At 55.1% G+C, this 57,671-nt stretch carries 52 protein-coding genes and 1 pseudogene (2 of these 53 running past the window's edge); 19 read left to right on the top strand and 34 right to left on the bottom strand.

Annotated elements, in window-relative coordinates; translation table 11 throughout:
- The 8 genes in view from GOW04_RS10080 to GOW04_RS10045 are tightly spaced (at most 60 nt apart) and all read left to right on the top strand, a layout consistent with a single transcriptional unit that may run on beyond the window.
- Positions 1–96 carry the 3' end of an ABC transporter permease gene (locus GOW04_RS10080; RefSeq protein ID WP_170474779.1) on the top strand. It extends 759 nt beyond the left edge of the window, so 96 of the gene's 855 nt are visible here — the last part of the coding sequence; the start codon falls outside the window, past its left edge; its stop codon occupies positions 94–96.
- Positions 93–881: an ABC transporter permease gene (locus GOW04_RS10075; RefSeq protein WP_171232434.1), complete on the top strand. Its 789-nt coding sequence runs from the start codon at positions 93–95 to the stop codon at positions 879–881. The genes GOW04_RS10080 and GOW04_RS10075 overlap by 4 nt, the downstream gene beginning before the upstream one ends.
- Complete coding sequence (locus GOW04_RS10070; RefSeq protein ID WP_171232433.1) at positions 878–1,975, top strand: ABC transporter ATP-binding protein; 1,098 nt, start codon at positions 878–880, stop codon at positions 1,973–1,975. Before GOW04_RS10075 ends, GOW04_RS10070 begins: the two co-directional genes overlap by 4 nt.
- Positions 1,976–1,992: 17 nt before the next feature.
- On the top strand, positions 1,993–3,054 hold the full coding sequence (locus GOW04_RS10065) for an extracellular solute-binding protein (protein WP_170572148.1): 1,062 nt from the start codon (positions 1,993–1,995) through the stop codon (positions 3,052–3,054).
- Positions 3,055–3,114: 60 nt separating this feature from the next.
- Complete coding sequence (locus GOW04_RS10060) at positions 3,115–5,178, top strand: FAD-dependent oxidoreductase (RefSeq protein ID WP_171232432.1); 2,064 nt, start codon at positions 3,115–3,117, stop codon at positions 5,176–5,178.
- A complete protein-coding gene (locus GOW04_RS10055) occupies positions 5,175–6,407 on the top strand; it encodes an aromatic ring-hydroxylating dioxygenase subunit alpha (protein WP_171232431.1) in 1,233 nt (410 codons plus the stop codon). The genes GOW04_RS10060 and GOW04_RS10055 overlap by 4 nt, the downstream gene beginning before the upstream one ends.
- Positions 6,400–7,962 (top strand): trimethylamine methyltransferase family protein, encoded by a 1,563-nt coding sequence (locus GOW04_RS10050; protein ID WP_171232430.1) that lies wholly within the window; start codon positions 6,400–6,402, stop codon positions 7,960–7,962. Before GOW04_RS10055 ends, GOW04_RS10050 begins: the two co-directional genes overlap by 8 nt.
- Before the next feature lie 52 nt (positions 7,963–8,014).
- On the top strand, positions 8,015–9,319 hold the full coding sequence (locus tag GOW04_RS10045) for an aminotransferase (RefSeq protein ID WP_254430108.1): 1,305 nt from the start codon (positions 8,015–8,017) through the stop codon (positions 9,317–9,319).
- A 221-nt stretch (positions 9,320–9,540) separates the two neighbouring features.
- Here GOW04_RS10045 and GOW04_RS10040 read toward each other — a convergent pair whose 3' ends face one another.
- The gene (locus tag GOW04_RS10040) at positions 9,541–10,989 is read right to left on the bottom strand and encodes a tetratricopeptide repeat protein (protein WP_171232428.1); all 1,449 of its coding nucleotides are present in this window, start codon (positions 10,987–10,989) and stop codon (positions 9,541–9,543) included.
- 64 nt (positions 10,990–11,053) lie between these two features.
- Between GOW04_RS10040 and GOW04_RS10035 the strand changes: the two genes are divergently transcribed.
- Positions 11,054–11,233: a hypothetical protein gene (locus GOW04_RS10035; RefSeq protein WP_171168733.1), complete on the top strand. Its 180-nt coding sequence runs from the start codon at positions 11,054–11,056 to the stop codon at positions 11,231–11,233.
- 15 nt (positions 11,234–11,248) lie between these two features.
- Positions 11,249–12,883 (top strand): sulfatase-like hydrolase/transferase, encoded by a 1,635-nt coding sequence (locus tag GOW04_RS10030; protein WP_371814386.1) that lies wholly within the window; start codon positions 11,249–11,251, stop codon positions 12,881–12,883.
- Positions 12,884–13,080: 197 nt separating this feature from the next.
- Here GOW04_RS10030 and GOW04_RS10025 read toward each other — a convergent pair.
- Positions 13,081–13,713, bottom strand: a pseudogene (locus GOW04_RS10025) (tyrosine-type recombinase/integrase).
- Positions 13,714–14,083: 370 nt separating this feature from the next.
- Between GOW04_RS10025 and GOW04_RS10020 the strand changes: the two are divergent.
- The 5 genes from GOW04_RS10020 to GOW04_RS22240 all read left to right on the top strand — a co-directional run bounded on the left by GOW04_RS10020 (position 14,084) and on the right by GOW04_RS22240 (position 18,003).
- A complete protein-coding gene (locus GOW04_RS10020) occupies positions 14,084–15,598 on the top strand; it encodes an ABC-F family ATP-binding cassette domain-containing protein (protein ID WP_171232426.1) in 1,515 nt (504 codons plus the stop codon).
- Between the two features lie 157 nt (positions 15,599–15,755).
- Positions 15,756–16,331, top strand: coding sequence for a carboxymuconolactone decarboxylase family protein (locus GOW04_RS10015; RefSeq protein ID WP_256368244.1), 576 nt, complete (start codon positions 15,756–15,758; stop codon positions 16,329–16,331).
- A gap of 378 nt (positions 16,332–16,709) precedes the next feature.
- Complete coding sequence (locus GOW04_RS10010) at positions 16,710–16,916, top strand: cold-shock protein (RefSeq protein WP_171115248.1); 207 nt, start codon at positions 16,710–16,712, stop codon at positions 16,914–16,916.
- 72 nt (positions 16,917–16,988) lie between these two features.
- Entirely contained in the window at positions 16,989–17,678 is a 690-nt protein-coding gene (locus GOW04_RS10005; protein ID WP_371814385.1) for a fatty acid desaturase, read from the top strand.
- Entirely contained in the window at positions 17,623–18,003 is a 381-nt protein-coding gene (locus GOW04_RS22240) for a fatty acid desaturase (protein ID WP_371814384.1), read from the top strand. Before GOW04_RS10005 ends, GOW04_RS22240 begins: the two co-directional genes overlap by 56 nt.
- On the opposite strand, the gene GOW04_RS10000 is transcribed toward GOW04_RS22240, so the two are convergent.
- From GOW04_RS10000 to GOW04_RS09940, 13 genes are all read right to left on the bottom strand, one after another.
- Positions 17,995–18,243, bottom strand: coding sequence for a ParB N-terminal domain-containing protein (locus GOW04_RS10000; RefSeq protein ID WP_039524390.1), 249 nt, complete (start codon positions 18,241–18,243; stop codon positions 17,995–17,997). The two genes, GOW04_RS22240 and GOW04_RS10000, sit on opposite strands and share 9 nt — an antisense overlap.
- Positions 18,244–18,317: 74 nt before the next feature.
- Complete coding sequence (locus GOW04_RS09995) at positions 18,318–19,007, bottom strand: hypothetical protein (protein WP_171232424.1); 690 nt, start codon at positions 19,005–19,007, stop codon at positions 18,318–18,320.
- Positions 19,007–19,144 (bottom strand): hypothetical protein, encoded by a 138-nt coding sequence (locus GOW04_RS09990; protein WP_170337404.1) that lies wholly within the window; start codon positions 19,142–19,144, stop codon positions 19,007–19,009. The genes GOW04_RS09995 and GOW04_RS09990 overlap by 1 nt, the downstream gene beginning before the upstream one ends.
- A 1,412-nt stretch (positions 19,145–20,556) precedes the next feature.
- A complete protein-coding gene (locus GOW04_RS09985) occupies positions 20,557–20,766 on the bottom strand; it encodes a cold-shock protein (RefSeq protein ID WP_170329064.1) in 210 nt (69 codons plus the stop codon).
- A gap of 59 nt (positions 20,767–20,825) precedes the next feature.
- Positions 20,826–22,175: a DEAD/DEAH box helicase gene (locus GOW04_RS09980; protein ID WP_217356916.1), complete on the bottom strand. Its 1,350-nt coding sequence runs from the start codon at positions 22,173–22,175 to the stop codon at positions 20,826–20,828.
- Positions 22,176–23,137: 962 nt separating this feature from the next.
- Complete coding sequence (locus tag GOW04_RS09975; protein WP_171232423.1) at positions 23,138–23,923, bottom strand: linear amide C-N hydrolase; 786 nt, start codon at positions 23,921–23,923, stop codon at positions 23,138–23,140.
- A 429-nt stretch (positions 23,924–24,352) separates the two neighbouring features.
- On the bottom strand, positions 24,353–24,763 hold the full coding sequence (locus tag GOW04_RS09970; RefSeq protein ID WP_171232422.1) for a universal stress protein: 411 nt from the start codon (positions 24,761–24,763) through the stop codon (positions 24,353–24,355).
- 141 nt (positions 24,764–24,904) lie between these two features.
- Positions 24,905–26,197 carry a TRAP transporter large permease gene (locus GOW04_RS09965; protein ID WP_171232421.1) on the bottom strand — a complete coding sequence of 431 codons (1,293 nt, stop codon included), beginning with the start codon at positions 26,195–26,197 and terminating at the stop codon, positions 24,905–24,907.
- The gene (locus tag GOW04_RS09960) at positions 26,194–26,781 is read right to left on the bottom strand and encodes a TRAP transporter small permease (RefSeq protein ID WP_254430107.1); all 588 of its coding nucleotides are present in this window, start codon (positions 26,779–26,781) and stop codon (positions 26,194–26,196) included. The genes GOW04_RS09965 and GOW04_RS09960 overlap by 4 nt, the downstream gene beginning before the upstream one ends.
- A gap of 99 nt (positions 26,782–26,880) precedes the next feature.
- Positions 26,881–27,870, bottom strand: a complete 990-nt coding sequence (gene dctP / locus GOW04_RS09955; RefSeq protein WP_171232488.1) for a TRAP transporter substrate-binding protein DctP — start codon at positions 27,868–27,870, stop codon at positions 26,881–26,883.
- A 104-nt stretch (positions 27,871–27,974) separates the two neighbouring features.
- Positions 27,975–29,084: an alanine dehydrogenase gene (ald, locus tag GOW04_RS09950; protein ID WP_171232419.1), complete on the bottom strand. Its 1,110-nt coding sequence runs from the start codon at positions 29,082–29,084 to the stop codon at positions 27,975–27,977.
- A 25-nt stretch (positions 29,085–29,109) separates the two neighbouring features.
- A complete protein-coding gene (locus GOW04_RS09945; RefSeq protein WP_174830320.1) occupies positions 29,110–30,621 on the bottom strand; it encodes a CoA-acylating methylmalonate-semialdehyde dehydrogenase in 1,512 nt (503 codons plus the stop codon).
- Between the two features lie 34 nt (positions 30,622–30,655).
- Complete coding sequence (locus GOW04_RS09940) at positions 30,656–31,978, bottom strand: aspartate aminotransferase family protein (RefSeq protein ID WP_171232418.1); 1,323 nt, start codon at positions 31,976–31,978, stop codon at positions 30,656–30,658.
- A gap of 156 nt (positions 31,979–32,134) precedes the next feature.
- Between GOW04_RS09940 and GOW04_RS09935 the strand changes: the two genes are divergently transcribed.
- Complete coding sequence (locus GOW04_RS09935; protein WP_171232417.1) at positions 32,135–32,689, top strand: cupin domain-containing protein; 555 nt, start codon at positions 32,135–32,137, stop codon at positions 32,687–32,689.
- Positions 32,690–32,974: 285 nt separating this feature from the next.
- Here the strand turns inward: GOW04_RS09935 and GOW04_RS09930 are convergent, their stop codons facing one another.
- Positions 32,975–33,886, bottom strand: a complete 912-nt coding sequence (locus tag GOW04_RS09930) for a homocysteine S-methyltransferase family protein (protein WP_174830319.1) — start codon at positions 33,884–33,886, stop codon at positions 32,975–32,977.
- Positions 33,887–34,098: 212 nt separating this feature from the next.
- Positions 34,099–35,013 (bottom strand): NAD(P)-dependent oxidoreductase, encoded by a 915-nt coding sequence (locus tag GOW04_RS09925; RefSeq protein WP_171232416.1) that lies wholly within the window; start codon positions 35,011–35,013, stop codon positions 34,099–34,101.
- A 51-nt stretch (positions 35,014–35,064) separates the two neighbouring features.
- Here GOW04_RS09925 and GOW04_RS09920 point away from each other — a divergent pair, with 51 nt between their 5' ends.
- The gene (locus tag GOW04_RS09920) at positions 35,065–35,982 is read left to right on the top strand and encodes a LysR family transcriptional regulator (protein ID WP_171232415.1); all 918 of its coding nucleotides are present in this window, start codon (positions 35,065–35,067) and stop codon (positions 35,980–35,982) included.
- 88 nt (positions 35,983–36,070) lie between these two features.
- Here GOW04_RS09920 and GOW04_RS09915 read toward each other — a convergent pair whose 3' ends face one another.
- From GOW04_RS09915 to GOW04_RS09905, 3 genes are all read right to left on the bottom strand, one after another.
- A complete protein-coding gene (locus tag GOW04_RS09915) occupies positions 36,071–36,466 on the bottom strand; it encodes a nuclear transport factor 2 family protein (protein WP_171232414.1) in 396 nt (131 codons plus the stop codon).
- A gap of 222 nt (positions 36,467–36,688) precedes the next feature.
- On the bottom strand, positions 36,689–37,192 hold the full coding sequence (locus GOW04_RS09910) for a hypothetical protein (protein ID WP_171232413.1): 504 nt from the start codon (positions 37,190–37,192) through the stop codon (positions 36,689–36,691).
- A 182-nt stretch (positions 37,193–37,374) separates the two neighbouring features.
- Complete coding sequence (locus tag GOW04_RS09905; protein ID WP_171232412.1) at positions 37,375–39,699, bottom strand: ankyrin repeat domain-containing protein; 2,325 nt, start codon at positions 39,697–39,699, stop codon at positions 37,375–37,377.
- 231 nt (positions 39,700–39,930) lie between these two features.
- On the opposite strand from GOW04_RS09905, the gene GOW04_RS09900 reads away from it, so the two are divergent.
- Positions 39,931–40,167, top strand: coding sequence for a hypothetical protein (locus GOW04_RS09900; RefSeq protein WP_171232411.1), 237 nt, complete (start codon positions 39,931–39,933; stop codon positions 40,165–40,167).
- A 317-nt stretch (positions 40,168–40,484) separates the two neighbouring features.
- On the opposite strand, the gene mgrA is transcribed toward GOW04_RS09900, so the two are convergent.
- The 14 genes from mgrA to GOW04_RS09830 form a co-directional block, all read right to left on the bottom strand.
- On the bottom strand, positions 40,485–41,516 hold the full coding sequence (mgrA, locus tag GOW04_RS09895) for an L-glyceraldehyde 3-phosphate reductase (protein ID WP_371814390.1): 1,032 nt from the start codon (positions 41,514–41,516) through the stop codon (positions 40,485–40,487).
- Between the two features lie 308 nt (positions 41,517–41,824).
- Positions 41,825–42,070: a hypothetical protein gene (locus GOW04_RS09890; RefSeq protein ID WP_171232409.1), complete on the bottom strand. Its 246-nt coding sequence runs from the start codon at positions 42,068–42,070 to the stop codon at positions 41,825–41,827.
- 70 nt (positions 42,071–42,140) lie between these two features.
- The gene (locus GOW04_RS09885; RefSeq protein ID WP_171232485.1) at positions 42,141–42,821 is read right to left on the bottom strand and encodes an IS6 family transposase; all 681 of its coding nucleotides are present in this window, start codon (positions 42,819–42,821) and stop codon (positions 42,141–42,143) included.
- A 143-nt stretch (positions 42,822–42,964) separates the two neighbouring features.
- Positions 42,965–44,428 (bottom strand): M81 family metallopeptidase, encoded by a 1,464-nt coding sequence (locus GOW04_RS09880; protein ID WP_254430106.1) that lies wholly within the window; start codon positions 44,426–44,428, stop codon positions 42,965–42,967.
- Positions 44,429–44,444: 16 nt separating this feature from the next.
- On the bottom strand, positions 44,445–45,299 hold the full coding sequence (locus GOW04_RS09875) for an alpha/beta fold hydrolase (protein WP_171232408.1): 855 nt from the start codon (positions 45,297–45,299) through the stop codon (positions 44,445–44,447).
- Positions 45,300–45,328: 29 nt separating this feature from the next.
- Positions 45,329–47,347, bottom strand: a complete 2,019-nt coding sequence (locus GOW04_RS09870) for a CocE/NonD family hydrolase (protein ID WP_171232407.1) — start codon at positions 47,345–47,347, stop codon at positions 45,329–45,331.
- Positions 47,344–48,345: an ABC transporter ATP-binding protein gene (locus GOW04_RS09865; RefSeq protein WP_171170114.1), complete on the bottom strand. Its 1,002-nt coding sequence runs from the start codon at positions 48,343–48,345 to the stop codon at positions 47,344–47,346. The genes GOW04_RS09870 and GOW04_RS09865 overlap by 4 nt, the downstream gene beginning before the upstream one ends.
- Positions 48,342–49,328 carry an ABC transporter ATP-binding protein gene (locus tag GOW04_RS09860; protein WP_171232406.1) on the bottom strand — a complete coding sequence of 329 codons (987 nt, stop codon included), beginning with the start codon at positions 49,326–49,328 and terminating at the stop codon, positions 48,342–48,344. Before GOW04_RS09860 ends, GOW04_RS09865 begins: the two co-directional genes overlap by 4 nt.
- Positions 49,328–50,170, bottom strand: coding sequence for an ABC transporter permease (locus GOW04_RS09855; RefSeq protein WP_171170116.1), 843 nt, complete (start codon positions 50,168–50,170; stop codon positions 49,328–49,330). The genes GOW04_RS09860 and GOW04_RS09855 overlap by 1 nt, the downstream gene beginning before the upstream one ends.
- Positions 50,171–50,186: 16 nt before the next feature.
- Positions 50,187–51,131, bottom strand: coding sequence for an ABC transporter permease (locus GOW04_RS09850; protein ID WP_171118247.1), 945 nt, complete (start codon positions 51,129–51,131; stop codon positions 50,187–50,189).
- A gap of 56 nt (positions 51,132–51,187) precedes the next feature.
- Positions 51,188–52,747, bottom strand: a complete 1,560-nt coding sequence (locus GOW04_RS09845; RefSeq protein WP_171232405.1) for an ABC transporter substrate-binding protein — start codon at positions 52,745–52,747, stop codon at positions 51,188–51,190.
- 93 nt (positions 52,748–52,840) lie between these two features.
- A complete protein-coding gene (locus GOW04_RS22235; protein WP_171170118.1) occupies positions 52,841–53,533 on the bottom strand; it encodes an XRE family transcriptional regulator in 693 nt (230 codons plus the stop codon).
- A 108-nt stretch (positions 53,534–53,641) separates the two neighbouring features.
- Entirely contained in the window at positions 53,642–55,681 is a 2,040-nt protein-coding gene (locus tag GOW04_RS09835) for an NADH:flavin oxidoreductase (protein WP_171232404.1), read from the bottom strand.
- The gene (locus GOW04_RS09830; protein ID WP_171232403.1) at positions 55,678–56,340 is read right to left on the bottom strand and encodes a helix-turn-helix domain-containing protein; all 663 of its coding nucleotides are present in this window, start codon (positions 56,338–56,340) and stop codon (positions 55,678–55,680) included. Before GOW04_RS09830 ends, GOW04_RS09835 begins: the two co-directional genes overlap by 4 nt.
- Before the next feature lie 166 nt (positions 56,341–56,506).
- Between GOW04_RS09830 and GOW04_RS09825 the strand changes: the two genes are divergently transcribed.
- A protein-coding gene (locus GOW04_RS09825; RefSeq protein WP_171232402.1) for a CocE/NonD family hydrolase crosses the window boundary here: on the top strand, positions 56,507–57,671 show its 5' portion. It continues 800 nt past the right edge of the window; 1,165 of the gene's 1,965 nt are visible here — the first part of the coding sequence; the start codon lies at positions 56,507–56,509; its stop codon lies off the right edge, out of view.

The following is a 57,671-nucleotide window of genomic DNA, read 5'->3' as shown; positions in this document are numbered from 1 at the left end:
GGCGCCACCCTTTCACTGATCGCGATGCTATCGGTTGGCTTTGTCGCTATAGTGTTTGTAATTACCGCCACCCGGCTAGGGAGGCGTATAAGATGAGACGCCCTTCGACCCTGACAGCCTACGCTTTTCTGTATTTGGTTTTTCTTTACCTGCCCGTCCTTTTTCTGCCCTTGTTTTCATTCAATAGCGGCACAATAGTTGCCTTTCCGATCAAGGGCTGGACGCTGGACTGGTATCGGAAGCTGGGCGAACAGGATACCTTGATCCAGGCCCTTTGGAATTCGCTTGGTGTCGGCACGGTCGTCGCACTTCTGTCTACCGCAATGGGGTTGTTCGCCGCTCGCGCCTTTGTTCGGTACCGTTTTCGGGGTCAGCGTGCTGCCGAAGGTCTGGTGATGCTGCCTTTGGTTATTCCCGGCATTATAGTTGCTTCTTCAATGCTGGTTCTGTTTCTGTTTGTCGGACTCAAGCCGTCTTTGCTGACCGTCGTTCTGGGCCATACATTTCTTGCGCTGCCGTTTTCCGTCTCGATCCTGAAGTCTGCGTTCGATGACTTCGATGCGTCGCTGGAGGAAGCATCTTACGATCTGGGCGTCGGCGTGTTCGACACCTTCCGCCGCGTGACGCTTCCGGTCGTTTCCCCGGGTATCGTAGCCAGTTTGTTGGTCACTTTCACAGTCAGCTTCGACGAATTCGTCCTCGCCTTTTTCCTGTCCGGCAACCAACCAACCTTGCCAGTATACATCTGGAGCCAGATTCGTTTCCCCGCCAAGCTTCCAAACGTTTTGGCCCTAGGCTCTATCCTGCTGCTTACATCGGTCCTGCTTTTGGCGCTGGCTGAGTATTTCCGGCGCCGCGCATCCGCATCAGAGGTCAGATGACAGACAAAAACATCATAGAACTCAGGGGCGTCGAAAAGCGCTATGGTACATTCCTGGCGGCTAGCGGGATCAATCTCGATCTTAAAGAAGGCGAGTTTTTCTCACTCCTTGGCCCATCGGGATGTGGCAAAACCACGGTATTGAGGATGATCGCGGGATTCCAAGAGCCGACCAAAGGCACTGTGCTGATCGACGGTCAGGATATGGATGGTGTGCCTGCCAATAACCGGCCGACCAACATGGTATTTCAGAGCTATGCTATCTTCCCGCACCTGAATGTCGGGAACAACGTGGCCTATGGATTACGCGGCAAGGCCCCCAAAGCCGAAATCGACCAGCGCGTAGCCGAAGCCTTGGAAATGGTCGAGTTGGGGGGGCTTGAGGATCGCGGCGCAAGTGAGTTGTCAGGCGGGCAACGGCAAAGGGTGGCGCTCGCCCGCGCGCTGATCATGCGACCCAAAGTATTGTTGCTGGATGAGCCCTTGTCGGCCTTGGACAAGAAGCTGCGCGAGCAGATGCAATTTGAAATGCGCAATCTGCAGCAATCGCTGGGTATTACCTTTGTGATGGTCACACACGACCAATACGAGGCGATGACAATGTCTGACCGCATTGGCGTGATGTTCAATGGGCGCCTCAAGCAGGTGGATACGCCAACAACGCTTTACGCCCGGCCCTGCGATCAGCAGGTTGCCAGTTTCATCGGTGAGATGAACATTCTGCCTGCCCAGTTGCTAAAGGAAAATGGCGATACGCTTTCAATCCACGCGAAGGCCTTTGGCCAAATGGAAATTGGAAGAAACCCCAACGTTGCAACCAGCGCCCGAGATATGAACATCGGTATTCGACCCGAACAATTAGAAATCACCGCTGAAAAACCCGAAGACTATCCATCAACCGTTCAGGGCAAAGTCAGCAATGTGGCCTTCTATGGCGAGAACATTCACTACCACATTCAGGTTGCGGAAGCCGACGCGCCGATCGCGGTCTCGGTTCCGAACTACTTTCACACGGTTGATTTCAATCGCGGCGACACAGTTTGGCTGGGAGTCCAAAGCGCCAGCGTGATCGATCTTGGCACAGACACAGAATAAGACAATGGGAGGAAAAAATGAAACTTCAGGGAATTGCGGCTTTCGCATGTGCGACAGCGATAAGTGCAGGAAGCGCCAGCGCCGGTGGAGCTGATCTGACGGTTTTTGACTGGTCGGGATATGAAGACCCGGGCTTCTTTGCCAGCTACATGGAAAAATACGGGAATGAGGCACCAAGCTATTCCTATTTCGGAAGCCAGGAAGAAGCCTTTACCAAGCTGAGTTCCGGTTTTACTGCTGATCTGGCACATCCTTGTTCCGACGCGGTCAGAAAATGGGTCGCAGCAGATCTGATTCAGCCGCTGGATGAAAGCAAACTGACCAATTGGGCCGATGTACTGCCCGAGATCAAGGAGGTCGACGCCATCGTTCTGGACGGCCAGCTTTACATGTTGCCGTTCGAATGGGGGAACACGGGCCTTATCTATCGCACCGACAAGATCTCGGGCGACGATATCTCACTGCAATTGCTGGCCGACCCGGCCTATGCCGGTAAGATCGCTATCCCGGATGCCGCATCATCTGCGTATGCGTTAGCGGCGCTGGCTACTGGAAATGCTGACGACTACACCAACTTGAGCGATGAGCAGTTCAAGGAAGCGTCTGACTTCCTGCGCTCGATCCACCCGAACATGCGCTTTTACTGGTCCGACGCAGGTCAGTTTGACCAGGCAATGACCAGCGGCGAGATCGAATTGGGTTGGGCCTGGAACCAGTCAGAACTAAACCTGATCTGGAATGAGGTGCCTGCCGCGATGATGCGAGACGTCGACAAGGGTATCGCGACCTGGGCGTGCGGCTATGTGCATCTGAAATCATCCACGACACCGGTCGATCAGGTCTATGATCTGTTGAACGCGCTTACCGACCCGGCCAGCGGTCAGTACATAATCGACAACTGGGGCTACCCGCATTCCAACGCAAAAGCGTTCGAAGTTGCCGATCAGGCCAACATCGAAGCCTATGGTTTCTCCGATCCAAAAAGCTTCTTCGAGGGCAGTTTGTTCTTTGATGCGGTGAACCCCGAGCTTGAGGCAAAAATGCTGGCGGAGTTTGAACGGATCAAAGCCGGCTTCTGATTCAACAATATCTCCGGGGCCAACCAGCCTCGGAACACAAACACAGGAAACCGCGTGAACATGTCAGACGCGAACCCATATGCTATGCTCTTGGAACCGGTTCAAATCGGGCCAGTCACTGCCAGGAACCGCTTCTATCAGGTGCCTCATTGCACCGGGCTGGGGCACCTCCGACCAAGGGCGGATGCTGCCGTTCGTGGAATGAAGGCCGAAGGCGGGTGGGCGGTGGTTTCCAATCAGGAGACGGAGATTCACCCGACTTCTGACCTTTCTCCTTACGCCGAAGGGCGGCTATGGGACGCGCGCGATGTGCCCGCGTTGCGGCTGATGACAGACGCAGTACATGCACATGGTGCACTGGCGGCTATCCAGCTGGTTCATAACGGCAATCATGCGCAAAACCTGCTAACCCGCGCCCCGGTTCTTGCACCTTCCGAAATGTCCGTCGACACGACACACCCCAAGCAGGCGCACGCTATGGATAAGGCCGACATCCGGGAATTCCGCCGTTGGCACCGCGAGGCCGCCTTGCGCGCGAAAGATGCCGGGTTTGACATCATTTATGTGTATGCCGGGCACAACATGACATTGGCGCAGCATTTCATGCTGCCGCATATGAACCAGCGTAGCGATGAATATGGTGGGTCGCTCGAAAATCGCGTGCGTCTGACACGTGAACTGCTGGAAGACACTCACGAAGCCGTGGGCGACAGCTGTGCTGTGGCGTTCCGTTTTGCTATTGATGAGATGATGGGTGCCGGGGGCATGCAGGCAGCAGAAGAAGGCCGCGCCATTGTCGAGCTCTTGGCTGATCTTCCTGACCTATGGGATGTGAATGTGGCTGACTGGTCCAATGACAGTGCCACGACTCGTTTTCAGCCACAGGACGGATATCAGAACGCGTTTCTGTCCCACGTTAAGCAGATCACCCGCAAACCTGTGGTTGGTGTCGGTCGCCTGACGTCGCCTGACATGATGTTGTCGATGGTCAATAAGGGAATTGTCGACCTTATCGGAGCCGCGCGACCTTCCATAGCGGACCCGTTCATTCCGAAAAAGATTGAGAAGGGTCGCATTGACGAAATCCGCGAATGTATCGGCTGCAATATCTGCGTCTCCTCTGACAATCTGGGCATCCCGATCCGCTGCACTCAAAACCCCACCATGGGTGAGGAATGGCGACGCGGTTGGCACCCCGAGATCATCGCGCCGAAAAAGAGCAACGCGGACACTTTGGTTGTTGGCGGTGGCCCTGCCGGTCTTGAATGCGCCATGCAGTTGGCAAGGCGAGGATATCAGGTGACCTTGGCCGAGGCGTCTGCCGAATTGGGCGGGCGGGTTACGAAGGAAAGCAAACTTCCCGGCCTCGCAGCTTGGTCCCGCGTCGTCGACTATCGTCTGCATGACTTAAAGCAACGCGGCAACGTTCAGCTGTTCACTGACAGCAGGCTAGATGGCGATCAAGTGGCAGAGCTGGGCGTCGAACACGTCTTTGTGGCCACCGGCAGCCTTTGGCGAACCGACGGCATGGGCCGTAACACCCAGCGCCATGTGCCACAGATCGAGCAAAGCGCCAATGTGCTGACGCCTGATGACATCATGAATGGTGTTCTACCGCGGGATGGCCCGGTCATGATCTATGATGACGATCATATCTATCTGGCAGGAGTGATCGCCGAGAAACTGGCGGCTGCAGGATACCAGGTGGTCTTTGTCACGCCGGAGAGTTTGGTTTCAGCTTACTCCATCAATACTTTGGAGCAGCCTCGCATTCAGGCCCGTCTGATGGAGCTTGGTATCGACATTCGTTGCAATCAGGTGCTGACGGCGGTTCAAGGTGACATGGCCCGCATCGGTTGTGCCTTTACTGGTCGCGAAATGGATATTCCATGTGCCTCGACAATTCTGGTCACTGAACGTCAGCGTGAGACGACGCTATATGACAGCTTGCGCGGGCTCAGGTTGAAAACCGTCGAACTTATTGGCGATGCCGCTTCTCCAGGGCTGATCGTCGACGCAGTCTTCGCGGGCCACCGCGCGGCCCGTGATTTTGAACGCCCCAAGGCAGAAGCAGATCAAGATTGGTTTCGCCGCGAGATAATCGATTTGGAGGAAACGAGATGAACAGCCGACCGTTTGAGTTGGATGCGCTGATAGCCTCGCACCAGTACGGCCACGCCCTGCCGCGCGAATTCTATACCTCCCAAGACATCTATAACTATGACATTGCCCGGGTCTGGAACCGCAACTGGCTTTGGGCAGGGCATGTCAGTCAAATCCCAAGCCCCGGTGACTACTTCCTGTTCGACTATGGCCCGGAGAGCATTATCATTGTTCGCGACTGCGATGGCGATATTCGTGCTCATTTGAATGTCTGCCGCCATCGCGGATCTCGCGTCTGCACTGAACAGTCCGGCAACGCCCGCGTTCTTGTTTGCCCCTACCACGCATGGACATATGAGCTATCAGGAAAACTTCGTGCAAGTCACAATATGGGGGAACAATTCGACCCGTCAAAGTTTGGGCTTCTTCCCGTTCAGGTGAGTGTCTTCAAGGGCCTGATCTTTGTCTGTGCCGATGCAAACACCCCATCACTTGATCCTGTCCTCAGCAAACTTGAGCCACTCGTCGAACCCTATGGCCTGAACGATTTGAAAGTAGCGCATACCGCGTCATTTCCTGTTCCCGCGAATTGGAAACTAGCGGTTGAGAACTACCTTGAATGCTACCACTGCGGGCCAGCGCACAAAGAGTATTCTCGCTCCCATAGCTTGAAATCACCGCAAGACATGGCTGGTTTGGTCGAGCCGCTAAAGGCTAGGGCTGTAGAAGCCGGGCTGTCACCCAATGAATTGACTCTTGTCGGCGACGCTGCGCTGACCCCATTTACCAGCGGGTACTATCGTCGCTATCCGCTTTACCAAGGCTACAAAACCGGCAGCCAATCGGGCGAGGCACTTGCACCATTGCTTGGAACGCTCAAAGGCTTCGACGGTGGCGCAACTGACTTTGATATTGGTCCATTGAATTGGTTCCTGATTTATTCGGATCACATGGTCGGCTACCGCTTCATTCCACGAGGCTTACAGGAAACCGACATTCAGGTGGTCTGGCTGGTGCGCGCTGACGCCGAAGAAGGCGAAGACTACGACAAAGAAGACCTGACCTGGCTTTGGCATGTCACATCTTTGGATGACGAACGCATCATTCGCCACAACCAGTCCGGCGTGAATTCTCAATACTTCCAACCGGGCCCCTTGGGCGAAATGGAAACCGCGATCCAGGATTTTTACGATTTCTATTTCGCAATGATCAGTCCGGAACCAGAACAAAGGATGGCCGGTAATGGCTGAGGTAAAATCACGCCGTCGCGGTGGTGGTGGGCGCGCCGCGCGCATAAAGGTGCAACAGGCGACTACGGGCAACGAGGCCGTGCGTGGAGGTTTAAGCGGCGGACGCTATAAGCCGTTGACCCAATCAGATATGGAGAACATCCACCAAGCGGCCCTGACCGTTCTGGAAAACACCGGCGTCACCGACCATTTCCCGGAACTGCTTGATCTGGTGCTGCCCAAGGGCGCGGTGATGAATGACCTTAATCGGCTGTGCTTTCCCCGTGCGCTGATGGAAGACATCCTGGCTGGTGCTGCTAAGGAGTTTTATGTCTATGCCCGCGGAGAGCGTGAAGGCAAAGACGACATGCATTGCTCGGCAGAGAGTGTCTATTTCGCCAACTCTGGCACCGCTGTCACAACCTTCGATTCCGAGACCAAAACTTATCGCCCTTCGGTCCTGCGCGACGTTTATGATTTCACCCGTCTGGTGGACTGTTTGGACAACATCCATATGCTGGGCGATACGGTTTTGGCCACCGACGTGGCCGATGATTTCGCTCACGACATGAACACCATATATGCGATGCTCGCAGGTAGCCAAAAACCTGCCTGTCTGACCTTTCGCGACCGTAGCCACATCCCACATGCCATTCGCATGTTCGATATGGCGCAAGGTGGCGATGGGGCTTTCATGAAAAAGCCAAGCGTCATATTTGGCGGCTGCCCTATGGTTTCCCCCTTGCGGATCGGCAAGGAAAACATGGAAATCCTGATTGATACAGCCAAGTTGGGCCTGACGGTCGATCTGGCAGTGCCTCCTCAGGCCGGGGCCACAGCCCCCGCGACGCTTGCGGGAACACTGGTTCAAACCGTAGCCGAAACACTGGCCTGTGTTGCCATTGTTAACCTCATCACACCGGGCTGTCCGGTCTGCTTTGCTGCCTGGCCCTTCATCACTGACCTGCGCAGCGGATCGTTCACCGGCGGCAGTGGCGAACAAGCCCTGATCGGGGCGGCAGCCATTCAGATGGGCAACTTCTATGGCCTTCCCACATCCGTTGGCGCAGGCATGACAGATGCCAAAACACCCGACGCGCAATACGGGTTGGAAAAGGCGCTAACCTTCACGCTTGCCGCCCATGCTGGTGCCAATCGGCTGTGCGAGTTCGGCGGGATGATCGGCAGCCTGATGGGATGCAGTTTTGAAAGCATGGTCATCGATGACGAAGCAGGTGGTATGATCCTGCGATCGTTGCGCGGGATAGAGGTCACAGATGAAACCATGGCGGTGGATGTAATCCACCAATGCGCCATCGACCCAGGTCATTTCCTCGGCAACCCACACACGCTGAACTATATGAACACCGAATTTGTCTACCCGCGACTCATGGATCGTGAGCGTACAGATACATGGGAAAACGAAGGCAAAACTGATCTGTTGGACCGCGCCCGTGACAAGGCCAATTCCATACTCGACAGCCATTTCCCCAACTACTTCGGCGCTTCAGACGCTCAGGTGCGCGAAGAGTTCCCAATTGTGATGAGCGCAGAAAGTATGGCCCGCCGTGGATAACTCTAACGCCAAGCACTGGGACAACGACCACTTCCTGCACCCGTGGGAAGGGATGGCGACCTTGGGCGAAAACGACCGGACATTTATTGAAGGTGCTAGCGGCATCCATGTCATGAACGAAAAAGGCGAACGCTTGATCGACGGACCGGGAGGCATGTGGTGCACCCAGATCGGTTATGGGCGAGAGGAGATGGCCGAGGCCATGGCTGAGCAGGCTCGGAACCTTGCTTATTTCTCGCCCTTTAACAACTCCAACTCGACTGCCGCGCGGTTCGCGCGCGAAATCGCCAAACGTGCGCCGGGCGACTTGAACAATGTCTTTTTTACCACCGGCGGTTCCACTGCGGTTGATACGGCAATCCGGTTTGTCCATTTTAGAAACAACCTTTTGGGTCGACCGGAGAAAAAGAAAATCATTTCAAGGCAAAAAGCCTATCATGGAAGCACCTACTTGGCGGCCAGCGTCAGTGGAAAAGAGCGTGACCGGCTTTGGCTCGACAAAGCCGATGACCTCGCTCATTTCCTGCCAGACGTGAATCCGCTCTACCGTTCACCTGGTCAAAGCGAAGAGAGCTTTCTGAAGGAGAAAGTTTCCGATCTTGAAAACGCCATTTTGGCGCTTGGCCCAGAAAATGTTGCCGCTTTTATCGCCGAACCGGTTCTGGCATCTGGTGGCGTGATCGTGCCGCCAAAGGGATATCACAAAGGCTGCCTAAACATCTGCAAGAAGTATGATGTTCTATACATCTCCGACGAAGTGGTGACAGCTTTTGGGCGATTGGGCCATTGGTTTTCGTCAGAGGCTGTTTTCGGCATTCAGCCGGACATAATAACTTGTGCTAAAGGAATGACATCTGGGTACGCGCCGATGGGTGCCGCGATTATCTCTGACCGATTGATCGCCGACGTTGCGGGAAAAGATGCCACCTTCTCAAGTGGTTACACCTATTCTGGTCATCCAGTTAGCGCGGCTGCGGGTTTGATGGGCATTGAGATCATTGAGCGGGAAAAACTTCTCGAACACGTTCAAAAGGTCGCTCCGGTTTTTCAGGATCAGCTGCAGCATTTGCGACAGATTGACATCGTTGCCGATGTGCGCGGGATGGGGTTGATGGGATGCGTACAATGCTCAGTCGATGGTGATCCCCGGAGCGATCTGGGATGCGACTACGAGATTGGCGGCCAGATCGATTTAGAATGCCAAAAACGTGGGTTATTAGTTCGACCTATTATCAACATGTGTGTTCTTTCACCGCCCCTTATCATCAACGAAAGTGAAATTGAGCAGATGTTTTCTATCTTGCGCAAAGGGCTTGAAGCGACACGAACGTGGCTTGGCGGAATCAGTGAACAATGAAGAGCTTGCGCCACTGTTGCGGATGTCCGCAGACCGGTATGCCACTGCAGCATTTGAATTCCGTCCTAAATGTCCGCAATGGGCCGCCAGCGGCGAGGCCAATGTGTCATGGCCGAGAGATGCCGCGCTGCCTTGGAGATCTGAAACGAGCCGAGAGTGGTCATTCTTGTCGACCCCCTTCAAGCCTACGCCTGGGTGGTTCACTTGGCAATTTGCCAAAGCTATCCCGCCCACCCGACAGAGCGCAGCTTTTTGACCAACTGTCGCGCTGTGTCCGGCTGACGATGAAGTCGCGTCAAAAACTCTTCTATTGGAAACCCCGGCCAACTTTTTTCGATTTGACCGATCAAGCGGCGACCGTCCTGCTCCCTGCCGACGGAGGAGTAAGCAGCGGCCAAGTACACGACCCCAAGAGCGGAAACCGGACCACCACTTGCGTTGCCCTCTTCAAAGGCAGAGGTTGCTTCGTGGTATTGGCCAAGATGAAAATGTGCCGCTCCCAGTATATTCAAATACGCAAAACGTGTGTTTTCACCTTCTCTTGGGCGATCACGGTCACCCGCTCTTAACCCTTTTTCGAACTCTCCAGACGCGATTGCTACAACGCCGTAAAAGTCCAGCACGTTGCCGTTTTCAGGCGCCAGCGACAATGCGCGTTCGGAATACCTCATGGCACTTTCGAAATCGCGTTCCACAAACGCCACCCAGCCTGCTGCTGATTGAACCCATTCGTGATCCGCGTCGAGTTCTAACGCCCGATCGCGCATTTCGCGGGCTTCAGCCAAAAAATTGTCGTGCCTTTCACCAGCGATTGACAGAAGCGCAAGCGAGCCGAGAGTTTGGGCCGCCCCCGCATAGGGCAACGCGGAGTTCGGATCGATCTCAATCGCGGCGCGGAACAATTCCGTGGTCAACATTTGTCGATGCGCGTCGAAAATTGGATAGATTAGACCTCTGGCCTGCAAGGCCATGTTGGCGGCTTCCAATGCCGCAGGCGATTGCTCCATGAGCGCCTGACGCTCGACGCGGGCCGCGAGTTCTGCATCGTCCGGACGCGGACCGAGACGGAGCACCTCAAAAACCCCGAGTGCGATTACCGCCAGCAGTACGCACGCAACAAGCACTAAGCGAAGTTTTTTCGGACCTCCACTGAGAAGTGGTCTGGCTGTGCCGTCGGCGGCCGGAGATTGCGCTGAAACGACGTGACGCTCGAATGTGGGTGCGTAGCCGCCTTTGCGTATGTGAACGCGAACGGCGTCCGCTCGGCCATCCCTGTCGTAGTAGTCATCTAAAGACCTTCTCAACCGTCCCGCCTCAACGCGAACGAAGTTAGCGGAGTTTGTCTCGTCGACGGTATCCCGTCCGTAGAGATGGAACCCTATGGACTTGGCGCTGAGGTCCGCCCCCTCCTCGGACAGAGATTTCTCCGTCACGTAAATCAGGAATTCCTTGAGACGCGGCGAGTTCGCGAATATCCGACTTTCCACCACCGAAGCCACAGCAGCACGTTTTTCTTCGACACTGAGGTCGTTTCCGCTCTTGTCGCGGCAGGTGCTGTTTCCTTTGGTTTCGGTCATATTTTCAAACAGATAGTGCGTGAGCTTACTGGCGATTTTAGGGTAAGTTACTTCCCTGACGGATATTTTACCCGCAAGTCTGAGCGTGTCCAACCAGACGATTTGGAGGCACGTGACCTTTCTTGAACGATATAACCCAGGACTTTTTGTAAAGTATGTGAAGAGCCGTCAGTTCGACAGTCGCATTGGTGAAGTCTTCGACGATTTGGAAGAGATTGCCGGATCGTACGGGTTTGACGAAGTTTCAAAAGACGAACCCGCCACCTCCATCGTTTCGGAATTGATCGAAGAACTCCAGCGGCGAATAGAGGCCGTTGAAATACGAGACAACGATTGAAGGAGAGATTGCACGATGTGGATCATACGAAACAGAACCCAGCCTGCTTTGGGCTTGTCGATAGCGATAAGTGGCGCGGCCTTTGCAGCGATGGCGGCAGATCAAATCGTCCATGACGCAGAGTTTGTCCGGATGGAGCAGGAATTCGGTCTCGCCTGGGCTGACGATGACGCCACTGTGCGCGAAAAGCTGGTGGCTCTCGAAGCGCGGTTCGGAAAGAAACCCAACATTGTCTACATCATGGCCGACGACGTCGGGTACACAGAACTTGGCGTGTATGGCGGCGGCAAAATTCGTGGAGCGCCAACAGCCAGCCTGGACCGTATGGCGGAAGAGGGCATGAAGTTTCTGTCCTTCTATTCGGAGGTCGAATGCTCGCCGTCGCGTGGCGCGGTTCTGACCGGGCGTCATCCCATCCGAAACGGCGTCTATAACATCACGCTACCGGGCGAGAGCGGAACTGGTTTGCACAGTGATGAGGTGACAATCGCCGAGTTGCTGTCGGACGCGGGTTACTACACTGGTTTTTTCGGCAAGTGGCATCTGGGCGACGACGACGGCAACCATCCGACAGAACAAGGTTTCGACGAGGCGGAATGGTCGGAAGGAAATCCTCCTTGGTGGGTTAACAACAAGAACGCTTCCAAAGATGACGATATTGGCGGATTCACACAGCGCGCTTTGATGCACTCGCCCGGCCCTGAGGGATTTCCCTATGACACCGGCGGCGTCATGCGGGCAAAGAAAGGCGAGGAGCCGGAACTTGTCTATGAATACTCAATGGAAAGGTACAATACCTACGACACAGAGGTCGCGGACAACGTCATCGAGTTCATCACGCGGCGAGCCGATACGGAGCAGCCGTTTTTCGTGAACTTCTGGGGCAAGGGAAACCATTTCTGGGGCGCTCACCCCGATTTTCGCGACACACCTGCTGAAACCAATACCGCAGCTCAAATGGTGGAACATGACTACAATGTCGGGCGCGTTCTGAAGACTCTGGTCGATTTTGGAATCGCAGAGAACACCTTGGTGGTTTGGAGTTCGGACAATGGGCCAATGTACACGGTGCACCCGCATGGAGGTTATTCCTTGCTTCAAGGGGGCAAGGGAGAAACACGGGAAGGCGGCATCCGCGTGCCTGCGATCGCGTGGTGGCCGGGTATGATCGAGCCGGGGCAAGACCCGCTTGACATCGTCCAGATCACGGATTTCTTCACGACGTGGGCAAGCATCGGTGGGGTGCTCTCGGAGGTGCCCGGCGATCGTGTTATCGACGGTGTCGACCAATCTGGTTTGTTCCTGCTTGGAGAAGGCAATGGGCGTCGCGACTATGTCTTCCACTACAATCGCCAAAACTTGGAGGCGGTGCGCAAGGATCAGGTCAAACTGAACCTCAAGCCGAGGAATCCTGACTTTCATTTCTACGAGGTTTTCAATTTGTATCATGATCCCGCCGAGCGGTTCCCAAATGAGGCGCAAAACGGAATTTGGGCGGGCCCGGGCATCACAAAGATGATTCAGGAACACATGCTGCTGATCGAAGATTATCCGCATCGGTCAGTGAGCAGTTTCTACCGTGATTTTGACACGTCCTTCGATCCCGAACCGACGCCGCAGTATACGCCACAAAAGACAGTGGACTGGTAAGTTTCGTTTAAGGGAAGCTTGGAGCCATTGCAAATGGCTCCATCAACAAAATGTCTGCTTGGTTTGCTCTTGAGACCTTGGTCACTATCGAATTCGAGCAGTCGCGGCGAAAGGCGGCTATGCGGGTTGCGGCTGCAGATTCACAGAACCACCATGAGTGTCGGCAAAGGGCCGCCAATGAAGGCGACCCAAATACGCTAGATTTCAATGGCTTCGGCGATGGCCAGCGCATCCTCGAGTTCAACGCCTAGGTACCGGACCGTGCTGTCCATCTTGGTGTGACCGAGAAGATGCTGAACGGCTCGAAGGTTGCCAGTCTTCTTGTATATCTGGGTGACTTTGGTTGTGCGCATCGAATGGGTACCGTAAGCACTCGCCTCGAGACCGATCGATGTAACCCAGTCGCGGACAATCCTTGCATACTGCCGGGTTTAGATGTGCAGGCGCTCATGGAACCGACCCGGCCACAGGTACTCTGAGCCGACCATGAGTTCATCTTCCATCCATTTCTCAACCGAGGCGCGTGTGCCTTCAGAAATTACGAAGCGCACCGGCTTCTGCGTTTTGCTTTGTAAGACCGACGCCCTTTCTTTGATCTGACCGGACGCCATGACGTCGACGACTTTCATCTTCACGAGGTCACAGCCCCGCAATTTGCTGTCAATGGCCATATTGAATAGCGCGAGATCACGGTGATTCTCGGCCAGTTCAAGTCGTACCCGGATTGCCCAGACATGCTTTGGTTTCAATGGTCGCTTCTGACCGACGATGCGTCCTTTGTTCCAGGTTGGCCGAAGCGCACGAATGGCAGGTAAGTTTGGTGTTTCCATGGCTGATCCTCCGATCCGCCATGTCCTCCCAAAACGACAACCTGACGTTGACCAGAGTATCCTATCACAACATGCCGCGCCGCATCCGATGTTGGATCAAGAGCCCAAACCGGTTTTTTTGCAATCCGGCAAAGGTCTGCTTTTCTTGTCGAGCCGCTTGATGAGACGGGAATTGTTTTTTAAGGTCTGAGCACATAGTCACAATCTACAACGGGAGGGCACAAGCTGAACATGCGTATCACCCGCCGACTTCAGCATGGTCCCCGTTTCGCCCTGTAAATGCGTTTGCAGGGCGGGCCCGAGAAACAACCTTTCTATCGGTCTGCCCAAAGCCGCACTTCGGCACCCCTTTCTATGAGCAGAGACTCTGATGACTGTGATGAACATCAACGCTTTAAGCGTAATCCGTGGCGACCTCCTTTTCGATGAACTGAACCTGACAATTTCCAAGGGTGATCGTATTGGATTGGTTGCCGCAAATGGGCGCGGTAAGACAACACTTTTGGAATGCATGGCCGGCCAATCTGAACCGACCAACGGGAGTATCGTCCGGGCGCGCGGTTTGCGAGCGGGATATGTAACCCAATACGTGCCGGAACGCGCCTATGCCAAAACGCTTTATGAGTGGGTGCTGGGTGCCCTTCCTGCCGAGCAGGCAGAATACGAAAGCTGGCGTGTGGATGTCGTGCTTGGTGATCTGAGTGTTCCGCTCGAGTTGCAGCATCGCCTGCTCAACGAATTGAGCGGTGGGTGGCAGCGGATTGCATTGTTGGCTGCCGCGTGGATTCAGGAGCCAGATATCCTATTGCTGGATGAACCAACCAATCATTTGGATTTGCATCGTATAGGCTTGCTCCAGAACTGGTTGTCTGCCTTGCCACGTGAAGTGCCCATTGTGGTGACCTCTCATGATCGAGCATTTCTCGATGCGACCACCAACAAAACGCTGTTTTTGCGCGCGAAAAGGTCACGTGTTTTTTCACTTCCATTTTCGGCAGCACGGGCGGCGCTTGATGAAGCGGATGCTGCTGACCAACGACGGTTTGCCAATGAATTGAACAAAGCGCAGCAGCTACGCAAGCAGGCGACGAAGCTGAAGAACATCGGCATCAATTCTGGGTCTGATCTTCTGGTGAACAAGACCAAACAGCTAAATGATCGCGCGGCGCAGATTGAAGCATCTGCCAAAGCTGCCCACTACGAACGCAGCGCTGGTGATATCAGACTGGTCAACAGCGGAACTCATGCCAGAGCTCTGATCACATTGGATGACGCACGGGTTGAGACGCCTGACGGTCGCTTGTTGTACAAGACCGGGCGGAAATGGATTTTGCCAGGAGATCGCATCGTGCTTCTGGGGGCCAATGGCACCGGCAAAACCCGATTGATAAAGATGGTGCAAAGTGCACTTTCAGGGAATAGTGGGGTGGTCAAATGTGCCCCTTCGGTAGTGCCAGCCTATTCAGACCAGCATCTGAGCCAGCTTTCGGACAGCGACACACCGATGGTCGCTGTTACGGGGCAGTTTGACATTGGTGATCAACGCGCACGTGGCGTTTTGGCGGGCGCCGGTGTGAACATACAGATGCAAGGCACCAGAATCGGTGCACTGTCTGGGGGGCAAAAGGCGCACTTGGCGATGCTGATACTGCGGCTCAAAAATCCGAATTTCTATTTGCTTGATGAGCCGACGAACCATCTCGACATTGAAGGACAAGAGGCTCTCGAGGGTGAATTGATCACACACGGCGCTTCATGTTTGCTTGTTAGTCACGACCGCAGCTTTTTGCGAAATGTTGGCAATCGGTTTTGGCTTGTCACAGATAAAGGTCTGGAAGAAACGGGCAACCCCGAGCCGTTTTTGGCAAGTGAGATGGGTTCGTAGTGATAATTTTGTTCCAACATTTTGTGCAGTGCGGAAGGCATCGAAACGGACTTTCGTGAGATTTAAGCCAAAGCTCACTTTGTTTCGCGTCTGGCCGAAAGATGACTCGCACGCGATCCGTGGTATGTTCAAAAACCCAAACAATTGAGTTCGAAGAATGCCGCGATTGCCTTCTCTGCCAGAAGGCGCTCACCTTCGAGACCTTTTGGCACGCTTTCCCAAGAATATTGAACCCTTGATGACTTTTGTGAACTCAGTCCTTCGGTCTAACGGAGAACTGACCATCGGAGAACGGGAGCTCATTGCAGCGTTTGTATCAGGGCTCAATTCCTGCCGATTTTGTTATGGTTCGCACGTGATCCATGCTGAAACGTTAGGCATTGATCCCGGTCTTATTAAACAGCTTTTGGAAGACATCGAGGCTTCGGATGTTTCAGAGAAGATGAAACCGATGCTGCGTTATGTCGAGAAGCTCAACACCTTGCCAAACAAACTCGTTCAGGCCGATGTCGATGCCGTTCTTGAACAGGGATGGGTTGAGGAAGCGCTGTTCGAAGCAATTGAGGTAACCGGGCTTTTTAACATGATGAACCGCATCGTCGAAAGCGGCGGCGTCACCTTTGACTATGGTGGGCGTACTCAGGGTCACACCTTGCAGAAAGCTGGCCCAGACGCGGCTAAGGACTCCTACTTGGTTTTCTTAGAGATGATAAAGCAGCAAGCCTCTGCGTAGAGTCAGGTGGTGCCTGACGACAAAACTCATGCTTTCCTGTCACAGACAATTACCACCGTTTTGCACCGCGTCCATTCTTCGAAAACGGACTTAGGCACAAGTGCAGCGTATTGGCGCTTCGTCCCGCTCCAGTCACGTATTCGAAAGACAGCGAACAGCGACACCTTACCTAAGTTTTGCTAGGCAGGCAGGATCTCTCTGTTGTCCTCCACCGCATCAATGCTTGTATTGTGGGTACTCGAAGTCCATATACATAAAGCTTACGTTTTTCTTTTTCGACCTGCTGTCTCCTCAATTCGGCGTTCAGTCTTTCGATTTAGACCGACCACGCCGGGTCGCCGCATTGATGCGGGCGACACGCAATTGGAGACTTCCACCATGGCAAATGGCACAGTAAAATGGTTCAACTCGACCAAGGGTTTTGGCTTTATCGAGCCTGAAGACGGCAAGCGCGATGTGTTCGTGCATGTATCCGCTCTTGAACGTTCCGGCATCAGCGAATTGAAGGACGGCCAAAAGGTTACTTTTGACGTCGAAGCTGGTCGTGACGGACGCGACAGCGCTTCCAACCTGGCACTCGCATAGCCTGCTACGGGCATCCTTCTGGGGTGCCCGGTTGCTCAGAGGGTTCCCAAGAGCCGTTGGAGAACAAGTCAGTTGCAACAGCAGGAATTGACCCGGGCGCTCGTTCAATACCGCGTACCCGATACGAAGCGTAGTGTTTTTGAACTGACAATTACTGTTATCCCTTTTTTCGCGCTATGGGGCGCAGCGTGGTTTGCGCTTTCCCTTGGTGTCTGGGTCGCTATTCCACTGGCAACCCTTAACGCTGCATTTCTGGTGCGTCTCTTCATCATCATGCATGATTGTGGTCACGGATCATTTTTTAAAAACCGTACCGTTTGCAATTGGACAGGCCGGGTCTTGGGTGTTCTCGCCCTCACACCTTTTGACATCTGGCGGCAAAGCCACGCGATTCACCACGCCTCAACCGGCAACCTTGATCGGCGCGGGATGGGCGATATCCCTACGTTAACTGTAGAGGAATATCTGAAGCGAAAGTGGGTCGGGCGTGCCGCTTACAGGTTAATCCGGAACCCCTTCTTCCTGTTCTGTATCGTGCCTGTCTACACGTTCTTTCTGCAAAATCGCTTACCCTTTGGTTTCATGCGGTCAGGCTGGCTGTATTGGGCAAGCGCAATGGGAACAAACGCCGCGATTGCGGTGGTCCTGGCCCTGATTTTTTTGGACCGGAGGCCTGGATGTTCTGGTTTATGTATTCCTGCCAACCATGATCGTCGCCGCCTCGATTGGTATTTGGCTTTTCTATATTCAACACCAGTTTGAACACACGACCTGGGAACGGGAAGAGGGGTGGAACCTTCAGAACGCCGCATTCTATGGGAGTTCTCACTATGCCCTACCAGGCATCCTGCGGTGGTTCTCTGCTAACATCGGCGTACACCATGTTCACCACCTTGCCAGCCGCATACCGTTTTACCGGCTAAACGAAGTTTTGCGTGACCATTCTGCGTTAGAAAACTGCCAGCGTATTACTCTATATGAGAGCTTTCATTGTGCACGATTGCATCTTTGGGATGAAAAAAGTCAACGTCTGCTGACATTTTCCGAGGCTTTGTCGAACGCCAATTCCAACAGGCATTTAGTGTAGTCTGGCGCGTACCAGATAGGCTTCGACTGTGTCACCGCCCAAGGCACGAATGGCCTCTAACCGGTGAAGGCCTTCAATCAGCACGAATCTCTTGTTGTCCGAGCGTATCTGGATCGGGGTCTTCTGGCCGTTTTTCAAAATATCTTCGGCCAGCGTCAGAACTTTTTGTTGATCAAGCGTTTTTGCCCGTTTCACAGGTACATAAATCAGGTCGAGCGGATATGGTCGTTTCTCCAGCATAAGCTACGTGACCAACCTTTCGTACATTTGTTCCGATTTAGAGCTCACTTCAAAAGCGGGGGCTGGAACGTACGTCATAGAACCGAACGAACAGCGTCGCGCAGTTCCTGATGCATAATCCAAGTTGCTGGCTCATCGTCACTTTCGATGTGAGAAAATGCCAGGACCTGAGCGGCGCCATCATTCTGCACCGATCCGGCTTCGGGTAGGTCCAGTTCCAGATATTCTGCGATCAATAGTCCGATTTTCTTGAAAACCTTGATGGAGGCCTCGCGCGATTTGTAACCAGCTGCCTGAGACAAGTGACCAATAGTCAGACCTTCCTTGCCTGCGATTGTGAGTGCTTTGAGCAATGTGACCTGCGCGGGGGTGAGCCTGATCTGGCGCAATGCCTCGGCATATTCTCTTTCACTGGGAACGAGGGTTCCGGAGTTTCCCTCCAAACGGCGTTGACCGCTACGCTTCCTGTCTCGTTCTTCGAGAATTTCTTTTAAGGCTTCTATAGCCAATGCTGGTGTTTCTCCAACTGCATCGGCAATCATTGTCTGCGTTTTTGCCGGCGGTTTGGGAAATGCCCGTGCAACACTATCGCCGCTCAGAACGCCGGCCTTGATCAAGTACTTTCCAAACTCTTCCTCAATCACTCCTGATACGTCAGCGTTCCGCGACTTACGAACACTGCGGTCCTGAAATGCTCGTTGTTCCAGACCTCGAGCTGACATCTTTGAACCGGAAAGGGTTATTTGAGGGGTATTTTTGCGCATCAGAGAAACACCACTACAACTATCGCTGCGACAAACACCGCCGATGCAATAGATATCTTTATCCCATTGGACCGGCGACGCGCCTTTTCAGCCTTGATGCTTTTGCCCAGGTTTTCATCAATCGAGTCATTGTTCACGGCTTTGTCCTTCCTCATTTCTCATGCGGCATAGGTTTCCACCAACGCATTGTTATGGCACATTTTCCGTGCACGTATCGTTCTGTCTTGTGAATGGACGATTACATTCCCAACCGTCACCTCTTCGGTTCAAATGAGCGTTGGAAGGAACTTGAATCTTATCGCACCTGTCCCGGTTTGCGCGAAAACCACGCTCGCACTTCCATCCGGAATAAGTTTCAGGTGCAAGATATGCATGCTGTGGAACAGCCACAGTCTCACAGCCGCTCTCCGCTGCCCTGTAACCTCTGAGGCATACCCAACCATCCGAGCTTCCTCTGTCGCTCAGACGACCGTTTTCTGGGACCTCTATTGCAACACAATCCTGGTTCTCCTTACGAAATCCCCAGTTGCAGTGTATTTCCTGCACGCCAAACCGAGTTTCGACGTACCCATTTTGGGGCGAAATCACTTCTTCACACTCTTCTCCGGCACGCTGGAACAGCCGATTGCACGCCCACTGATCTCCGGTTGATGCCAGGTAGGCATTTTCAGGAACTCTTATTTTCTCACAGAGTTCTCCGACATTCTGAAAACCGTGATTGCATTCCCACCCGCGGCCATAGGAGCTACCCGTTAAATATGCGTTTTGGGGTACGTCTGGACTTTGGCAGGATCCGTTTCTGTTTTCGAAACCTTCGCCACAAACCGTTGCACTGGCATTGCCTGCGACTTGGGCAGCAAGCTGCGTTCCTGAGAGCGACACCAAAAGTGTCGAGATCAAACAAAGTATGCAGCGCGTAAACCCAATGAGTGACTGATCCAAATGGAGCTTGAGACCTGATCTATCGGGCATCAAACACGCAATTCATGTGCCAAGTGCTGTTCATGCGGCGCCTTCTTTCCTTGGTCACGCGATGACAGGTGCATGTCCGGTGACAGTTGCAAATGCTTGCGAGGAACGAGCTCATAGCGAAGACCCCAGCGAAACCCGTTCCTATGCTGGGGCACATGCTACAGTTAGTCTGAAGGCCATTGGATTTGCGAAGCCGGCAGCATCGCGGCATCGAGTAATTTTTACCAATATACTCTTGTGGTTCTTAGCCAGCATAGAGTCAAGGCCGCACCGTCGTCACGAAGCCTGTGCTACGGAGATATCTCATTTTTGAGACCGGTGTTTGACCAGGTGGCTTAGAGAATAATTGAGAGACAAAATTCAGCGTGACATCACCTTTGAAACGTCGTCGTTGACGAACTAACAGGGACCGAGCTCTGCTAAGGGCTGGCAGAAGCTCGAAGCTATTAATACGCCACCAATAGGTGACCGCTTACATATTGTGTCTCAATCCCAATCCGAACCGATCAACCAGTCTTTGACTGTGCTTCCAGACAGCGGCAATAGCAACCGCTATCTGGCATCGTTTGTGAATTGCCTACTGCAATTGCAGGTTTTCGGCGGAGGTCTTGCCGCGCATCCGGTCTTCTTTCAGATCGAAGCCGACCTTTGCGCCTTCTTTCAGGCTATCGAGGCCAGAGCGCTGAACGGCACTGATGTGTACGAACGCGTCGCCGCTGCCGTTATCCAACTCGATGAAGCCGTAGCCTTTGGTTTCGTTGAACCATTTTACTGTTCCGGTAGTCATGAGATTATCCTTTCAATGACATTTGCGCCTGCCAGGATTGGCCAGGCTGCTTGCTGCGCTCATGCAGCAGGTTGGGTGAACTCACCAATATTGGAGAGCATTCGCATAAGACCGTCTTGCGCCTGAGCCGGATCAATCTTGTGTTGTTTGTATCCGTTCTGCTTGCGTGCTACGTGGTCTACCGCTCGCAGTTTGGCTGAAAATTCCGCTTTGGTAGTACGGGGCTGCAGCTTCTCATCGCGGCCTTGCTCTGCAGGCAAGTCTTGAGCTTCGGAGCCGCTTGGCAGCCTGTTGCCGATCAGCTTTTCGATATCCCGCAGGAGGGACATCTCTTCGCGATCACACAGTGAAATTGCGGTACCGGTTCTGCCTGCGCGAGCGGTCCTGCCGATGCGATGCACGTAGGATTCCGGTACATTCGGAAGCTCATAATTCACCACATGAGACACATCGTCGAAGTCGATGCCCCGTGCCGCAATATCGGTTGCCACAAGGACGGTGGTCGCCCCTGTCCGGAACCCCGCCATGGCGCGTTCGCGCTGAGGCTGGCTTTTGTTCCCGTGAATGGATGCGGAGTTGATCCCGGCGGCAAACAAATACTTGCAGACGTTGTCAGCCCCGCGTTTGGTGCGCGTGAAAACAACGGCGCGATGCACGTCCTTGTCCGACAGAATGTCTGCCAATACACGGCGTTTGTCCTGCTTGGCCACATGCCGGACGCTCTGCGCGATCCGTTCAATCGGCGTTGAAACAGCCGCCACCTGAACCTCTGCCGGATCGTTCAGGAAGTCATCGGCAAGCTTTCTGATCTGCCCCGGCATTGTTGCCGAAAGCAGTGCCGTCAGGCGTTTCTCGGGCAGTTTTGCCATGATCTTGCGAATGCTGGGCAGAAAGCCCAGATCCAGCATCTGATCAGCCTCATCCACCACAATGGCTTTGGTCGCGGACAGATCGATGACGCCTGTGCCAAGGTGGTCGAGCAAGCGTCCTGGTGTTGCCACCACGATGTCTATGCCGGCACTGAGGGCCTTGATCTGCCCTCCGGGACGCACGCCTCCGACGACCAAGGTCGTGGAAATGCGGCTGAACTGGCTGTAAGCACGGATATTGTCTACGATCTGCGCCGCAAGCTCGCGCGTGGGCGTCAGGATCAATGCGTTGCAGTGTTTTGGAGCGGGTTTTGATTTCTCACGCTCAATCCGATTCAAAAGAGGCAATATGAATGAGGCGGTCTTTCCCGTGCCGGTCTGAGCAATGCCAATCACATCGCGCTCAGAAAGTAGCAGCGGAATGACCTTGGCCTGAATGGGCGTGGGGGTCGAATATCCTTGAGCCTTGATGGCCTTCAGGATTGGCTCGGCAAGGCCGAGGGTGTCAAATGTCGTCAAAAGCGTTTGGTCTCGTGCCATAAACGCGGTTCACCGCTATCGGCACTTGGTCTCTCTAATCTACTGGGAAGCTCGTATGAAATAGCCGCCGTCGTTTCGTTGCTCTCAAGGAGCTATTCAAGACAACGATCTGGGGATCACGGGCGAGAATACTTTGCCGCTGATTTGGTCATCCACACGCGGCGTTGCGCTTCTCCTACAGGGCAAAGGTTAAGAAAGCAACAACTCATTTAAGAGCAGACATTTGCCAAGGTTACGTTTGTCCGCAAAGCCGGAATAGCAAAGTCTTGGATTGAATGTCCGGTTTGCTGATTGCCGCCATGTCCTCGGCGAACGGAGTGGCGGATTTGTCCGCGATCTGTGAATTCAGGCTCGCCCAAATTTTGCTGTCGCAGCGAATGTCGGCAAAGCGGGTTGCAACCGCAGCATCGAGACGGGTGGCAGATGTCGGCTATGGGCCGAGTTTAAGCGAAGGTAGAGAGTTTAGTGCGCCGAGTGCAGGCAACAGCCGGGTGGCACCCGCATAGGAGGCTTTCGCTGTGAACTCTAACTCTTGAGCGCAGGAGATACATTGAGTTCCCGCGATGCGAAATAGCGCGTAAGGTTCAGAAATCGCGATCTTTGCAAGAACGGCTTTTTTACCAATCACGCCGGACTTACTGAGTTTCGGTGAGTTCAATCAGTTCAACTGAAGGTTCGCGTGAGGTATCTAAAGGAAGCTTGGCCACCGCAAGACTCGGATCCGTGAAGTCGATCGCGCCCACATCTACCATACGAACATTTCGGTTCCATTGCGTGTGATAGTAGATGCGTTTGTTTGTGAGGTCGCTGGCGGCGGTCCACTGGGTCGCGCTATAAATCAGGTCTTCGGTTTCCTCTGTAGCGGCATCACCCTCCGCCGCTGTGACGGGAATGTTGAAATTATCCAGGATGCGAAAAGCCTCCCGTACGGTGTCAAAACCACCTTCGGTCTCTCGTGCGGTCTAACTGAACGCCACTGCCCTGACAAACCGGGATGGGGGTGTAAAGTCCCCTGGCAATCCCAGCATACCGCTCCCGGCGCCAAGAGGTGCAAACTGTTGGCCCCCGGCCTCAACAGGCGGAAGCGCCACAGCCGAGAGGTTGAGGTAGTTATTGAGATTGGTGATGTGCCAATCGTAATTTGGAGCATTTGTTATGACACCCAGAGGGGCTTCGAAAATTGTAGGTTTACCTCCGATGTACTGAATGACGATTGCCTCGCCACTCGGGTCCGATACCATGAAGTGGAGCGGTGGTGGAATTCCTATCGCCGGTTCGACGACCGGCACGACACGTATACTCTCCAGGGCAGATCTGACATCAGACACTGAGCCATACTGTGTCGCGATGAAGCCCGCGAAATCGGACGAACCCAGAGAGACTGAAGCAGAGTCCGGCTCATAAATTTGGTATTCGGTAAACCCCGGCAAATAAAACGTGCCAACGACAAGACCTTCCTCGTTCATGACGTCACCAAATAGAGGCTTACCCAGTGCCGTGATCCCTGCCACACCATAGGTCGTGGACCATTCATGGCCCGCCGCGCCATCAGGCATAACGGACGCGTTCATTTTTGTGCCGCGAGGAATAACAAGAATCTCTGGCGCAAGGTCAAAGGTCCCCCACTCCAGCGTCCGTGCGAATATGGTGGTACCGTCAGCACCCGTCAATGTGATGCCTGTACATGCGTAGCTGGCCGTCGCAAAAATGCATGATGCTGTGACTGCATTTAAAACTGAGTGTTTCATCCAGGTGAAAAGACCGATGGCGACGTCTCCTTTTTAAAGTAATTTTCTGGATCGAACTCAATGGCCGTATCTTCGCAAAACCGATGAATAGAGGCTATTAATTTCCGCTTTTGGGTCGGATGTTGTGGCTCCGATTGGTTGCTTTGCTCAGCTATCGCGGTGTCTTGCAGTTATGGTTGTACACCACGCAGAATTGACAGCTGCCCGGGAAGTATCTTGCACGTGTTAATGTTATTAGCAGCTTAGAGCCGTTCTGGATAGGGCGATGGCACCAGACTGGTGAACATGTTGCAAACAATCTTGCGGCAGTGAAGAGTCCACCCAGTCGTCGCGGGTCGGTGAAGACTGGGTGACGGAAGTCATAGAACAACGCCTCTACTCGACGGGAGCTGAGGCTTTTACAGCTTTGTACCGACCCGTGGGCTCGTGCTACAGGCGGAGTACATGCACCGAACACTGTGCGTGTCGAACGACGAGAGCAGCCGTGGAACCCAAAAAAAACTCTTTCATCCCAGGTTTGTGTGAAGCGAGGACAATACAGTCGATGCCATGTTTGTTTGCGTATTCGGTGATTGCGCGACCTGCCGATTGACTCTCAAGCAGGACAGACGACACGTCGGCCTCATTTTTTAGGCGTTCGGCCAAGCGCGCCTTAGCTTTTTGGAGAGATTTTTCTGCGATCCCTTCATCCATATAGTACATTATCTGTCTGTTTGGGGGCTCATGGATATGCGCGGCAGTGATTTTTCCACCTTCGGATAGAAGGGCATGTGCCGCCGCAAGTGCGTGTTCACTGATGCCATGTTCCAGAGACAGCGCGACTAGAATATTTTTGTACATTTCAAACCTCCGTATTTAGGTCTTCAGTTATCTGCTGCTAACTCGCCGCTCCTACTTCATCTTCGGGAGGGCGCTCAGGCACCCCAGCCGCAAGATTGGGGTGCGTGCTGTTTCGTCTTGGGCTTTTGCGCTTTCCCGTCGTTACCTGCTGAGCAAGAGGTCCGGCAGGAACAGGGCCAACTCTGGTACAAAAGTTGTCAACATCAGCGTTGGGAGCCAGGCAAAGACTATGAAGATCAAAGTCGGCCACAGCATGCGCGAAACCGGTTCATCACAGACCTGCGCACCAAGATAGAGCAGAGGTGCAGTCGGAGGGGTGATGTTCGCCATACCTAAGTTTACGCCAATCACGGCCGCGAAATGGATAGGATCCATGCCGGTGCTCTGCGCGATGGGCAGTAGGATTGGTGTTGCCAAAAGCAGACCGGAGATATCATCCATGAGCATTCCGATCAGGATCATCACGACGTTGATCATCAGAAGGATCACAACTGGATTGTCCGAAACGGAATAAACCAGATCTTTGGCCAACTGAGGTGCACCCTGTGAGATCAGGTTGTCTGACACGATCAGAACCATGAAGATCATGACCATGACCACGCCAATCGTAACACCGGAATTCTGGATTGTCTGAGCCAGTGTTTTCCAGGTCAGTCCACGGTAGAAGTAGATCGCGATCGGGATCGAGTAGACCACTGCGATACCCGCAGCCTCGGTTGGCGTCATTATGCCGCCATAGATTCCGCCCAGAATGATCAGTGGCATCATAAGCGCAGGCCCGGCCAGGCGCGCCTGTACTCCGAATGTCGGCAGAAATGGTTTAGGACGTTCCGTCAGGTTTATGTCGTCATACTTCCGAAGCAGGAACTGATTTACGACGATCAAAAGGGTGATCAGGATGATCGCCGGAATGACGGTGGACAAGAAGCACTTTAGTACATGCTGCTGTGCAACCCAACCATAAAGGATGTGCGACGAACTCGGTGGGATCAACAGACCCAAGGGGCTGGCCGCGACGATCAAAGCCGCAGATTGCCCACCCGGATAGTTGGCCTTTTTCAGATGGGGCATCATGATGCCGCCAATACAGGTCAGCGTTGCGTTCGCACTGCCGGAGATGGAGCCGAACACACCGCAGGCTAGTACCCCTGCAGCGCTCAATCCACCTTTGATATGACCAATGAACATTTCAGCCAGAGAGACAAGAGGGGCGGCAATTTTACCTTTTTCCATGATGCCTCCGGCGATCATGAAGAGCGGGATCGCCAAAAGCACCAGTGAACGGATGCCCGTAGAGCCGGTCGGCAGATAGCCGGTGATGGATTGATCTCCGACAATTGCGATGAAGATCAAAACCGATCCGAATGCCACATATACGCTAACGCCCAACAGCAGCATAAAGCAGACAATAAGGAGACTTCCTCCGATGATCATTGGGTTTCTCCTTTTTGCATTTCTGATCTCAAGGGAAGACCAAGTCCCTTGCGGATATGCACGTACAAATATGCCGCCGTGAACGTAGCCATGAGGCCAAAGGCAATCATGATCGCAATCCGCCAGGTCACAAACGGAATGCGCAGCACCGGGGTTGCGCGCAGCCGGGGGAATGAGAAGTCATCAAGCAGCGAGACATAGCAGGCGTACATGAGGAACAGGATCACCGACACCTCGACTGTCAGGACCACAAAGCCGCGCCACCAAATCAACCGAGGGTTTTGGATCACGATGCCAAGAATGTCCGCGTTGATGTGCAGGTTGCGGGCAGAGGCCAGAACAGCACCTGCAAAAAAGCCGATGATGCTAATGCCCAAAAGCCATTCTTCGTAGGCAAAGAGATCACCGCCAAATCCATACCGGATGACAACAACTGCCCCAAATGTGAACGCCATCAGGAAACCGGCAAACATAACGATCTGCCTCATGGCAAAAGCCACTGCTTTCAGTGGATACCCAATAACAACTGGCAGCTCATCGGTGATTTTTTGCGAGCTCTTCTTTTCCGCGCTTTCGACGACCAACGGACGCTCTGCTTCAGTGCTAGACATCTTTCTCCCTCCCTTTGTTGAGCTAGAGACGAAAAAAGGGCCAACTGATTAGCTGGCCCTTCATCTCAGTGTTTATTGCTGTTCTTTTGCTGCCAGCAGGCGGTCGATGATGTCCTGACCGACGTTTTGTGCCATCGCGGGCCAGACCGTTTCCTGGACATGAGCGGCCATCGCAGCCTGTTCTTCGTCGCTCAGGCGCAGGATGGTGTAGCCTTTGTCGAGCAATTTCTGACCGAATACTTCGTCGTTCTCGCGGTTGTAGGCAAAGAAGTCTTCGGACGCCTTGGTCATTGCGGCCTGCAGTGCGGCACGCTGTTCGTCGTTCAATTTGTCGAGTGTCCGCTGCGACGCATAGAACGTTGTCAGTTCCGAGATCGAGTTGTACTCGACAAAGTGAGTGCCAACATCCGACTTTGCGAAGATCGAGTAGGTCGCGGTCTTGGTGCAGCAGATGGCCCCATCGACAATACCGGCCTGAAGTGCGGGGAAAATGTCGCCCCATGCCATGGTTGTCGCTTGATACCCTAGTTCTTCAACCATTGATTTCACGACGCTGGACGACCAGACGCGAATGTTCATGCCCTTGTCGTCAAAGGTGTTCCAGTTTTCAGGTTCTTGCGACGAAACGATGCCAATGAACCCTTCGGGGTTCTGCGCCATTACCCGCACACCGTATTCGTCGGTGATCTCTTGCAGGATGGTGTTAAACTCGGAATCCATGTTGAGAAGCGTGCTTTCCATGTCATCCCAGCCGCCCAGCAGGAACGGCATTGACAGGAATTCCAGGCGTGGATCGGTATCGGCATAGATGAACGCCGATGCCAGGTCGATATTGCCGCGTGCTACATCTTCGAACAGCGCCTCACCCGAACCCAGTTGGTTTGCCGGGAATACTTCGATCTTCAGGCCAACGTCTGCTGCCGCGACATCCGCTGCGACCTGCTCCATCATTTTCGTGCCCTGATGGTCAATCGGGAACACGCCGGCAAAGCGCAGTGTAATGTCTTCCGCTGCGGCTGCTGTTGAGAGTGTGGTTGCAGCAAGCAAAACAGCGCCACCCATCGCGCCGAGGGCGCGGCGGTTAATCTTCGTAATCATTAAGGTTTCCTCCTCAGTGGTGTGCGTCCCGCCGCATTGCGCGCGACGGGACAATTCTTTGCTTCAATTCAGCAAAGTTCCGGGGCGACGAACTCGTATCCGAGATCATCGGCCACAGCCTTGTACGTCACCTTGCCGTGGGCCACGTTCAGGCCGTTCATAAGATGACGGTTGTCCGCAAGCGCCTGCTTCCAACCATTGTTGGCAATAGCCAGAGCGTGCGGCAGCGTGACGTTGTTGAGCGCGTAGGTTGATGTTCGGGCGACTGCGCCCGGCATGTTGGCGACACAATAATGAACAACGTCGTCCACAACATAGGTGGGCTCTGCGTGTGTGGTAGCTTTGGTCGTTTCAAAGCAGCCGCCCTGGTCGATCGCCACGTCCACGACGACCGCACCGGGTTTCATTTTCGAAATCAACTCACGTGTGACCAGCTTGGGCGCAGCAGCGCCCGGGATCAGAACCGCACCGACAACCAGATCGGCGTTGGTGACTTCTTCTCCCAGCGCAGCCTTGGTCGAATAGACAACTTTGGCCGACGCCTCGAAATGGTTCTCCAGCTTCTCCAGAACCGCAGGGTTGCGGTCCAGAATGGTCACGTCCGCGTGCAGGCCGACGGCCATTTGCGCTGCGTTGAAGCCAACGACGCCACCACCGATGACCACAACTTTGCCGGGCTTCACGCCGGGCACCCCACCTAGCAAGACACCCAGACCGCCCTTTGCCTTTTCCAACGCGCTGGCACCGGCCTGAATCGACATGCGACCGGCAACCTGGCTCATCGGTTTCAGCAATGGCAGCCCGCCATTGTCGTCTGTGACGGTTTCATAAGCGATGCAGACCGCACCAGAATTGACCAGATCTTTGGTCTGCTCCGGGTCGGGGGCCAAATGAAGATAGGTATAAAGGATCTGACCTTCACGCAGCATGGCGCGTTCCACGGCCTGAGGCTCCTTCACCTTCACGATCATCTCTGCATTGGCGAAAATATCGGCCGCAGTTGCGGCAATTTCGGCCCCGGCGGCACGATAGGCGTCGTCATCTGCACCAATGCCCGACCCGGCATTGGTCTCTACGATGACGTTGTGGCCATGTGAAACCAGTTCCGCGACGCTTTCGGGGGTCAGGCCGACCCGGTACTCATGGTTCTTGATTTCCTTGGGAACACCAATGAACATGTTCTTCACTCCTTGGATCGGATGATCATTTTGCCGTTGGCATGACGAATTCGGCACCTTCCGAGATGCTTTCGGGCCAGCGCTGCATGATGGATTTCTGCTTGGTGTAGAAACGAACGCCCTCTTCGCCATAGGCGTGCATGTCGCCGAACAGGCTCTTCTTCCAGCCGCCAAAGCCGTGCCAGGCCATGGGAACCGGGATCGGAACATTTACACCGACCATGCCGACCTGAACCTGCTTGCCGAACTCACGCGCAACGTTGCCGTCACGGGTGAACAACGACACGCCGTTGCCGAACTCGTGGTCGTTGATCAGTTGCAGACCTTCAGCAAAACTCGAAACGCGGACACAGGACAGGACCGGGCCAAAGATCTCTTCCTTGTAGATCTTCATGTCAGGCGTGACGTTGTCGAACAGGGTACCGCCAAGGAAATAGCCTTCCTCGTGCCCTTCGACGGTATAGTCTCGGCCATCGACCAGCAGGTCCGCACCTTCTGCGACGCCGGAGTCGATGTACCCTTTGATCCGGTCCCGCGCAGCGGCCGTGACAATCGGGCCCATCTCGGCGTCCAGTTCGAGGCCGTTTTTGACCTTCAGGGTTTCGGCACGTTCTTTCAGAACCGGCATCAGCTTGTCGGCGGCATCGCCAACCAGCAGGGCAACCGAGATGGCCATGCAACGCTCTCCGGCCGAACCATAGGCCGCGCCGATCAGGGCGTCGGCGGCTTTGTTCATGTCGGCATCCGGCATCACCAGCATATGGTTCTTCGCGCCGCCCAGAGCCTGAACGCGCTTGCCGTGGCGCGCACCGACCTCGTAGATGTAGTTCGCAATTGGCGTCGAGCCGACGAAGGACACGGCTTTGACGTCGTCGTTCTCCAGCAACGCATCCACCGCAACCTTGTCACCCTGAACCACGTTGAACACTCCGTCGGGGAAACCGGCTTTCTGCATCAGATCCGCGTACAGCAGAGAGGCCGACGGATCGGTCGGAGACGGCTTCAGGATAAAGGTATTGCCTGCGGCGATGGCGATCGGGAACATCCACATCGGCACCATGACCGGGAAGTTAAAGGGAGTGATCCCGGCGACAACGCCCAACGCCTGACGCGTTGTCCAGTTGTCCATGCCAGTGGAGACCTGCTCCGTGTAATCGCCCTTGAGGAGTTGCGGAATGCCGCAGGCAAACTCGATGATATCAATGCCGCGCTCAACTTCACCCTGCGCGTCGGTGAACACCTTGCCATGCTCAACCGTGATGGCACGTGCCAGATCGTCCTTATGCTCGCGCACCAGAGCCAGAAAGTTGTTCATCAGGCGGGCGCGGCGGATCGGCGGAGTGTTCGACCACTTTGGGAACGCTGCTTTGGCGGCGGCCACTGCGTCGTTCACTGTCTGTACAGTCGCCAGCGACACCTCGCCGGTTTGCGTTCCGGTTGCGGGATTGAAAACCGGCTGAGTATTCTCACCGGAAGGAGCAGTGATTTGGCCATTAATGTAGTGGCCGATCAAAGCGATCGGGGATGCATCTTTCATGATGTCAGTCCTTTTTGGGGTTAGAAGTCAGGGGTTATGGCAAGTCAGCCAATACCTCTCCAAGTGTTTGACAGAGTGTCGCTATTTCGGGTTCCGAGATGATCAGTGGTGGAGACAAGGCGATGATGTCACCTGTGACACGGATCATTATTCCGGCGTCCCAGGCCCGCTTCATGGCGTCATAGCCTCGTGCCCCCGGCGTGCCTTCTCGTGGTGCAAGCTCGACCGCGCCCACCAATCCCAGATTGCGGATACCGATGACGTTCGGCAGACCTTTGAGGCTGTGAAGCTGATCCTCCCAGGGCTGCGACAGCAATGCAGCACGGCGGAATAGATCATTCTGCTTGTAACTCTCCAGCGTTGCCAGCGCGGCCGCGCAAGACACTGGATTGGCGGAATAGGTATAGCCGTGGAACAGCTCAATCGGCGCATCGGCATTTTCCATAGCCGAGTCATATATCTTTTCGGATACGATGACCGCTCCCATCGGAATGACACCGTTAGTCAGGCCTTTGGCCGTCGTGATGATGTCCGGCTTCACATCGAAGTACTCCGATGCTGTCGCGGCCCCCAAACGACCAAAGGCGGTGATGACCTCGTCGAAAATCAGCAGGATGCCATGGCGGTCGCAGATTTCGCGTAGCCGCTTCAGGTATCCTTTCGGCGGCAACAGCACACCGGTGGACCCGGCCATAGGCTCAACGATCACGGCTGCAACGGTCGACGCATCGTGAAGCGCGACCAACCGTTCCAGATCGTCCGCAAGTTCAGCGCCGTGTTGCGGGCATCCACGTGAGAATGCGTTTTTCTCCAGATCATGGGTATGGCGCAGGTGATCGACACCGGCGAGAAGCGTGCCAAAATGCATACGATTCTTAACAATGCCGCCGACCGAGATTCCGCCGAAGCCGGTGCCGTGGTAGCCGCGCTCTCGCCCGATCAAACGGGTGCGGGCCCCGTCACCGCGCATCCGGTGATAATGCAGCGCAATCTTGAGCGCTGTATCAACGGACTCGGAGCCAGAGTTGGTGAAAAAGGCGTGATTCATTCCCTCAGGCATCATCGCGGTCAGCTTTGCCGACAACTCAAACGCCTGAGGGTGGGAGAACTGGAAATTCGGCGCATAGTCCAACTCGTGCACCTGCCTCTGTACCGCTTCGACGATCAGCGGATCACGATGACCTGCGTTGACGCACCACAGTCCGGCGGTACCATCCATGACCTTTCGGCCATCAGAACTGGTGTAATACATCCCGTCGGCCGACTGGATCATTCGGGGCTCGCGAAGGAAATCACGATTGGCTGAAAACGGCATCCAAAACGATGACATTGTGTTGGGTTGATCAAGCACGTTCATTCCTCGTGAGGCAGATTTTCATTTGATGCCAAATCTTTGCAGAGTTCAGGCATTCCGCACACCCGGCTTTGTGGGAATCTGTAAGTTGTTGAAAAACAGACCGTGCTCACATAAAGTGCTTTCGATCAAAAGCGAGAAATCACTGAGGTAACGGTTTTGTCATCAGATTTGGAAACGGCTCGTCGCCTAAAACTGATTCGTACCTCAAAGGGTCTCAGCCAGCGTGAGATGGCCAAGCGTGCTGGAGTTGGTAGCGGGACAATTTCTCAAATCGAAAGCGGATCGACCCAACCCTCTGTTGCTTTGCTCAAGAAGATTCTGGCGGGCGTTGATATCAATCTGGGGTTCTTTTTTAGTTTCGAACTCAAAAATGAAGACAGCTTTTACTTTCCCCATGGAACTATGCGCGATCTTGGGTCACCTGGGGTTTCCTATTTGTTGGTTGCAGGTGAGCGCCGAGACAGGAAACTACAGATGCTGATTGAGGAGTACGAAGTAGGTGCTGACTCGGGTCGAGCTGAACTGTCTCACGAAGGTGAGGAATGCGCTGTTGTGATAGAAGGACGGCTGGAAGTCACGGTAGACGGGCAGTCCAGGGTCTTGGGTCCAGGAGATGCGTATTACTTTTCGAGTATTCTGCCACACAGGTTTCGGAATGCCGGAGATACGTCCTGCAAAGTAATTAGCGCATGTACTCCTTCGTCGTTCTGACCAAACAAATGAGTTCAACTATAAGAGTGTTCAATATTTTGCGTTAAAGCCACATTCGACAATCAATTCAAACTAATAAAATTAGGCCGACTTTCTTACGTGATTCTGAAAAACAAACCAACTTCAGATTTCGCAGCCGCGGCGAATGTCCGGTAAGCGGGCTGCGACCGCAGAAACGGGAAGGTGGGGCGAAGGTCCGCTCTGGGCCGCTTATAACAAGTAGCGGAAAGAAATAACGGTATCACCTTAGATATCAGCGCTATCGCTCAGATTGAAGTAAGTTGGCTACGCCAATTCGCTGGCCATTGACTTCAGGTGACGCATGTCGGTACCGCAGCACCCTCCAAATACTTGGATCGACGGATTCTGCCTCGCAATCGAGGCAATCTGTTTACCAAGTTCAGCTGGATCGCCTTCGTCCAGCTCATCTGCTTCGTCAAGTTCCGCATGCGAGCAACTCGAAGCGTTTGCCACCAAGCCTTTAAGTCGGGGGTGGTTATCAAGCGCTCCGGCGAAATGGGTCGGATGAGCGCAGTTGACCATAAAAAACAGCGCCGCCGAGTCGGTTGCCTCGTCGATCTGATCAATTCCGTCCACAAGCTTGGTCCCGTCCGCCAGACACCCGTCCGTTTCGACAACCAGAGACATGATGATCGGCAGATCTGCGTCTCCGGCGGCGAGGATGCATCCCGCAGCCTCACTTGGACGGTTGAACGTATAAGCGGTGACCAGGTCGACGCTTGTGTCTTTCAGGCTGTGCATTTGAGCGGCGTGGTATTGGCGTGCATCTTCGACCGTCACCGGAGGGATGTCGGCGTAAGGGTCATAGCGCGGGCCGATACAGGCCGACACCAGTACATCATCGCGAGCGGCAGCCTGGCGCACCTCCTCCATTAGACTGACCGCATCTTTGTTTACCTCAACGAGGCGGTCTGCATCGTATCCTAAGGGCGCTGCGCGGTCGGCGTTCGCCATCCATGTGGGCGCGTCAAGGATGCATCCGATACTCATTTCACGGGTGAGATCGACAAGAGCCTTCATTTGACCGGCCAGTATTGCCCTGGTGCCAGGTTCTTCCAGCAATGGAAACGATGCGAAACCAGGTAACTCAACGCCATGATTGAATATCAGGTCGGTGCCAGTGCCGGCATAAACCAGAAAGGTCTTGTTACCTTCGAGTGGGAACTGTCGCGCCATTCTGATCCACACCTATTGACGTCAAGTCTTCACAGAAACCTACATTGTCCCGGGTCTCCTGTGAACCTTAGGGTGGCGACAGAGTGTATTCCGTGAGCACGACTCATCTTCCCGGGCAACTCTCAACCGCAGCGAAATTCTCCTTCTGTGGGCCGCACTACAGCGTCATCAAGCCATAGCCAATGGCAGGTTTGGGCCGGAGCCTTTTTGCATCAGGCATCCGTCATATGCTGGACCAGTGAGGTCAGCTGTCTGTCGCCGTGGCCATCTTCCCAAGCCGTTTTGGTGCGGTCATGCATCAACTGGATGAAATCAGCTGGCGCATTAAGTGAGAGATAGGTCTTCAACGCATCCTGTTGCGCCATCGCGTAAACCTTCAGAGAGGCTTCCGCACTGTCGTAATCCTCAAACGGAACAGTTCTGGCAAAGAGATCATGGTAGTCATTGACCAGTTTGATCGTGGCAGGGAGTTGGTCGGCATAAATCTGCATCGGGATGCCCGCTTTTTGGCAGACAAGTGCACCGTAGATCATTCCGAACATGAACCCCTGTCGAACCGTGAAGAGGCCGGCAAAGAGCGCGGCAAGTGCCGTTGGATTCTCTCCAACATGGGCGGACTTTCCACCCAATTCTCTGATGATACTGCCATAGCGGTCCCAGGTTCCGGCACTGCCCACCGCAAGGATTGTGGTTTCGTCACCACCAATGCCGGAAGGGTAGGCATTGATCATGCCCAGCATGTAGTCAGCCCCCTGTCCCTCAAGGATGGCGACCAGTCTATCGGCATCTGAGGTATCGCCCGTGCTCATGTCACAGATGGTCTTACCCTTAAGCGAGACGCTCAGCCCGTTGACCAGGTCAACAGTTTCCTTGTGGCACTTGATACAGATGATGACAAAATCAGACGCCGCAATAGCATCATTCGGTGAAGAGCAGATCGTGGCTCCAGCCTCAGCAAAAACCTCTGCCTTTTCCGATGTGCGGTTCCAAACGCTGACTTCGTGGCCTGCCTTGAGCAAGCAATGCGCCAGCGCTGAGCCCATATTGCCCAGTCCCAAAACAGCAATTTTCATGATGTTTGTCTCCGGTGGTCGCCAATGAATTACTGCACCAGCATGCGCCGGCATCCGGGGATCACATAGTTGTAAATTTTTCTATATTATTAGATCATCTTACTTATGGATTGGCGCACACTTCCTTCTTTGACATCTCTCAGAGCCTTCGCCGCCGCTGCCGAGTTTCGAAATCTGACCCGGGCGGCAGAGGCACTGAACGTGACCCATTCCGCAGTCAGCCAGCAAATCCGCGGGCTCGAACAACATCTCGACACTCGGCTTATCACTCGTACCCGACATGGCATTTCTCTGACATCGCAAGGCGAATTCCTGTCAGCTCGCCTGCTTGAAGCTTTCGCTGAAATGGCCTCCGTGACCGAGAGCGTGTCGAGTGCAGAGGCGGTTCGACCGTTGGTGGTTAGCGCGACTCCAATGTTTTCAAGCGCGTTCCTCATGCCGCGTCTGTCGATGTTTGTTGACGAATTCCCCGATATCGAATTGAGGATCGATTCAACGATCCAGGCTGTCGACCTGAAGCCGGGCGGAATTGATATCGCCATCCGATACGGAACAGGTCACTGGCAAGGGCTTGACTCGCAGATGCTGCTGCCAGGTTGTCTGACGGTCGTCGCGTCCCGCGAACTAGTCGGAAACCGGATGCTCACGAATCCTAAAGAATTGCTTGATTTCACGCTTCTTCAGGAACAAGCGTCAGTCGAGTTTGACCTATGGTTAGAGAAAGTCGGAATTCCGACCGACGCCGACCGGAGAGTTGTCCGCGTGCCGGGCAATATGCTGCTGGATGGCATCCGTCGCGGCGATGGTATCGGGGCGACGGTACCGGCTTTTGTTTCTGACGAGCTGAAGTCGGGACAACTCGTGGCGCTGTTCGACGATCCAATACCGCAGATCGGCTACTACCTTGTCACTGTGCCGGGCCCGGTTCGACCAGCGGCAAAGTTGTTCATGCGGTGGCTCTCGAAATCAATTACCGAATATGAGAAAAGCCTTTTCCGGTGGACGCCCTCTCACTTGCTGTAGGCAGTAAAGAGCACCGATTAGAGTCAATTTGGGACTGACTTGCCGTATATGACTGTGCGTACAGTGCGCGAATTGGCGCCGGATATGGTCATGTTCCCGCAACTTGGCGTTCGTAATCCACACCATCATACCACCCGAGCGATTTGGTGACGTTCAGGTTGTCGTCTAAGTCCCATTCTTCCCAGCCCGAGAAACGAACATGGTTACCAGTCTCTTTATGATGGCCTTCGAAAGTCCACGCATAAACCGTGTGGTGATCGGCGACGAGAACCGTGTCGAGGTTAAGAACGAGGTTAGGGAAGTCAGCCATAAAACCCGCCGCCATGTCGCCAATCTCCGTCCGGCTCTTCATTGGGTCGCCACCGTTCATTATCATGATTGCATGTTCAGCAAATCTTCCGGCGACATCGCCAGGCGCCCGGTTTGTCCATGCAGCGCAATGATCTTGAGTTATGCGGCGGGCGGTTTGTACATCAGGTGTCATCTATATTTTCATGGTCTAAAAATCGCGAAAACACATGGTTGCAGAAACGTTAGTCGGGCCTCTGAAAGCAATCAAGTTTGCTTAACAGCGCTTCTCAACGATGGCAGGTTTGTTTGCCTCACGGCCATCCGCTCATTGAAATTTCTGCGTTTTGAACGAACGGCAGCTTTCGGGAAGCCGATAGATGAAATCTGAGAGATACCGAATGTCGGCTGTGGGCCGTCACCACTTGCGCCAGCTCAAGCCCATGGTTGCGGCAATGGATTCGGGACAGCCAGCTTGCACTCGGGCTCGATAGGCGCGCACCGAAACGCCATTCTCAAGCGCCGTTATCTCCCATTCGTCATCCGGATTGGGTGATATGTCTCGCGTGCCTTCAGTCGCAGCCCTCTCCCCTGACCAGCCGCGCCTGAGGCGTGCTTTGAATGTGCTGAAAGCTATCCCGTTTTCTTCGGCGACTGGCCAAGCTGGTAGACCGTTGTCCAATTCGGCCAGACTATCTCTTTTCCGATTTTCAAATGCGCCTCGATCCAATGGAAACTCGACATGCTCGCACCGAACTGTCCAAAGCTTGGTGCTATCCTCGACATCCACCAAATCAACAACACTGGCATCCGCGAGCGGTAGCGGTGCGAGACTGTAACGACTGCATAGCCACCAGGCATATTCGTGACTGGCAGCCTTTCCGATAACCTTTCCGCCTAACGGCGCTACCAAGTGAATCACGTTTTATCTCCCTCTAACTAACCGCATGACTGCCGGGTGACAAGTATCGTTTCATCTCACCTAATCACCGCGATCAGGCGAAAAAAGATGTCAACGGCAGATTATCCGACGCCGCAGTGCGGCAGCAAAAGCGTCAGGCAATGGCAGTTTAGGGCCGCGCTCGCCAACCAAACTCCAAGATATCACTCATTCAGTACCTTCAACGTTAGCTCAGCAATCCTCTGAAAGCCCTTCCGCCCTGCGATTTCATATCCCTGAATGGCATATGCCTTGCGCTTTGCTTTGAAATCCTCCGCAGAGTCCTGCGCCAGTTTGTGCGCTTCCTCAAGCTCGCCTCTACCCATTTGATATGCCGTGCATGCCAATCTCATCTGGAAGATCGCGGCCCGCCCAAATTCCGCGGCAAAAATGGCTGGCGTCTTACCGGTGTAAGTTTGGAGCGTTGGGTTCGCGCCAGCAGCAAGAAGAACTTCAAAACATCGATCAGCTCCGACCTTGGCTGCTGAATGCAATGCCGTCCGACCAATGACGTCCTGCGCATCGATATCCACATGGCGGTCAATGAGGGCCTTTACCATGTCTACATCTTTTCGATCGGCTGCCAACATCAGCGTAGTCTGTTTCAAATAGTCCCGCGCATTCAGGACATCCGTGGGCAGCAAGCTTACTAGCTTCAAATGCATTTCGGCCATCGAGTTAGCAAGTTCGACCGGATCTTTGTGGATTCCGGAATAGGCCGGCATTTGCCTCATTGCACGCACAAGATCCGGCACCATCTTTGATGTCGCAGTGAAGAACGTGTCACCACGCACATCTCTTAGCTTACGCTTAAGCTTGCTGCGAAAGTGCTTGATGAAACCGCGTACCTCCAACTCTGACGCACTGGAGAGAAGCAAACCAGCGTATGACCTAATGATGTCAGATTCTTGTTGAAGCGGCGCTTCGATTTCCACCCCTTCATAAGGGCGAACAATGTTCTCCCAGAACCAAGCCGCGTGATCGGCCGCCGCTAAGCGCATAGAGTAATCGATCGGGCCTTCACCGAGCTTCCAGCGAGCAGCTACTTCAGGCTCAACTGACTTGCAAAGTAATCGAAAACTGCGCTCCGCACTGCGACGGCTGAACGCTTCCTGAGCAACCGCAAGTGAAAAGTTGAGCTTAGCGATATCCAGTTTCAGTGGACCGATGGACCGTGCCAGACAGAGTTCGAGAGCCTTTTCAGCGTGTTCGCACGCGCCGTCAAAATTTCCCGACGAAATTGCGTTAAGGGCGCTAAGATAGGCGAGGTCCGGTTCAAACTCGGCAATGCCGGGCAATTTTCGAAGCTTTACCAAGTGTGCTGCGACACGGTATTGGCGATCGGGTTCATTGCTTTTCTGGATTTCAATGCAGTGATCGATGGCTTCCTGAATCCTTTGTCGCTGTTCTACCAAGCTTCCGTTGAATGTCATTATCGCCGGCGACCTTAGCTTTAGATCTCCAAAAACATCGGGGAGCGTATCGTCGCACGGTACAGAACTTATTATTCCACTCAGGAAATCGGCTACCTGCTCTGTGGCCAGTAGCCTTCCGGACCCGTCTGGTGTAATCACACGAAACGGGCCTTCCTTTATCCAGAATGGTAGAGCCTTAGCGAAAGCCTGATCGGCCGATGCCGGGTTGGCCGGGTCTGTCGCGACAGTAGCCTCGTGGCTCCACCTAAAAAGCTCGATCAATTGCAGCGCCTTGTTACGCATAGGATCCGCGTCGTTCGGCTGAACACCTGGCGTCAAAAATCCAACGAGATCCTTGTAGCTTTGCTCGAGTGCACGCGCCCAAAGCAACAACGAGCGAAGCTGCGGTGTCGACAGATGAGCTTCGTCTGAACTCTTATATGAAAACTTATGATCGTCACTAAACCACTCCATGATCCTGGAAATCGCTGGCGTCGTTCGGCCTGACTTCCAGTTGTCAAGGGTCCGTCTCCTTTCTTCATCGTACTCTCCCCAAAGCCGATCGAGAGGTCCTTCCACCTGCTTCAGCCACCAACTCAGAATTGCTTCGACCGGCAGGATCAAACGATTTGAGTTCGCAGTGTCTTGATGGGGCAAAAACCAAAGATCTTCTTCAGGCATGCGAGGTAAAAGCGCTTCAACCTGACACCAGAAGCCCCACGTTCTGCCAAGGGCAGGCATAACGTCGAACGCAAGAAGCACCCAAAGTGCCTGCTGCGGATTTACCGAATATGTCCGCGTGTGGAGCTCTAACGCATCCAGTGAAAGCCCAAGTCTCAAAGCTTGCTCAACAACATCGCCCCATAGGGTTGATGATTGCTCCAGACCCAACGCCTGCCTTAGCAGATCAAGCAACTCGAGCGTTCGGTCAGCCCCTCCCTCCAATCGCATCTCCGAATTTGCATAACGGCGGCGTTCGGCGTGCTGCCATTTCGGTGAGCCGAATAGTGACACAGCATAAAGGAGTGCGGAATGTGAAGTTGGAAGTTGAGCTTTCGGCAGAGTGTCGAGCATGGTCACACCTCAGCCTGTTGGCGGTGCAGCCTGGACAGTTCCGCCTTCACGTTCCGAAACGCCCGTCGATCACTCGGTGTTCGTGAGAAAACCAGCAATCCACCACCAGCCAGGAATAGCTTTGAGTGTTTTTTTCCAGAGACATAACGCGCCCCAGACTTCACTTCTTTTGCAATCACCTTGTTCAACTCCTTGTCTTTTGAATAATACACTTTGCACCTCGATAAGGGGATGGCGGCGCAACCACCATCCCAATCATTTCTTTCAGTAACTGTCGTGGCCGAGCCTTTTTCAGAAGCCTTTGTGCGTGCTGCGCGCGGCTGGCTAGAGGCTACTTATTTCCCCTTAGGCGGATTGTTTCCGCGGCCAGAACCAGATTTGTTTCCTGTGGTTGATGGGCCGTTCGTAGGGCGTGGATTTGCCATTTCTCTTTCCTTTTCTTTGATCCATTTTTTGCCTCGCAACTGAATGTTGCTTGGCATGAGGAAGAGATAATCGAAGCCGCCCCCATCCGTGAGGAAATCGGGAATACAGTCGTAAAACTGATCATGCGGGAGACAATTGGCCTTAAGATCACGTCACACAGCCAAATTACACCTCGGCCCAGACCAGTTCGAACGGCGAATGTCTGCTAAGCGGGCTGCATCCGCAGCTGTGGGTAACAAAGCTATACGGCGGTTTTGGGCCGGTTAGTCTTGATAGTTATTTAGCCGAGCTGCAGAAGCTGCAGCCGACAATGACCTCAAGTTCCAAATTTTCTCGGGTTTTAGCAATAATAAGATTGGTCATTCTGTTTCTGACGACCTTGCCCATAAATTGATATCTTCTTCCGAACTGATTTCATCGATCTTTTTCAACTCGTCAGAACTGAAGTCGAGATTATCAACAACGCCTGCGCAGTCGACGATCTGTTCCGGCCGCGACGCGCCGATAAGTGCGGTGGTCACGCGCCCACCTCTGAGCACCCAGGCCAGAGCCATTTGCGCCAGAGTCTGACCACGAGCTTCGGCCATGTCGTTCAGAGCACGGACACTTGCCAGAGATCGCTCGTTAATCATGCCATCGAACAGCGACTTTCCTTGTGTGGCACGGCTGCCATCCGGAATATCGCGCAGGTATTTCGACGTAAGAATGCCTTGTGCCAGGGGCGTGAAGGCAATCGATCCTACCTCAAGATCGTCAAGGGTATCGAGCAAACCGTCCCGCTCCACCCAACGGTTGAGCAGATTGTAAGAAGGCTGGTGAATCAGACAAGGTGTCCCAAGATCGTTGAGAATCTTCACCGCCTCGCGCGTGCGTTGGGAGTTGTAGCTCGAGATACCTGCGTAGAGCGCGCGACCCGACCGTACGATATGATCCAAGGCACCCATTGTCTCTTCGAGCGGGGTGTCGGGGTCAAAGCGGTGGGAATAAAAGATGTCGACATAATCAAGCCCCATGCGCGCGAGTGATTGGTCACAGGACGCAATCATGTACTTGCGCGACCCCCATTCTCCGTAAGGTCCCGGCCACATGTCGTAGCCTGCTTTGGAGGAAATGATCAGCTCATCCCTGTAACCCGCGAAATCCGTTTTGAGGATCTCGCCAAATGCCTCTTCGGCTGAACCGGGTGGTGGACCGTAGTTGTTCGCCAGATCAAAGTGAGTGATCCCATGGTCGAACGCTGCACGACACATGGCGCGCTTGTTTTCGTGCGGTGAGTCTGCGCCGAAATTGTGCCACAGCCCCAAGCTGACAACAGGGAGTATTATACCGGACCGCCCACATCGCCGATACACCATCCGCTCGTAGCGGTCCGGCTCCGGGGTGTACGGCACGGGTTTTGGCTTTGGCGGTCGTTGAGCTTTGGTCATGCGCACATAATCAATGGATTGTTGGGCCTGTCAAACGGATCACCTTCATTAAGATCGACACGAGTTTCAGCGCTTCCAGGTTGGGTGCTTATGGTTAGTCTTACTTCAAGCACTAAAGTCTTACGATTTGATCGATTGCTTTCGGTACCGCCGCATAGACGCCGCGAAAGTCTGCAAAGCGGGCTGCAACCGCAGCATCAATATGGCGGGTTGGATGTCGGCTCTGGGCCGTTCGCGTCGTCTAGTTTATCAAGACTTCGATCTATCAAGCACTACTGCTCAAAATAAAGATTCTTGATTTCATTCACCAAGTCATTGTTGTTAAAAAGCTTTTCGACCGCATCATTTGTCTGTTGGACTACATCTTGCAGGTAGTCCCTATGCGCTTGGAAAACAATATTTCGGTTCTTTCTCCCCTTGCGATCGACCTTATCACTGGCATATTCTCTAAGATCATTCCGGGAAATCTCAAATTCCTTGAGTTCAGGCTTCTCTTGCAGGAGAACCGGGAATGCCAATGGGCGCAGTTTGATGGGTTTTGTTGCAAAGATTTGAGCGCGTTGAGTTGTTTCAGAAATCGCTTGTAAGTCAGGTGGCGAGCTCAGCGAACTGCTGAAATGGGCAGAGTCCGGGCGTGAGTTGCCCCTTGCGGATCATGTGCGACACTTCGATTCCGTCGAGCGTTGCCGCTGCTGAAGCAAAGGCCTTGAACCCCAGCATTGGCCGCGTGCGTCTCTTGATGAAACGGTGGTCCTGTTCCACGATATTGTTCAAGTATTTCCGCCTCACCATCTCATTTGGGATCGGGCAACCAAAGCCTTTGAGCATTTTGTTGATGGCCTTAATGCCTGCGGTGTTGGCACCGCTCTTGTCGATCACAATCTTTCTCGGCAATCCATTGATCTCCAACATCTTGGCGAAGAACTTGGTGGCGGCTGGTTTGTTTCGGCGCGGGGAAAGCATGAAATCAAGTGTTTTCCCGTGTTTGTCGACAGCTCGATAGAGGTAAACCCACGCACCTTTAACTTTGATGTAAGTTTCGTCCATTCTCCACGAACGATCACACGGCCCTTTGCGGCGACGTGCTACCTCAGCGATTGCACCAGAATACCGTGTTACCCATCGGTTTAGCGTGGTGTGATCCACTGAAACACCGCGCTCGGTCATGATTTCTTCCAGATCCCGGTAAGACACACCGTATCGGACATAGAAAAACACCGCGAACAGGATCACATCCTTCGGATATTGCGCGCCTTTGAAGGAAATCATGAACTGACTTTCGACTAATTTTGCCGAAAGCCATTCACCCGCAGCATCTGACCTCGTCAACAGCCAAAAACTTGCAACAGATCCCTTTGCAACAGATCCGTTTCGTACTGTTGCGGATACGACGCTGAGGCGCTTTGACACCCTTATATTATGCGCACGCCCGGTCGCAGCTTGGTATACCTGACATCCTTGAGCTGACACGGAAACTGCCCCCGTACGGCACATTTCAAGACTTTTTGCGCGATGGGCTCAAAGTCGGCTCGGAAGTGGGTTGTGCTTTTGACACATAGTATCCGAGCGTCTTCCGGCTCCAGATTGAACAAACGTATCTGCGCCAGATCCAGACATTGATTTCGAATGCTGGTGACCAGGACATGGATTTGCGTTCCAATCAGCTGTAAGGCGGCCGACGGACCCATCGTAGCAACGCCGCCGCCATACATTTCGCCCGAATAACGACATTGGCCATCGCTTAAGTGATGCACGCGCACCTTTGAGGCGAAAGGAACGTCGCCGGGACCTCGACCACCAATCTCGGCCTCGAGTTCCGCGCCTTCGCCCAATTCGTGGGCCTTGGCCGCCAGTTGCGGGTCGTTCAGCAACCCGAGAATGGCCGAGGGGGCGTTTTGCCGCATCAACTCACGTAGCAATCCTGTCGTGTCGGCCGAGGCTCCAGCCCCCGGATTGTCCTGCACATCAGCGATTACTACAGGCCCTTTGCCATTTGCATGCCGTGCAGTTTCAACAGCATCTTTCGGACAAAGCAGAGACGTATCGAACTGCGTTTCCGCCGCTTGCAGCTTTGCGAATATCTGCGCGGCCATTGCATCGGCATCGGATTGTGACTCGCCGTAAGCCAGGACAGATGGTCCACAATCGGCCGTATCCGCTGCAGTAAACCCAACGGCGAGTTCAACCAGGCGCGCGTTTGGCCCGTCGAAGACATCCAACGCGGCGTACAGCGTTTTGGCGGGGGCGACTTCAGTATACTGGCTGTGCAGCGGGATCAGATACTCCCCTTGACGCCACGCTTTTGCGGGCGGGCCATTTGTGCAGATGTCGCGCATCATTCGAAAGGCCCGCGCGCCTGTTTCTGCCATGTCGAGATGCGGATAGGTGCGGAAAATGGTCATCACGTCCGACAGATCCACCATTTGCCTCGAGATATTGGCATGCATATCGAGGCTTGCAACAAGCGGCAGGTCTGGACCGATGACCTGTCTGATCCGCGACAACAGCTCTCCCTCCCCATCATCCAAAGACTCTGTGACCATGGCCCCATGCAGGTCCAGGTAGACCCCATCAAGCTGCGTCATGTTCGCAAGCGCGTTGGTGATATGTCCGGCAATGGTATCAAAGGCGTGATCCGCAACCTTGCCACACGGTTCAGCAGCGCACCACAGGATAGGTTGTAATTCGACCCCTTCCGCCAAGGCAGTTTTTGCGAAACCGGCTATGGGCAGGTTCATACCTTGGGTTATGTTCAGAACGTCTTGACCCCAAAGCAATTCCGGCCAGCTGTCTGACTGCTCAAAATCGCTCAGCTGCGTTGGAGTGGCGACGAAAGTATTGGTTTCGTGTTGAAATCCTGCGATAGCAATTCTCATCTGACCCTTCAGCCGCTTATTGCTGCACCAATTCGGCGGTCAAAATCTCACGCAGTTTTGCCGCCACGATTTCTGGTTTGTGGCGGGTCATCGAAACATGACCCAGGCCAGGAATTTCATGGAACACGCCGTTCGGCGCAAGATCAGAAACCACTTTGCACATGACCGGAGCGGTTTGAACATCCTCGGAAAAGGCGATGACATGCATCGGGACCGGGCAGGTTTTCAACCCTTCACGACAGTCGAATTTCAGACAGGCTTCCCACTGATCAATTGTTGCCTGCGGGTCGCGATTCCGAAAACGCTCGGTGTAGGATGCTTTGAGCTGCTCCCAAAGCTCAGGCTCGTGCAGCGCTTTGGCCGGAAAGGCGTAAACGGCATAGTGCGGGGCAAGGAAATAATCAGGCAGAGTGATGCCGTCCTTGCGCAAGTCGATCTCGGCCTGCATCCAGTCGCGAGTGAACCCGTCGATATAGGCCGAGGTGCCCATCGGAATTGCCAGTCGCACCTTTTCCGGGAAGTCGATTGCGGTTTGCTGCGTGACCAGCCCGCCCAATGACAACCCGCAGACAACGGCCTGACCACCAGCGAATGCATCAATCACCGCAGCGCAATCGGCCGCGTAATCCTGCATCGACCAGGGCGGAGGGGGCGATTGCGTGTCACCCGCGCCGCGTGGATCATAAGTGATGCATTTAAAGTGATCTGACAGGCACGAGAATTGTTCGGAATAAGCCTCAGCCGTCTGATCTCCGCCGGGGACGAACACGACCGGAGGCCCTTCGCCTTCAACGACGACTCGCATGGTGACGCCGCCCATGATCAATTGATGTGTTTCTGATTTTGGACCAAATTCGGGGAAGACTGACATTGGAAGGCTCCTGTGGCCGCAAGGATGCGCTACATTCCGTTGCGGGGAATGATGTGCGTCTTTTCTTCTTCGAAAATGAGTTCATCACCTGACCAGGCTTTTAGGCGTGAGGTCAGGTGAAACTCGGTTGCCGTTGCCCGTTGCTCGGAATAGGTCCAGATTTTCGCGGACCAGTCGTCCCGATCGAAACCGGCCGTTTGCTCCATTGTGGCGACGGCAGACAAGGGATCGCCGGGGTGGATCGTGTAGCGCCGGTCGGACACATCGCTGAGCACCGTTCCGATGTCGTCAAGACGGAAATCGCCGACCGGACCAAACACACCGCCATCCAGAAAGAATCGGTGGGTCACTTCGCCATTGGTCAGATCAGTGTGGACCGAGCGTTCCATTGAGCCATTGCGAACATGGGTTTTTCGCGGGGCCGCGTTTGGGGGCTCCGGTTCCGGCAGCGGACGCGGCTCGGCGCTGCCGTCAGGCTGGACTCTGATCGGCAGGGTCAGCCGGGACATGCCGGACTTGATCATGAGTGTCACCGGCTGCGGCGCAGGCCACAGAACAGGCCAATAGGCTGAGGCGATTTGCAATGTGATGCGGTGGCCTTCGGGAACATGATAGCCGGTTCCGTACAAGGGAACCGTAACGGTCATGTCTTCGCCGGGCGTGATCAGCGTAGGTTGGGTGTCGCTGTCGCGGTGGTTGAGATTGCAAAATCCCCGCGCGATCAGCGTTTGCGCGCCGTCCGGGGCCTCATCCACCAGCAGCACGGCGACATAGGCTTGCGTCTGATCCGCCGACACCGTCAGGTCAACGCTGGGCTGACCCAATAAGTCCAGCGGTTCGGTCAGGGGTGACCCCTTGAACTGTAATGCCCCCCCAGCGTCGATCCGGCAATCCTCTGCCATATCGCCGGGAATGGCGAAAGAGCACATATCGCCCGCAGCGGCACCGAAGCTCTGTGGCGAGCAGATGGACATCGCAGTCCCTGACTGTGCCGTTTCGCCCAGAGTTTGGTCATTCAGCCAGAACGTTTGCTCGGCGATATTGGGCGACGGCCAAGACGGTTCTTCCACCCAGCGCCCCGGGCGTTGCAGATGGGTCCCCGAAGGCGCCGCGCTGTCCTGCAAGAAAAACCGCAATGGGGGTTCATCCATTAACCCCGTGTCGATCCCTTTCAGCCAATGATCCCAGAAACGGATTAACTCGCCGACAAAATCGGCCTTGGGGCCGGGCACCCCTTCATGGGGGTAAAGATGCGCCCAAGGTCCCATCAGGATTTTGACTGGTCCGCCGAGGTGTTCTGCAATGCGGAAGGGCGTGTCCCGATACAGATCCATCCAGCCGCCAAAGAAGTAGACCGGTACCTGTAGGTCCGAGTAATTCTCGCAGATCGAACCACGTCGCCACATCTCGTCGTGGGTTTGGTGCTCCAGCCACATGGCGGGCCAGAATTCAGCGCCTTCCAAACGTTCGCGCCACATGTCGAGCCAGCGATCAGCTCCGACAATTTCGGGGTCCGGCGGCATAGCGTTGTAGAGCTGCATGATTGAGCCCCACCAGAAATTGTCATTGGCCAAACAGCCGCCGTAGAAGTGAATATCCTCGCGCCATCGGTCATCCGTGCCCATCACCGGAGCGATTGCCTTAAGGGCCGGGGGCCGGGTCGCCGCAACTTGGAACGCGTTATACGCCCCCCAACTTTTGCCGAACATGCCGACATTTCCGTCGCACCAGTCCTGATCGGCTATCCATTGGACAATGTCATGGCCGTCCTGGATTTCCTGGTGGGAATACTCATCCTCGGACACGCCTTCACTGTCGCCATACCCTCTTATGTCTACGCGGATTGAGGCGTACCCGGCGGCTGCGAAATGCGGGTGCATGCTTTCATCGCGCATACGCGTGCGATCCCGACGCCGGTAGGGGATATATTCAAGGATACAGGGCATCGGTGAAGTTCTGGCTGTTTCGGGCAGCCAGAGCCGGGCAGCAAGCTTGGTTCCGTCAGGCATTGGAATCCAAACGGTTTCAATGACCTCGATATCGTTCATGACGCTGCCTTTTCTGCTAGTTCCGGCGGGCGGGCGCCGGGTTCCAAAGGGAAATGACAGGCGACAGCGCGCCCGTTTGCAACCTGCCGCTCCGGCGCATCCACACTGCAACGCGATTGCGCCCATGGGCAGCGGGTGTGGAACTCGCATCCCGATGGGCGGGCCAGCAACGAGGGGACTTCGGCCGGCAGCGTGATCCGGTCATGTGTCTTGTCCGGGTCGGGCTCGGGGTTGGCTGACAGAAGCGCCGCTGTATAGGGGTGTTGAGGCGCACTGAACACCTGTTCGGTGTCTCCTGCCTCGACAAAGCGGCCCAGATACATGACTGCGGTTCTGTCCGCCACATGATGCACCACATGCAGGTTATGGGTGATGATCACCATCGCCAGACCTAGCCGTTCGCGCAGATCATTCAGCAGGTTCAAAACTTCGCCCTGCACCGACACATCCAGGCCCGCAGTGGGTTCATCCGCGATGATCAGCGCCGGGTCCAGCGCAATGGCGCGCGCGACGCCGACACGCCGGGCCTGTCCACCCGACAGCTGATGCGGGAAACGCGACGCGAAGCTGGTCGGCAAGCCTACTAGTGTCAGCAGGCGGTCAGCTTCATCCCGCAGATTGCGCCCTTCTATACCGTGAATTCGGAAAGGTTCGGTCACCAGATCGCCGACGGTCATGCGGGGCGAGAGGGAGCCTACCGGGTCCTGAAACATCATCGACATGCGTTTGCGAACGGGCTTCATCGCCTTTCGGTCCAATTCGTCGATGCGCTGGTCCTCAAAAGTGATGGCGCCGGCGCTAATCTCCTGCAAACCGTTCACGGCCCGCGCAAGCGTTGTTTTGCCAGAACCGCTTTCGCCGACCAGGGCAAAAGTCTCGCCGCGGTTGACCTCAAAACTCACCCCAGCCACACCCAGGATCGCGCTGCGGCGTCCCAGTCCGCCGACCGGAAACGAGACCTGAACATCTTCGACCTTGAGAATCGGATCGCTGCTCATGCTGACACTCCGGTTTCTGCTGGTGTGTCCGCGACAAAGCAGCGGGCGACATGGCCTTCCCCGATGTCCTTGTCAGGTGGCGGGGCCGAACAAGCGTCGCTTACCCGGTCACAGCGGTTGGCAAAGATGCAGCCCGCGGGCCGCGCGCGCAGATCGGGAATTTCTCCGGGGATCGTCGGCAGGTGCCGGGTGCGCTCGCTTTGCCGCGCAGGGTCGCATTCCAGCAGCCGCGCTGTGTAGGGGTGGCGTGGATCCTGGAATATCTGACGGACGGTACCGCGCTCGACCACTTCCCCGGCGTACATCACCACAACATCGTCACAAAGCTCGGCGATGACACCCAGATGGTGCGAGATGAACATGACTGAACAGCCGATCTTTTGCTGAAGGTCCTTGAGAAGTTCGATTGTCGTAACCTCAAGCGTCGCATCCAGCGCCGTTGTGGGTTCGTCCGCGATCAGCAGAGCGGGCTCCATCATCAAGGCCATGGCGATGGCGATGCGTTGCTTCATCCCTCCCGAGAACTGGTGCGGATACCGCACCAGCGCCGCACGGGCATCGGGGATGCGCACCAATTCCAGCATCTCGACCGCGCGGCTTAGCTTTTCGTCCTTTGAAAGGGGCGAGCGATACTGAATGTTCAGCATCTGTTTGCCGACCGAGATCACAGGGTTCAGCGCGCCCATCGGGTCCTGAAACACGGTTGCGATGCGCGGGCCACGCAGGTCCCGCATGCGCGACGGGGGCAGGGTGGTCAGCTCATCCTGCCCCTCAAACAGGATCGATCCGCTGTCGATGCTGCCATTGTCGGCCAGCAATCCAAGAATGGCGTTGATCAGGGTGGATTTCCCACAGCCAGATTCGCCCACGATACCGACAATCCGGTTTTCGGGCACATCGAAGCTGACGTTTTTCAACGCGTGCAGCGGCCCGGCCTCGGTCGAGAAGCTGACGTTCAGATTTTCTATGCGCAGCGTGGTCATCAGCGTCCTTTCAGCCGCGGATCGAATACGTCCCGCAGCGTCTCGCCCAAAAAGGTAAAGCCCAGCGTTGTGATGATGATCGGCACGCCGCCAGCAATCGCGATCCAGGCAGTATCGCGGATATTGGTGAAACCGTCATTCAGGATCGAGCCCCAGCTTGGGGTCGGGGGGCGCACTCCAAGGCCCAGAAAACTCATCCCTGCTTCGATGCCGATGACGACTGGGATGTCCATCGATGCGAGGATAACCAGCGGACCGATGACGTTCGGCAGAATGTGCACCCGCAGGATACGCGCCGAAGAAGCGCCCATGCTTTGCGCCGCCGTGACATATTCTGACGTCTTCAACGCGATAGTCTGAGTGCGAATGATCCGCGCGTAACCGGGCACGGTGACCAGAACAACGACGACCATAACGGCGGTCAGCGATGGCCCCATCAGCGTGACCAGCGCAAGGGCCAGCATGACGGTCGGAAAGCTTTTCATTGCGTCAAACAAAAGGATCATCAGATTGTCCAGCCAACGCGGCCCATAGCCCGCGATCAAGCCCAGAACGATGCCTATCACCAGCGACACAGCAGTCGAGACCAAAGCCACAAAAAGCGCAATCCGTCCGCCATGCAGCACCCGGGCAAACAGGTCTCGGCCCAGTTGATCTGTGCCCATCAGATGCTGCGCGCTCGGACCTTGGAACCGGTCACGCGGGTTGATTTTCGTCGGGTCCCAGCTGGTGAGAAAATCGGCAAACACGGCGCCAAAGATGACAAACAGCACAAGGAATAGTCCCAGCGCGCCCAGCGGTTCACGCAGGATTTTGCGGATCGGGCGCCACAGCTCGGCCATGCGCCCGGGGGCGGGGTTAGAAACTGCTTCTGACACGGGGATCCAAAGCTCCGATGATGAGGTCTGCCAACAGATTGAGCAGAACGAACAGGACTGTCGTGATCAGAACGGTTCCTGTCACAATGGGGAAGTTGCGGGTCAGGATGGCGTCATAGACCAGCTTGCCAACGCCGGGGCGGGCAAAGACGATCTCGGCAAAGACAGCCGAGGACAACATCTGACCGATGCCCACGCCCAGCAACGTGACCGTGGGCAGGATCGCAATCGACAGGGCATAGCGGTAGGTGATCGTTCGATCCGGCAGGCCAAAGGCGCGGGCGGTGCGGATATGGCTGGCCTCAAGCACTTCGAGCATCGAAGCGCGCACCATGCGGGCAATATAGCCGACCCAGCCCAGACCAACCGCCAGCGAAGGCAGGACCAGGTGCGTGAGTTGATCGCCGAGATTTCCGGGTTCGCCTGCGCCAATGGCAGGTAGCCAACGCAATTCAACGGCAAAGATCAGCAGCGCATAAATCGCGATCACGAACGAGGGCACGGCAATCACTGCAACGGACAGGATGCCAACGATCCGGTCGGCCCAGCTGCCGCGGCTGACCGCCGCCCAGCAACCCAGCGGAATACCAAGCGCAACCGACCACGTGATGCCGCCGACGATCAAGGCCAGCGTATAGGGCAGTTGTTCGAACACGACCGTAGTGACGGGACGACCCGATAGAACCTCATCCCCTAAATCACCCGTCCAGGCCCCGATGTAAAAATTCCAGAACTGAACCAGAACCGGCTGGTTCAGCCCCATTTTTTCGCGCAGGGCGGCGCGCATTTCCTCGGTTGCCCTGGGCCCCAGCGCAACCGAGGCCGGGTCGCCGGGGATCAGGTAGATCATACAAAACAGCAGGAACATGGCGACCGAAACGATCGCGGCAGCCAGCCCAAGCCGTTTGAAAAAATAGCTCAGCATACGCGCCCCCCAAAAGGCCGTGCGGGCGGCGGCCATACGCCGCCCGTTTGCGTGGATCAGGCGCGTTTGAACAGCGGCAGCAGCGGCTCGCCATTCGGCTTCAGGCCCGGATTTACCGTATCCTTGTGGATCAGGCCGACCACTTCGTGCGTCAGGAAGACATAGCAGCCACTTTCATCCATAAGACCTTGCATCTTCTTGTAGATCTCATCGCGCTTGGCCGGATCGCTTTCGACCAGACCTTCTTCGTGCAGCGCCTTGTATTCCGCGTTGTTGAACCGTTCCCAGTTCCAAACGCCAACCTGTTCCGGCGTGAACCAGACCGTCGCCCAGCTTGGGTCAGGGTTCATCGAAAACCGGCTGAGTACCAACTGAAGATCCATGAAATAGTCGCCGTCCTTGGAACCAAGCGTCCAGAACGTCCCACTGTCATTCTGCTTGATCTCGCAGGTGATCCCCACATCGGCCAGATTGGCCTGTATGACCTGAGCCGCCGTCAGGCGTTCGGACTGGTTCAGGATGTCGAGCGTGACGGTCATGCCTTCCGCACCCGCTTCGGCCAGCAGTTCGCGCGCTTTATCGGGGTCGTAGTCGTATGTCACGCTATCCCGGCTGCCCGGCAGGCCTGGGGCGATGATACCGTTGCCCACGGCCGCTGCGCCGAAATAGGCCGCGTCAACCACAGTCTGCCGGTCAATCGCGTGCTGAATGGCACGGCGGATGCGAACGTCTTTCAGTGCTTCGTTGTCCTGATTCATGCCCAGCCATACATAGGCCAGCGAGGGTTTTTCCTCGACAACCGATCCCGCCGGCGGGTTTTCCTTAAGCCGCGGCAGAGAGGATACCGAAGTCCAGGTGTAGTCCAGATCACCAGCTTCAAAACCCAGCTCGGCTGTCGAGGGGTCCTCAATGGGTAGGATGTGGATTTCCTCATACCCGCCAGGTTCATAAGCCCAATCCGGGTTGCGCTTCAGAACGGTTTTCTGCTTGGGAACCCATTCAGTCAGAATGTACTGGCCAGATTGCGCCACAGGCTCTGACCCGATCTTTCCGCCGATTTCTTCGACCGCTTTGCGCGAAACGATACAGGAGGCGGGGGTCGGCAGCGTGGTTGTCCACAGCGGCACGAATTTGTTTTTCAGATGAATCAAGCCCGAAAGGGTGTCTTTTACTTCGACCTCTTTCAGCGCGCTCCAGTCACCCGCATAGGGGCTTTCATTCGCTGGGTCAGCGATACGCTCGATCGAGAACTTCACGTCATCGGCGGTCATCTGACCGAAGCCGTCTGTGAAACCGATATTGTCGCGCAGTTTGAAGGCGATAGTCAGGTCGTCCAGCTGTTCGATGCTTTCAACAGCAACGGGGCGCCAGTTCCACTCATCGCCCTGTTGGTTCGAGACCAGCGGGGCATAGATCGACCGCATGATGTCGGCCTCGGGTAGAGCCAGCCAGAAGGCCGGGTCCAGCACTTGCAAATCGCTATAGGATCGGATGGTCAGAACTGAGCCATCGGCACTAACTGCCATATGGGGAAATGCGAGGCTGGCCGCGCCCAATGCACCGGCACCGGCCAGAACGGAGCGTCGGGAAACGTCCCCTTTGAAAATCGAACTCATTTGCTTACTCCCTGTTTGTCTTCGTATCCGGGCATCTGTCCGGTTTGGTTGCTTGCGGGCAGGCGTGCCCGCGACTTCAGGTGCCAGCAGGCGTTATCCGTTCTTTTTCTTGTGTGACTGTGGCAGTTGCTCATCAGCGCCGAGCGCTGAGAATCTTGGAATGATCACAGGTGAGTTCACCCAGATCATGCGCGCAGGTTGATTGGATACGTTGCGCAGGACGTGAAGAATGTCGCCGGGAAAGCTGAAACTGTCACCGGTGCGCAAGGTTACGGTTTCGTCCTCGAGCACCAGTTCCAGCTCACCGTCCAGAATGACCCCGTGCATCTCGCCATCGCGCGAGAAATATTGGTCTACGACCTGTTCGGAATAGGGGCGGTAGTCCGAGACGCCCATACAAAACCCACCACCGATGGAGCTGGACAGTAACTGATCGGCATAACCCGATTGCTCGGCCGGTTCGTCATACAGCATGTTCAGGTTCCGTCGGTTGGACTGGCGCACGACATAGGCGCGCTCCAACGGGCCAGAACCGGGGCGGTGGTTGAAAAACCATTCCTCAGGGACGCCAAGAGCATCGGCAATGCGCGAGATCTTGTTGAGAGACGCGCTGACGGTTCCGCGCTCGATCGCGCTGAGATGGCTGATCGAAACACCGCTGCTGGTCGCAAGCTCGGCCAGGGTCATCTGGCGCGCTTTGCGCAGCTGGCGCACCTCGGCACCGAAGGCTGCAAGACCCTCTTCGCTGGCGGTGCGGGTTTGTTTTTTCGATTTGCCCTGGCTCACGAATCCTCCCTACGCTCGCTGGGTATGTCGGAAATCCTACGCTGGTTTTTCTTCTCCGCAAGAAAAATTATTCAAAATTCCTGTATTGGCGCTGCCTCCCTGCGCTTGCTACCATTGGATGCCTATACGCAGGGCGTCGTAGATTGCTGCGTGAATGTTGCGTGCCGATACGGCGTCACCGATGCGATACAGGTCAAATCTGGCGCTGGGATTGGGTTGCGGAAACAGGTCGCCTGTGCCGGAGACAAGCGCACCCTGATTCACCGCTCCGCGATTGCGCGACAGAGGTTTAAGATCAAAATAGAGATCGTCCAAAGGTTGCGTGCCTTGATTGACAACCACTTGATCATATTCCTTTTTTTCGACCAGATCAGAATAGTCGGTGCCGATATGGGCTTGCAGCTGATTGCCTGATTTTTCGATCGCTTGCAGGGTTCGGGTGACAGTGAACACGGCTCCGGTTTTCTGTAGGGACCGCATATAGGGCACCAGATTCATTGCCATAACCTCGGGCGCGAAGCTGCGGTCACGGGTCATGATTTCGACCCGTGCGCCGGAGGCGGCGATGACCTCGGCGGCCATCAGGGCCGGGTGATCTCCTGCATCGTCATAGATCAGCACGTTTTCGCCCGGCTGCACGTCGCCGGATAGGATATCCCAGGCGGATACCGCCAGCTCATTGCCCGAATCGAGGATCGTTGTATTCGGCAGGCCCCCGGTCGCAATCACGACGATATCCGGTGACAGCGCGGTCACGTCACTGGCTTCGGCATATGTGTTGAACTGAAACTGAACGTCCCGCGCAGCACATTGCGCCATGCGCCAGTCGATGATCCCGATCATCTCGGCCCGGCGCTTGGATTGTGCTGTAAGGCGCACCTGCCCACCAGGTTCGGGGGCGGCTTCCAGAACGGTGACATCGTGCCCGCGTTCTGCGGCGACGCGCGCGGCCTCCAACCCCCCGGGGCCTGCGCCCACGATGACTGCCCGGCGGCGCGTGTCCGCCGCAGGTATTACATGCGGCATGGTCAGTTCACGCCCGGTGGCAGGGTTGTGGATACACAGCGCTTCGCCCGCTTGATAAATTCGATCCAAACAATAGGTCGCGCCGACGCAGGGCCGGATGTCATCTTCCTGTCCGGCTTGAACCTTGGAAACGATCATCGGGTCGGCCATGTGCGCGCGGGTCATCCCCACCATATCCAAAAGCCCCGAGGACACCGCATGTCTCGCCGTCGCTACGTCAGGGATGCGCGAAGCATGGAAGGTCGGCATGCCCGTTTCGGCCCGCACCCGCCCGGCGAAATCCAGATGCGGCGCGCTTTTCATGCCCTGCACAGGGATCACGTCCGTCATGGCAGGGTCGGTGTGAATGCGCCCGCGAATGACATTCAGAAAATCCACCTGACCGCTGTCGCGCAGCCTGCGCGCGATCTCGAGCCCTTCTTCCTCGGTGATGCCGCCCTTTTCAACCTCATCGGCAGTATAGCGAACGCCGACAATGAACTCGGGTCTTACACGATCGCGGATCGCATCCAGTACCATGAAGCCAAAGCGCAGCCGGTTGTCGAGATCACCTCCGAACGGAGCGTCCATCGTGTTGGTCAGCGGCGACCAGAATTGGTCCAGCAGATGCCCGTAGGCCTGCAACTCGATCCCGTCCAAACCGGCGGCCTGCATGCGTTCGGCCGCATCGGCATAGTCGGTCACGATCCGCTCGATGTCGAAGTCTTCCATCTTCTTCGGAAAGGCCCGATGCGCGGGTTCCCGGTAGTGCGATGGAGAAACTGACGGCAACCAGTCACCTTTGTTCCAACCGGTACGCCGACCCAGGTGGGTCAGCTGGATCATCACGGCGCAGCCATGGGCGTGGCAGGCATCCGTCAATTCACCCATCCAGCGCACGACCTCATCTTTGTAGGCGAGGATGTTGTTGAACACCGGGGGGCTGTCACGGCTGACGGTGGCAGAGCCAGCGGTCATCGTCATCGCAACGCCGGCTTTCGCGCGCATTTCGTGATAGGCGCGATAGCGTTCCTTAGGCATTCCGTCTTCGGGATAGGCGGGTTCATGACTGGTGGTCATGATCCTGTTTTTCAGGGTCAGGTGCTTCAGTTGATAGGGTTGCAACAGGGCGTCGCTGCTCATGAGGACGTTTCCCGGTTAGAAGGCTGCGTTGCGACGACATCCTTGGGAATGACGACAGGTGAGACGGCCCAGATCAACCGACAGACCTGATCGGTGCGGTTGCGGGCATGGTGCGGGATGCGTGCGTCAAAGCTGTAGCTGTCCCCGGCGCGCAGGGTGATGAACTCATCCCCGATCTGCACCTCCAGCTCGCCTTCCAAAACCAGCCCGTGCTCTTCGCCTTCGTGTTTTTGCAAAGGGTCGTCCGGGCGTTCTGAATGTGGTGCGTAGACCGCCATGCCCATATAGAATTGTCCTCCGATCGAGCTGGACAGCAGATGATCGGTATAGCCCAGCTCTGCCACGTCCTGACCGTACAGGGTATTCAGGGCTCGACGGTTCTGGGCGCGCACAACAAAAGCCTGTTCCATTGGACCCGCCCCAGCGCGGCGGGCAAAGAACCAATCTGGCGTGACGCTGAGTGCGCTGGCGATAGTTTGCAATACGTCAACAGAAGGCTTGGATACCCCGCGCTCAATCGCCGACACGTGGCTGAGGGAGATGCCCGCTTCTTCGCTCAGTTGCTTCAGCGTAAGCTGACGGGCTTTGCGTAATTGCCGAACCTCGCTGCCCAGCGAAGAAATAGCGGATGGCAAGGCGACAACTTTGTCAGATGACATGCGGGTCTCCGAAAAATGAGTGGAGTGGTTAAACTCTATCCAAATTGAAAGCAGACTAGAATTTTAAAGTCAAATTCTATTTTTGGACGAATAGCACGAAACTATTGCATGTTCGATCTGGATTTGCAGAAGTGAGGCAGACATGGATTCCACGCGGCGGATCAAAATGACCGATCAAACCGATCATCCCTTCAAAGTGTCAGAGACAGACCATCTATGGATCGAAATGCCTGATGGCGTACGTTTGGCAGGCCGTCTGTGGCGCCCGGTAACACAGATGCCTGTTCCTGCCATTTTGGAATACATCCCGTACCGCAAAACCGACATGGTGCGCGCGCGAGATGAAAGGAACCACCCCTACTTTGCAGCCCACGGTTACGCCTGCATTCGGGTTGACATGCGGGGCTCGGGCGACAGCGAAGGGCACATGCCGGATATGTATGCGCAGGCTGAACTGGACGATGCGCGACAAGTGATCAAGTGGCTGGCTGCGCAACCTTGGTGCAATGGCCGTGTGGGAATGTTCGGCACGTCCTGGGGCGGTACGGCATCGTTGCAGGCCAGTGTGAATGCACCCGATGCACTGAAGGCGGCGATCGCCGTTTGCGCCACCCATGACCGTTTTGAGGATGACATCCACTATATGGGTGGTTGCGTTTTGTCGGATACTTTCGAATGGGGTGCGACGCTTCCGGCTATTCTGGCCTCGCCTCCAACGGCAAATGTCGGGACAGATTGGAAAGCGCTGTGGAAAGAGAGAATTGAGAACCTTACGTTTCCATTGGAAAACTGGCTGCGCGAGGATGGTAGGGGGCAATACTGGCGACACGGTTCTGTCATTCATCAAGCAGATGCACTTTCTGTCCCGGTTCTGGCTATCGGAGGGTGGAGCGATCGCTATTCCAATTCGGTAATGTCTCTGGTTGATGCGCGACCGACCCAGGTTTGGGGGGTGGTTGGCCCTTGGGGTCACCACTATCCAGATCAAGGGTCGCCCGAACCCGCCGTCGGGTTTCAGAAACTGGCTCTGGATTGGTGGGATCACTGGCTGAAGTCAGACACGTCGCAAACGCCAAACTGGCCGCGGCTTCGGGTTTGGTTACGCGAATACGTTGATCCGAAGGATTTTTTATCTATGGCCGCAGGAAAATGGATAGAAAGTGGCCCAACGATCCAAGAAACAAAAGTTCAGGAACTTTCCCTGTCTTCACTAAAACCCAATACCAACCACGAGCGGTGGATCGTTCCAGCAGATCCGACGGTGGGGCAAAGCGCAGGGGATACAGGGTATTTTGGCCGAACCGGCGGTTTACCCCTTGATCAAAACTTTG

Source organism: Ruegeria sp. HKCCA4812 (assembly GCF_013034245.1).
In the GTDB taxonomy this organism is placed as follows: Bacteria; Pseudomonadota; Alphaproteobacteria; order Rhodobacterales; family Rhodobacteraceae; genus Ruegeria.
The sequence above is the reverse complement of the archived record's forward strand: the minus strand, read 5'-3'. Positions and strand labels throughout refer to the sequence as shown.

Coding starts and splice junctions, on each gene's coding strand:
- GOW04_RS09880 (WP_254430106.1), bottom strand. CDS start 44,428: ATGAGAATTGCTATCGCAGGATTTCAACACGAAACCAATACTTTCGTC.
- GOW04_RS09915 (WP_171232414.1), bottom strand. CDS start 36,466: ATGACACCTGATGTACAAACCGCCCGCCGCATAACTCAAGATCATTGC.
- GOW04_RS09975 (WP_171232423.1), bottom strand. CDS start 23,923: ATGAAACACTCAGTTTTAAATGCAGTCACAGCATCATGCATTTTTGCG.
- GOW04_RS10045 (WP_254430108.1), top strand. CDS start 8,015: ATGGCGACCTTGGGCGAAAACGACCGGACATTTATTGAAGGTGCTAGC.
- ald (WP_171232419.1), bottom strand. CDS start 29,084: ATGTTCATTGGTGTTCCCAAGGAAATCAAGAACCATGAGTACCGGGTC.
- GOW04_RS10060 (WP_171232432.1), top strand. CDS start 3,115: ATGTCAGACGCGAACCCATATGCTATGCTCTTGGAACCGGTTCAAATC.
- GOW04_RS09970 (WP_171232422.1), bottom strand. CDS start 24,763: ATGTACAAAAATATTCTAGTCGCGCTGTCTCTGGAACATGGCATCAGT.
- dctP (WP_171232488.1), bottom strand. CDS start 27,870: ATGGGTGGCGCTGTTTTGCTTGCTGCAACCACACTCTCAACAGCAGCC.
- GOW04_RS09980 (WP_217356916.1), bottom strand. CDS start 22,175: ATGGCACGAGACCAAACGCTTTTGACGACATTTGACACCCTCGGCCTT.
- GOW04_RS10065 (WP_170572148.1), top strand. CDS start 1,993: ATGAAACTTCAGGGAATTGCGGCTTTCGCATGTGCGACAGCGATAAGT.
- GOW04_RS09920 (WP_171232415.1), top strand. CDS start 35,065: ATGGATTGGCGCACACTTCCTTCTTTGACATCTCTCAGAGCCTTCGCC.
- GOW04_RS10050 (WP_171232430.1), top strand. CDS start 6,400: ATGGCTGAGGTAAAATCACGCCGTCGCGGTGGTGGTGGGCGCGCCGCG.
- GOW04_RS09985 (WP_170329064.1), bottom strand. CDS start 20,766: ATGACTACCGGAACAGTAAAATGGTTCAACGAAACCAAAGGCTACGGC.
- GOW04_RS09965 (WP_171232421.1), bottom strand. CDS start 26,197: ATGATCATCGGAGGAAGTCTCCTTATTGTCTGCTTTATGCTGCTGTTG.
- GOW04_RS10070 (WP_171232433.1), top strand. CDS start 878: ATGACAGACAAAAACATCATAGAACTCAGGGGCGTCGAAAAGCGCTAT.
- GOW04_RS10015 (WP_256368244.1), top strand. CDS start 15,756: ATGCCGCGATTGCCTTCTCTGCCAGAAGGCGCTCACCTTCGAGACCTT.
- GOW04_RS09900 (WP_171232411.1), top strand. CDS start 39,931: ATGGCGGCGCAACCACCATCCCAATCATTTCTTTCAGTAACTGTCGTG.
- GOW04_RS09870 (WP_171232407.1), bottom strand. CDS start 47,347: ATGAACGATATCGAGGTCATTGAAACCGTTTGGATTCCAATGCCTGAC.
- GOW04_RS22240 (WP_371814384.1), top strand. CDS start 17,623: ATGATCGTCGCCGCCTCGATTGGTATTTGGCTTTTCTATATTCAACAC.
- GOW04_RS10000 (WP_039524390.1), bottom strand. CDS start 18,243: ATGCTGGAGAAACGACCATATCCGCTCGACCTGATTTATGTACCTGTG.
- GOW04_RS09925 (WP_171232416.1), bottom strand. CDS start 35,013: ATGCCGGCGCATGCTGGTGCAGTAATTCATTGGCGACCACCGGAGACA.
- GOW04_RS09875 (WP_171232408.1), bottom strand. CDS start 45,299: ATGTCAGTCTTCCCCGAATTTGGTCCAAAATCAGAAACACATCAATTG.
- GOW04_RS09845 (WP_171232405.1), bottom strand. CDS start 52,747: ATGAGTTCGATTTTCAAAGGGGACGTTTCCCGACGCTCCGTTCTGGCC.
- GOW04_RS09940 (WP_171232418.1), bottom strand. CDS start 31,978: ATGAACGTGCTTGATCAACCCAACACAATGTCATCGTTTTGGATGCCG.
- GOW04_RS09830 (WP_171232403.1), bottom strand. CDS start 56,340: ATGTCATCTGACAAAGTTGTCGCCTTGCCATCCGCTATTTCTTCGCTG.
- GOW04_RS10020 (WP_171232426.1), top strand. CDS start 14,084: ATGACTGTGATGAACATCAACGCTTTAAGCGTAATCCGTGGCGACCTC.
- GOW04_RS10055 (WP_171232431.1), top strand. CDS start 5,175: ATGAACAGCCGACCGTTTGAGTTGGATGCGCTGATAGCCTCGCACCAG.
- GOW04_RS09945 (WP_174830320.1), bottom strand. CDS start 30,621: ATGAAAGATGCATCCCCGATCGCTTTGATCGGCCACTACATTAATGGC.
- GOW04_RS09905 (WP_171232412.1), bottom strand. CDS start 39,699: ATGCTCGACACTCTGCCGAAAGCTCAACTTCCAACTTCACATTCCGCA.
- GOW04_RS09850 (WP_171118247.1), bottom strand. CDS start 51,131: ATGCTGAGCTATTTTTTCAAACGGCTTGGGCTGGCTGCCGCGATCGTT.
- GOW04_RS09885 (WP_171232485.1), bottom strand. CDS start 42,821: ATGATTTCCTTCAAAGGCGCGCAATATCCGAAGGATGTGATCCTGTTC.
- GOW04_RS09855 (WP_171170116.1), bottom strand. CDS start 50,170: ATGGCCGAGCTGTGGCGCCCGATCCGCAAAATCCTGCGTGAACCGCTG.
- GOW04_RS10030 (WP_371814386.1), top strand. CDS start 11,249: ATGTGGATCATACGAAACAGAACCCAGCCTGCTTTGGGCTTGTCGATA.
- GOW04_RS10010 (WP_171115248.1), top strand. CDS start 16,710: ATGGCAAATGGCACAGTAAAATGGTTCAACTCGACCAAGGGTTTTGGC.
- GOW04_RS09835 (WP_171232404.1), bottom strand. CDS start 55,681: ATGAGCAGCGACGCCCTGTTGCAACCCTATCAACTGAAGCACCTGACC.
- GOW04_RS09930 (WP_174830319.1), bottom strand. CDS start 33,886: ATGGCGCGACAGTTCCCACTCGAAGGTAACAAGACCTTTCTGGTTTAT.
- GOW04_RS09860 (WP_171232406.1), bottom strand. CDS start 49,328: ATGACCACGCTGCGCATAGAAAATCTGAACGTCAGCTTCTCGACCGAG.
- GOW04_RS09995 (WP_171232424.1), bottom strand. CDS start 19,007: ATGCGCAAAAATACCCCTCAAATAACCCTTTCCGGTTCAAAGATGTCA.
- GOW04_RS10075 (WP_171232434.1), top strand. CDS start 93: ATGAGACGCCCTTCGACCCTGACAGCCTACGCTTTTCTGTATTTGGTT.
- GOW04_RS09865 (WP_171170114.1), bottom strand. CDS start 48,345: ATGAGCAGCGATCCGATTCTCAAGGTCGAAGATGTTCAGGTCTCGTTT.